This is a genomic window from Vibrio sp. 1CM24A (genome assembly GCF_023161725.1).
GTDB lineage: Bacteria > Pseudomonadota > Gammaproteobacteria > Enterobacterales > Vibrionaceae > Vibrio > Vibrio coralliirubri.
In genome coordinates this window covers 1-57,671 of sequence record NZ_JALNTS010000004.1, presented here as the reverse complement: position 1 = coordinate 57,671, position 57,671 = coordinate 1, and the positions used below count along the sequence as shown (strand labels likewise).

Here is a 57,671-nt window from a genome sequence, read left to right as displayed (position 1 = left end):
ATAAAATAGATAGAGATCATGCTGAAGATATATAACACGCTCACAAGACAGAAAGAGGAATTCAAACCAATTACAGCTGGCAAAGTCGGCATGTATGTCTGTGGGGTAACCATATACGATCTCTGTCACATTGGTCATGGTCGTACGTTCGTTTCTTTCGACGTAGTAACTCGCTACCTTCGTTACCTTGGTTACGATTTGAACTTCGTTCGTAACATCACAGATATCGATGACAAAATCATCAAACGCGCTAACGAAAACGGTGAGTCTTGTGACTCTCTGACTGAGCGTTTAATTGGTGAGATGCACGCAGACTTTGATGCATTGAACATGAAACGTCCAGATGTTGAGCCTCGTGCTACAGAATACATCACTGAAATCATCGAGCTTGTTGAAAAGCTGATTGAACGTGGTTTCGCATACGTTGCAAGCAACGGCGACGTGATGTTCGAAGTAAAGAAATTCGACGAATACGGCAAGCTTTCTAAGCAAGACCTTGATCAGCTTCAAGCGGGTGCTCGCGTTGATGTTGAATCTGCAAAACGTAGCCCATTAGACTTCGTTCTTTGGAAGATGTCTAAACCAGGTGAACCTACATGGGAATCGCCATGGGGCCCGGGGCGTCCAGGTTGGCACATCGAATGTTCAGCAATGAACTCGTCTATTCTTGGTAACCACTTCGATATCCACGGTGGTGGTTCAGATCTGCAGTTCCCTCACCACGAAAACGAAATCGCACAGTCTTGCTGCGCGCACGGCACTCAGTATGTAAATACTTGGATGCACAGTGGTATGGTGATGGTAGACAAAGAAAAGATGTCTAAGTCACTGGGTAACTTCTTCACTATTCGTGACGTGCTAGCACATTACGATGCTGAAACGGTACGTTACTTCCTAATGTCTGGTCACTACCGTAGCCAACTAAACTACAGCGAAGATAACCTAAACCAAGCTCGCGCATCACTAGAGCGTCTATACACATCACTTCGTGGCCTAGACCTTACAGCAGCTCCTGCTGGTGGCGAAGAGTACGTGACTCGATTCTCTACAGCGATGAACGATGATTTCAACACACCTGAAGCTTATTCAGTACTGTTTGAAATGGCTCGTGAAATCAACCGTATCAAGCCTGAAAGCATCGAAAAAGCAAGCGGACTTGGTGCACTGATGCGTGAACTAGCAGACATCATCGGTATTCTTCACCAAGAGCCAGAAGCCTTCCTACAAGGTGATGCGGCAGGTAACGACGACGAAGTGGCTGAAATCGAAGCGTTGATCAAACTGCGTAACGATTCTCGTGCTTCAAAGGATTGGGCAAACGCCGATCTTGCACGTGATAAGCTAAACGAGTTGGGTATTGTTCTGGAAGATGGCCCAGAAGGTACGACTTGGCGTCGTAAGTAAATCTTATAAAAAGGGCTGATTTTCAGCCCTTTTTTCTAGCACGAATTCTCTATTTTCACCTTTTCTATCTTCAACTTTTAATTAACAGGAATATTTCTGTGGCTCAGATGTATTTTTATTACTCGGCAATGAATGCGGGTAAATCAACAACGCTTCTTCAATCTTCATTCAACTACCAAGAGCGCGGCATGACGCCAGTGATCTTTACGGCAGCGTTGGACGATCGCTATGGTATCGGTAAAGTGAGCTCACGAATTGGTCTGCAATCTGAAGCTCAGCTGTTTAAAAATGACACCAACATGTTTGATGCGATCAAAAAGCTCAATGAGGAAGAAAAGCGTCATTGTGTTTTGATCGATGAATGTCAGTTCTTGTCGAAAGAGCAGGTGTACCAATTAACAGAAGTGGTTGATAAGCTGCACATCCCTGTACTTTGTTACGGCCTACGTACCGATTTCTTGGGTGAACTGTTTGAAGGCAGCCGTTACTTATTGTCTTGGGCAGATAAACTTGTTGAGCTTAAAACAATTTGTCACTGTGGCCGTAAAGCGAACATGGTCATTCGTACCGACGAGCACGGTGTTGCAATTGCTGAAGGCGACCAAGTGGCTATTGGCGGTAACGACAAATACGTTTCTGTTTGCCGTCTGCACTACAAAGAAGCGTTAGGCAAATAAGCTGATCTATTGGCTGACGCGAAAGAACGAAAAACGGTGACCAAGTGTCACCGTTTTTGTTTATTAGGCCTGTGTTTTGCTTTCTTCCAAGCCGAGCTTTTGTTTTATTCCCAATCGAGCTTTTGTTTTATTCGAAGTCGATCTTTTGATTTATTCGAAACCGAGCTTCTTCAATGCTTGATAGGCGTGGTCAACGTCGTCGGGGATCGACATCTCAATCTGAAAGCCTTTCTCTGGGTAGGATTTGATTCGCTCGTAATCAGCAATTAATGCGCCTAACACCATATCTAACGGTAGCTCTTCGTTAAAGTAATCATCCCAGTTTTGCCATCGCGACGTCACGGTAATCTCGGAAGTTTCGTCAGGCCACTGTTTACTGAAGGTGGCGTAGGTACGTTTCTCCATGAAGGGCTTCTGAACTAAGGTTAGCCTCTTCGGCGATAACCCTTTTTCTGTCAGCAACTCATGAGTGAATCGTACATTTTCCCCAGTATTTGTCGCGTGTTTCTCTATGATAATGTCAGAGTCAGGCACACCACAATCTCGCGCGATAGAAGCGAATGTTTCAGCTTCTGAGCGCTCAAAGCTCCCTTCGGTAAAGCGTCCCACACCGCCAGAAAAAACGATGTAAGGCGCGATCTGTTGGTGATAAAGCTCGGCTGCATATTCCGCGACGCGAGTATCGTTGCTACACAATACAAAGATACAGTCGGAAGGCGTAACCTTGTGACCCATCGACATAAAGTTCCAAAGGGTGTCGACTGAGCGATGCAGTTTTATGTTGGGATCTTTGTTAGCAATAGATTGTTCAGTCATGAAGTGCGTCCAGTGTGGATTCGAATTTAAATGAATAACCTAAGTCGAGAATCTTCTTCGAAGAGATTAACTTGTCTGGGGTATCAACAACAGCGGGCAGAGGCTCACTGCTGTTGGCGCTTTTCAATGCCGCGGCATAAAACTCCGCCTTACTAACCGTATTTGGCGTGGTCACGTTAACTACTTCGTTGTGCAGTTGACTGATAGCGAAATCGACAGCACCAATCGCGTCATCAAGGTGCAGCATGTTGGCTGGAGCTTGAGTGCTGACTTGTTTTAACTTGCTTGCGAAGCGTGATGGGTGACGGCTTGGGCCTATTAGGCCACTAAAGCGAAGAATGGTGTAGTCGATACCGGAATCAATCACTGACTGTTCAGCTTGCAGCATGATTCGTGCGTTATCGGAAAATGAAGAAGCGTGCTCGTTATCTGATGTCGAAAGAGGGAGTGATGCATCCAGCTCGTTCAGCACACCCGGCTTGGTTGGGTATACCGTAGTTGAACTAACCATAATGAGCTTTTTAATGTTGGCCTTTTGACATGCATTGGTGAGTTGCTGCCAGTAGTCGGCATACTCTTGTCCTGCTCCTTTTCTAAAGCCAGGAGGGAAGCTGCCAATCACAATTTCAGTGTTGTTTTCGAGTAACAATGAATAGAGTCGCCCGATAGTCTGTTGTGGATCGGATGAATCAAAGCTAAACACTTCACATGGAATTTGTTCGCTACTAATGGCATCTGCTCCCGCTTGGGTCGTTTTCGTGACCACCACTCGGTTACCATGTTTTTCTAAATGTTCAGATAAAGGTGCACCTACCCATCCTGCACCGACAATAAATATAGAAGCCATGTGTTCCTCACAACTGCAAATGACGAATTTACATTAAGCCTAACAAAGCTTTGCCCAAAAATGAAAAAACTCCACGGCCGAAGCAAGTGGAGTTTTTACTAGAACAATGGAGCTTTAGTTTAGTACGCGAAGAAGCTTGTCTGCGCGCTCTGCCATCTCGATACCTTCATCTGTTAGATAACCGCCGTCTGGCTGAGTACAAAGGTTTTTTTCGAATAGGCGCTTAACAGCGTCTTGAGTTTCTTGAGCAGCCTCTTGATGAACTTTAATTCCAGTAGCAGCACTACTTACATCAAATTGAAGAAGGAGGTTTAAATCAGCAATATGTTCAGCGTTGTACTTCATAATTAACCTATATATTCATAACGTTCTCTACCTTCACCTTAGTGCGCATTCTCGGCTCAGGCAATAGCAAATAAAGAGAATTGATAAGTGATACCAAATTGATTGATTAATCATCGAGTGATGAGTTTATTTTGGTTATATTGGGTGATTTGTACCCACTTAAATCATCAATGATGTTTATTGCTAAGTGGTTGTAATATATTGTGACTAGAAATAATTTGCATTGAGCGAATATTGTATAAAAAGGATATGCATAAGTGAGAGCGAACAAAGTAGCATTAACGATCAGTATGCTATTTGCTATCTCAGGTTGTCAAAGCACACCCTCAGAGCAGACAGACGCGAACCAAACCACAAACAACAATAATGAATCTACAATAGAGGTCCGTTCATTTCAGTCTGTCCAAAGCGTTTACTCCGAATGGGAAGTTAAGCTTGAAGACCATGCTCAATTGTCTCTCTATGCACCAGAGAATTACAATGAACTATTAGACGCATGGGATGATGCTGAAAGCATTTATGCGGACTTACTGAAAGACGAAACTCGAATAACCAAGAGTTACTCCATTTTTTCGAGCCTAACTTACGCAGAAGCGTTAGATGAAAAAATCGCTTTGATCAAATCAAACTATGACTCGATCTTAGTGTTAAAGAAGAAGGCTGACCGAGTACTCGCTGATTCGATTGTCCAAATGGATTACCTGAAGTTTCTTGGCGCAGATACCATGTTTACCTCGAGCTACAAACGCTTGTATTCAGAATACAGCGAGTTGTTCGAGTATGTGCTGGTCGATGAGCTTGAAGACGCTCAAGAAGCTCAGGTGGAATTTCTTAACAATGCTCGCTTACTAGAAGTTAAAGTGGCGCATAAGAAATACATCGAACCTTTGAAGAACGAATTAGAGTTCTTGGAAGATGAAGACTTTGATGACGTTGCTCCTCTAACCTTTGCTAAGGCGGCATCTCAAATTGCGTTGGCTGAAAGCCAAGTGAAAGCTAGCCCTCGTGAAAAGTCGATCATTGAAGATGCGGTTCACGCTGCAGAGTTTGAGTTGAACCACGTGCGCAGTGTCGCTCATGAAGTCAAAGTGCTGGCGAGCGTAAAAGGCGACCAGTTCGAACAGTCGGTTTTGAATGCAGAGAACCAGTTACTGAGCATTTCACAAATCGTTAATGATGAAGATTACCGTGATGTTGGCTTACGTCAGCAATCACAGAAGATTGTCGCGAGTGTTAAGGCGTTAAAAAGCTCTGATATGACAGGGCTTTTAAAGTCAGAGATTGAAACTTTGACTGAGCAATTGGCTAAGCTAGAGTCTGAAAACCAGAAGCAAGCGCAGCAACTGTCTGAAGCAACCAAGCACAGTGAGTTGCTCGGTGAGCAGATTACCAAGAGTGATGCTCACATAAAAAGCTTAGAAGAGTTAGTGGATAGTTTGAAAAGCTTAGGTGGCAAAGTGGCCAACGAAAGTGACTCTGATGTGATGTCCCCGGCTGTTGAATCTACTCTAGAGGATTCAACCCTAGAACAATCATCAGAAGAAGTGATTGAACCTTCGGTTTAGCATCACTAATTTCTTTATTTGTGATTGAGTTAAAAGCGCCTTAGGGCGCTTTTTTACGTTCTGTTGATCTATGTCAAAATCTAGAAATAAAAGCGCTCTGTGAGCCATTTTAGTGTACGTTATTCTTTGGGTTTTAACGTAACTTGTTGATATTTATAGGTGTGTTATTTTCTATTCTGATAACTAATCATTCAGCAGAGTTTTCTTTTTACTACTAAAGTCGTATGAATTTGGAATAACTCGGACTATTTGCTTTCAACAAGGCTGTGAGAGGCATTTTGAGCCTAAAATAGCTCTTGAATTCAGAAATGAAAGAGAGGATTATCGCGCTCCCGACGACATGTTTCAAAATGTAAATCATCATGAATCTAAACCAATTTGACTCATTATTACCGCCACAAATGGCTGAGCGCGCTGCAGATATTGGCGTAGGTAAAGCAACCAAAGATCCAATCAAATCTTTTCTCCTAGCGATTTCCGCTGGCATCCATATCGGTATTGCGTTTGTGTTCTACACCATCGTAACGACTGGAGCTGGTGATTTGCCTTGGGGAATTACTCGCCTATTAGGTGGCCTTGCATTTAGCTTGGGCTTAATTCTCGTTGTTGTTACCGGCGGTGAGCTATTTACCAGTTCGGTGCTGACTCTGGTTGCTCGTGCAAGTGGCAAGATTACTTGGCGCACGCTCGTTAAGAACTGGGCTACAGTTTATGTAGGTAACTTGATTGGCGCATTGCTGCTGGTGGCTTGTATGTTACTGACCAAACAGTACATGTTCGACCACGGTCAAGTGGGTTTGAATGCAATGGCGATCTCCCAACATAAGATGCACCACGATTTTATCCAAGCTATCGCGCTCGGCATCATGTGTAATGTATTGGTTTGTATCGCGGTATGGATGACGTTTAGTGGACGCACACTGACTGACAAAATTGCGGTAATGATTTTACCTGTAGCGATGTTCGTATCGGCTGGTTTTGAGCACTGTATTGCGAACATGTTCCAAGTGCCTTTAGCTATCGGCATCAAAACATTTGCTCCAGCTGAATTTTGGACAATGACAGGCGCTAACCCAGCGGACTACGTTGATCTGAACATGATGGACTTTTTAATGAACAACTTGCTGCCCGTTACCATCGGTAACATCATTGGCGGCGGTATCTTTGTTGGCATGTGGTACTGGTTGATCTACCTACGTGACTAATAAAGGTGGCGCTATCGACAAAGATGGCGTGACTAGCTCAGTTGACGAGATGAGTTAAAGCGCAGTGAAAACACTGAACTGACTTATGACATTTACAAGACGGTCTGCATTGCAGGCCGTTTTTTATTTGTGGAAAACCTACTTCTTCATCTCTCTAATGATCATCTGAGTACGCAACAGCGCTGATCACCATGTGTGTATATGTCTTTGAAATCACCCAAAGATCAAAGGCGATGATCTTTCCTTGGGTCGAAATGGACAAAAAAGGATCTATATTGATTTGGTTATCCACAGTTTCTGTGGATAACCTGTCTCAAATTCAGTGAGTAACCAGATCTAAGTGGAGCAGGGAGGCTATTTCGAAGGCTGTATTTGAGCGAGAACTCGCCCTTCTTTGGTCAGAGATGTCTTCAATGAGAGGTGAAGCGCAAGTGCTAAAGAACAGCTCATCATCACGAAAATCGCCAGCATGATCATCAGTTGATACTTAATCGCGATCATCGGTGAAGCACCACCTAAGATCTGCCCCGTCATCATTCCCGGCAGCGTTACTAGGCCTGTGGTTGCCATAGAGGCCATGATAGGGGACATCGCTTTCTGTATCGCATTACGTACAAAAGGCGCAGCAGCATAAGTAGGAGACGCGCCTAACGCGATTGCTGCTTCATATTCTGATTTCTGTGTTTCAAAGGCACTAAACAGGTTCTGCAATGCCACGATATTACTGCTTAAGCTATTACCCAATAACATCCCTGCGATTGGGATAAGGTACTGCGCGTTAAAAACCGGTGTCGGCTTAATGATGAAAAAGCAGATGAACAAGACAATAGGTACACAAGTTACCGCAAGGCTAACGGCGACAGGAGCCAAAAGTAGGTTTCTTGGCAGTCTAGATTTTTCAACAATCGAGCTTGCACCGACGATAATCATCGTAAATAACCACAGCAAATTGACCCACAAACTATTCAAAGTGAACAAGTATTCTAGGTAAAGTCCCACCAGAAATAGCTGAATAACCATACGAATGATGCTGATAGAAGCTTCTTTGCCAAGGCCGAGTTTTAACTTGTGGTTGATCGTGATGGGTAGCAAGAGAAGTGAGCTGAAGAACAATAACTGCCACCAAGATATATCAATAACGTCTTGCATAATGTTTCCTTTTAAGTAGGTCCCCATCATATCTGAAAGTGCCAAATGATGCATTTCAGCTTCTCAGCCGTTGCTTTAAAAAACACTCAATAATTTAACAATCAAACCACAAAATATTGGTTGTTTGAGGCATTTTTGGCTACTACTTAGTAGGTAAAACGTTAAAATTGGTTACAATACGGTTGCGCAAGTGTTGGAATTTAACATTTGTGAAATATACTTAATTCTTCACATTTGTTAATACTTTTTAATAACTTTGTTTAACTAAAAACAACTTTGGATGAGCTCAAAAAAGTATTGATTAGCAAGGGTTATAACGGGAGATTTGATTGAACCCTACTTTGAGTATGGTCTAAAATTTGTCGTTAGATACTTAAGAACTTTAGCCCCATAGAATGGGTTACTCGAAATTACTAAATACAAAATAGGCAAAATGTATGAGTGATGTTAATAAAATTGAAACTGGCGAAAAACGCTCGTTGGAGTGGAAGTCTTTCCTCTTCATCGCGGTGGTTCTCTTTCCAATATTAAGTGTGGCTTTTGTAGGTGGTTACGGCTTCCTAGTTTGGGCACTGCAAGTGTTTGTATTCGGACCTCCTGGTGCTCACGGCGGCATGTAATGCCCTCTAGTAACAACATTTTTTAAAATCAATATTTAAGAGAGCTAAACATGAAATCATTTTTAGTTAAATTATGGCGCACAATGACTCGCCCAGCGGTACACATCAGTCTTGGTGTACTAACTATGGGTGGCTTTATCGCCGGTGTTATTTTCTGGGGCGGTTTTAACACAGCTCTAGAGCACACAAATACAGAAGAATTCTGTGTAAGCTGTCACACCATGCGTGACAACGTATACGTAGAACTACAAGAAACGGTTCACTGGAAAAACACTTCTGGTGTACGTGCTACTTGTCCTGACTGTCACGTTCCACATGAATGGACAGCAAAAATTGCTCGTAAGATGCAAGCATCTAAAGAAGTATTCGCTCAAGTGTTTGGTGACTTAGATACACCTGAGAAATTCGAAGCTCGTCGTATCGAACTGGCTAAACACGAATGGGATCGTTTCTCTTCGAACAAATCTCTAGAGTGTAAAAACTGCCACAACTACGATTCAATGGATTTCGAAAACATGCGCCCAACAGCGCGTATCCAGATGAAGAACGCGGCAGAGCGTGATCAAAGCTGTGTTGACTGTCACAAAGGTATTGCTCACAACCTTCCATTAGATATGGCATCAGCGAGCGGTATTGTTGGCGAGCTAGAAAACGTAGCAAGCAGCACATCTTACGCAAATGGTTCAGACGTGATCTCTATTCGTCACCTACCAATGTACACAGATGAAACAGCTGAAGTTGAAGCGGGTCTATTAAGCCCTGCAAGTAAAGTTGCTGTGATCGACGAAAAAGGCGACATGATCAAGATTCAAATCGACGGTTGGCGTAAAGCGAAAGGCTTCGGACGTGTAATCCAAGAAGACTTCGGTATGAACATCTCGACTGCAATCTTGACGAAAGAAGTATCTCAAAGTGACGTAATCACTGTTGGTGAGAAGAAAGAAGATGAGCTAACTGGCCTTCCTTGGGAAGAAGTTAACCTAGCACTTTGGATGAAGAAAGAGTCTATGGTTGATAACTTCGATCCAATCTGGAACGCAGCTGGTCAAGCGTACCAATCTAACTGTTCAACGTGTCACTCACAGCCAGATGAAGCTCACTTCAGCGCTAACGGTTGGGTAGGCATGCTAGATGGTATGATTGCATTCGTTAACTTCGATACAGATACAGAAGCACTTGTTCTTAAGTATCTACAGAAGCACTCATCAGATTTTTCTGAAGGCCATCACTAATAAGACGTCAATTGGAGTAACACAATGGCAATTACAAGAAGAAGTTTTCTGAAAGGTGTCGCGACGACAAGTGCGGCATCGGTTATCGGCCCAAGCTTATTGGCGTCGGCTTCAGCATCTGCTGCAGAAACAGACGGCGCGTGGAAAGTCTCTGGTTCTCACTGGGGTGCATTCCGAGCTCGCGTTTACGCGGGTAAAGTACAAGAAATTAAACCTCTAGAAATCGATCAGCACCCAACAGAGATGCTGAAAGGTATTAAAGGTATTATCTACAGCCCATCACGTGTGCGTTACCCAATGGTTCGCCTAGATTGGTTGAAGAAGCATAAGTACAGCGCAGACACGCGTGGTAACAACCGCTTTATTCGTGTGACTTGGGATGAGGCACTAGACCTTGTTTACCGCGAGCTAGAGCGCGTACAGAAAGATTACGGTCCATGGGCGCTTCACACAGGTCAAACTGGTTGGAGACAAACAGGTCAGTTCCACAGCTGTACGAACCACATGCAACGTGCAATGGCACTTCACGGTTACTCTGTGAAGAAAATCGGTGACTACTCAACAGGTGCTGGTCAAACGATCATGCCTTACGTGCTAGGTTCTACTGAAGTTTACGCACAAGGTACATCTTGGGAACTTATCCTAGAAAACAGTGACAACATTGTTCTTTGGGGTAACGATCCAGTTAAAAACCTTCAAGTAGGTTGGACATGTGAGACTCACGAGTCGTTCGCATACCTAGAACAGCTGAAAGAAAAAGTTGCTAAGAAAGAGATCAACGTTGTTTCTGTTGACCCTGTTAAAAACAAAACAGGTCGTTACCTAGAAAACGAGCAAATGTACATCAACCCACAAACTGATGTGGCGTTCATGCTTGGTGTTGCTCACGTTCTTTACAACGAAGGCCTATACGACAAGAAGTTCATCGAAACTTACTGTCTAGGTTTTGAAGATTTCATCAAGTACGTTCAAGGTGAAACGAAAGATAAAGTTGAGAAGACTCCTGAGTGGGCTTCTGCTATCTGTGGCGCAAGCGCGGACTCTATCCGTGACTTCGCTAAGATGCTGGTTAACGGTCGAACACAGATTCTTGTTGGTTGGAGTATCCAACGTCAAGAGCACGGTGAACAGCCTTACTGGATGTGTGCAGTTATCGCAGCAATGGTTGGCCAAATCGGTCTTCCGGGCGGTGGTATCTCTTACGGTCACCACTACTCTGGTATCGGTGTATCTTCAACTGGCTTCGGTGCTCCGGGTTCTTTCCCGCTGAACATCGACCAAGGTCAAACGCCTAAGTACACCAACACAGATTACAACGGTTACAGCCGCGTAATCCCTGTTGCTCGTTGGGTAGATAGCTTGCTAGAGCCAGGTAAGAAGATCAAAGCAAACGGCGCGACAGTGACACTGCCTGACATCAAGATGATGGTCTTCAGTGGTAACAACCCGTGGCACCACCACCAAGATCGCAACAAGATGCGTAAAGCATTCAAGAGCCTACAAACTGTAGTGGCTGTTGATTTCGCTTGGACTGCAACTTGTCGTCACTCTGATATTGTTCTTCCAGCTTGTACTCAGTGGGAACGTAACGATATCGATGGTTACGGCGCGTACTCTGGCCGTGGTTTGATCGCAATGCACAAGCTAGTGGATCCTCTGTTCCAGTCTAAGACTGACTTCGAGATCATGTCTAGCCTAACTAAGCGTTGGGGTCGTTACGACGATTACACGCGTGGTATGGACGAAATGCAGTGGGTTAAATCTCTGTACGACGAATGTCGCGCTTCAAACGAAGGCAGCTTCGAAATGCCTGAGTTTGCTGAGTTCTGGGAGAAAGGTTTCCTAGACTTCGGTAAAGGTAAGCCATGGACTCGCCACGCTTCATTCCGTGAAGATCCAGAGATCAACGCACTAGGTACTCCTTCTGGTTTCATCGAAATCACAAGCCGTACTGTTGGCAACATGGGTTACGAGCACTGTCAAGAACACCCAATGTGGTTCGAGAAATCTGAACGTTCACACGGTGGTCCAGGCTCTGACAAACACCCATACTGGCTACAATCTTGTCACCCAGACAAGCGTCTTCACTCTCAGATGTGTGAATCTGAAGAGTGGCGTGCGACTTACGCGGTACAAGGCCGTGAGCCAATCTACATCAACCCAGTAGATGCTAAGAAGAAAGGCATCAAAGATGGCGATGTAGTACGTGTGTTTAACGACCGTGGTCAACTACTAGCAGGTGCTGTTCTAATGGATAGCTACGCTCCTGGTGTTGTTCGTATCGAAGAAGGTGCTTGGTACGGTCCGATCAACGAGAAAGTGGGCGCGCTAGATACATACGGCGATCCAAACACACTGACTCAAGATATCGGTACGTCTGAACTTGCTCAAGCAACGTCAGCAAACACATGTTTGGTTGATTTCGAGAAGTTCCAAGGCAAACTGCCTCCAGTAACTTCATTCGGTGGTCCAATCGAAGTTTCTTAAGTCTTGTCTTAAGAACCAAGATTAAAGCTTGAATTAAAGCCCCTGTAAGCACTCTTACAGGGGCTTTTTGTATTTTTGATATCAGTGTTGGTGTTTCTAAATAAGCATTGTACAGGGCTAATAGAGGGCGTTTTTGAGACAGGCTGTAACGTGCTGTTTGAGAGCAGTAGTAGAAACAGTGGATCAGGAAGGGAAGGTCAAAAAAAACTGTGGAAAGACTAGGCTGACGGAAACAAAAAGGCCGATACAAAGTACTGACCTTACAGAAGCCTATGGAGTTAACTCTGATCAAGTTAGATTTCAAACATAAACCAATAGCCATAAGCACAGATTAGTGCGGGCACACTAGAGTATAAGGTCGCGACCAGTGCCGCTTTGGGAGCCATCGCAATCGCAGGGAATAGCGCGTCACCATCATTTGAGATTGCGTTACCTACCTGAGCCGAAAGTGGTAGTGCGCCTGAAAGGTACAGGCTAGTGACCAATAATTGTGGTCCACAGCCTGGTAGCAAACCCATCAACACGCCAGCCAGGGGGAGCATGATGCCCCAGCTTGAGAATAGCGTCGCAAAATCGACATTTGCTACCACAGAACCAAATTCAAAGAAAAGAAAGGCAACCACCACCCAAGCGGTAACAAAGTTTGTATCTTGAGCGGTCTTTTGCAGTGGATGAGAGCCTACACACTTCTCATCTTCACTAACGGCTGATTTGTAATCTTCAATTTCACGAGTCAGTCCCCATAGAAACATCGAGCTAATCAGCAAAATAGTGCCTGCCCATTCCATCGACATTTCGGGCAAAGCGAGCAACTCATTCACATCCACTTGAAAAGAGCCAAGTAGGGCAACTGCAGCACCTGGAATAATGAGTACAGACCATAGATAGCCTTGTAGGTTGATCGCTTTTTTCGATACTGCTTCTTTGTCTTGAGATTGAGAAGCACAGCTGCTCACCACTTCATTTTTCTCTGCTTTTTTTGGGCGTAAGAAGTCGTCTGCGTGAAACAAGTTAATGATTCGACCTGACGCAGTACCCACAATGACGCCCATCGCCATCATGGCTAAACCTGTCTTAGGCTCGCTCGCTATGAGTAGGAACGCCGCGTCACCCATGGTTGAGACGAGCACCGCAACTACGGCACCAAATCCGAGTTTTCCCGAGATAAATTGTGTGGTTACCACTATCGCTCCGCCACAGCCGGGCAACGCGCCCATGAGAGCCGCGAATACCACTTGGTTTGAACGAGATTGATGGACGAGCTTATTGAAGACGTTATCTTTGTTTATGTACAGACTTAACCAGTGATAAATAGCCAAGGTTAAAGCAACATAACAAGACACTGCCCAAAAGGCGTCTGACAAGGTCGTGACCGTCAATTCTCGCGTGGCAGGCGCCATAACTAAAGCTGCAAGTGAGATAGGTAAAAGCAGGCGCTTAAATGACAGTGAAAATTGAGTTGTTTTCGCAGCGCTACTGCTTGGCAAAAAAGAGATTAGTCGATCCATAGGTGTTACTCAAAATTAGTGGCTTAAGATAAATATATACGAATGATAATAATTATCAATTGCATTTGTTGTTTTTTTATCTATTGTTACTATTGGCTAAACCCACGAAACATGACCAATCTAAAAAAATGAGGTAAAGTATGGCTAATAAAGAGAGGCTCTAAAGGTAGAGTCATAATTGTTAGTGTAATAGGAAGAAACATGATTTTAGTTGTTGGTCACAAAAACCCTGATAGTGACAGTATTTGTAGTGCGTTAGTTGCAACAGAGCTTCTTAAAGCTCGTGGCGAGGAAGCGACACCAATTCGCCAAGGCGAGATCAACCGCGAAACTCAACACATTCTAGAAGTCGCTGGTGCTGAAAAGCCAGAGCTTCGTACTTCTGTTGCTGGTGAGAAAATCTGGCTAGTAGACTACTCAGATCTAGCACAAGCACCAGATGATGTTGCTGATGCAGAGATCGTAGGTATTGTCGATCACCACCGTCTAGGTGACGTGATGACAGTAAACCCAATGGAAGCTTGGATCTGGCCTGTTGGTTGTACAAACACTGTACTTTTCAACATGTTCAAGATTGAAGGTCACGCAATCTCTCAACAAATCGCTAAACTAATGATGTCTGCAATTCTTTCAGACACAGTTGGTTTCGCTTCTCCAACATGTACTCAAAAAGACAAAGACGCCGTTGCTGAGCTTGCTGAAATCGCTGGCGTAACTGACGTTGATGCATTCATCAAAGCGCTTCTAATCGCTAAGACAAACATCGAAGGCCTATCTGCTGCACAGCTAGTAGAAAAAGACCTTAAAGGCTACCCATTCAACGGTCGCGATGTTGTTGTTGGTCAAGTTGAACTTGCGACTCTTGAGCAAGTAGACGGCATGATCGAAGCGCTAGAAGCTGATCTTGAAGAGCGTTGTGAGAAAGACGGTCTAGCGTTCGCTGCAGTAATGCTAACAGATATCACTACTGCTCAAACTCGTCTTCTTTACAAAGGTGAGTGGGCTGAGAAACTGGTTAAGCACGAGAAAGACGGCGTATTGATGATGGAAAATACACTAAGCCGTAAGAAGCAAGGCTGGCCTTGGCTACAAGGTGAGCTTGTTTAATCAAGTCGCTTAATATTAAACGCCTGCTTATTTAGCAGGCGTTTTTCTTTGAAGTAGACTTTCTTCTTCATCGATAATGTTTGAAGTTAAAAACACTCGGCATAAAATAGCTTTAAGAGCAAAGTTACTGACTAAAGTAGGAAATTAAGATGACTACACAGCTAGACGATAAAAAAATCGCTGAAATCAACAAGTATACGGGCGAGCAACGCCTGAAATACTGTGTGAAAGAAATCGTAGCAAACCGTGAAGTATGGATCTTAACCGATGAACACGGTTGTGTAATGCTGAACACAGAAGATGAAGATTGTGTTCCAGTATGGCCAAACCAAGAGTTCGCAGAATCATGGGCAACGGGTGATTGGTCTGAGTGTAAAGCTGAGTCTATTTCGTTGAATAAATGGCACAGTCGCTGGACGAACGGTCTAGAAGACGACGAACTTGCTGTTGTAGTATTCCCGAACGAGCAAGAAGAAGGCGTTATCTTGTTCCCTGATGAGTTCGATTTCGAATTGAAAAAGCAGGCAGCTAAGCGCTAATTCTTTCGTAATACAGTAACATCGTAAGTCAGCGCTGCCTTTCTTAGGCAGCGCTATTATTCAATTATCCCATCTAAGCTGCTTCCAACGTATATTCGTCAATACCCAATCAACTGATACAAAGGCGCTTGCTGTGCGGCTTTAGAAGCTTGCTGAAGCACACCTGTTTTGCTGTATCTCTTGAGTATCTTTCGAACGATAGGTTTTACTTCAGATTTTGTCATTCCAGCTTTCAATTCTGGTTCATAGAGCAATTGCAGTAGCACTACGTCTAACGGCGATAATAAGTCTTCTGGCGTGTGGTCGTTGAAAATAGAAGGGTAGGCTTTATCTGAATCATTCGGCAGGCCTAGAACTTGTGTGATCTCTTCCACGATACAGGCGACCAGCTTACCTCGCGATCTTGCCTGATCAACCGGGATTACAATCCCAGCGTATACAATCTCGCCTTTAGAATTGGTTCTATAGCCCGCCGTGCAGATGGCGCTATTTAAATGCTGAGTTGATTTGAGCTTGAGCACCGATTTCGCCTCAGATACCCACTGGCTCTGCCTTGTGTATATCCATTTAACGTTCGCTTCGGACTCTTTACTGACGATTGTTATTGGGTGTTGGGTGACTTCAGATAAGTGTTTGATATGAAGCTCTGTGAGCTCTTGATGCAGTTCCTCATCGCCCACTCGATGATCGATCCAAATCTTGATCGGTTGTTTCCACTTGGCGAGCGGTTTGTTGCCTTGGGAGTATTCGTGTTGAAGCGCGACGTTATAAAAGGCTGTTTCGACAAAGCTTCTATCTAGCCATGTGAGCGGTGTGCTTGTCGCGTTAAAGGACAACAGCACCAACAAGAGGGGAAGCATTGAAGCTGTTCGTAACATACTTTTCCCCTCTGCTGGATGCAGCGTGATTACAGATTAGTGGTTGGGTGCTTTGGAGAAATGGCTCTCAACCAATCTTTGGGTGATTTGGTGAGTTGGATTGGTCAACACTTGATCCGTTTCCCCACTCTCAACCACATTGCCTTCGTGCATTACAATAATCTTGTCGGTAATGTGCTTCACAATACCGAGGTGTTGAGATACATAAACGAACGATACGCCCATCTCTTCTTGAAGTTCTAAGAACAGATTGATGATTTGCGAGCGCATTGCCATGTCCAAACCATTTAACGCTTCATCAGCGACAATGATGGATGGCTGAAGTATCAAGGCTCGAGCCAAACAAACCCTCTGTTTCTGGCCCGCAGCAAGCATCTGAGGGTAGAAGTAAGCATGTTCCGGTAGAAGGCCCACGCGCAGTAGTGTGTCTTTCACACGACGCATACGGGCTTCTGGTGGCATGTTAGTGTTTCGCTTTAATGGGCCTTCAAGAATTCGACCAATCTGAATACGTGGGTTAAGCGACGTGTTCGGATCTTGGAAGATCATTCGAATCAGCTTACAACGAGTCGAGTAATCTTTGTGCTCTAGTTTTTCGCCATTCACGCGGATCTCGCCAGCGGTTGGTTCTACCATGCCTGCGAGCATTCTTGCTAATGTTGATTTACCAGAACCATTCTGACCAATAAAACCAATCGTTTGGCCTGCTTCAAGGGAAAAGCTGACCGGCTTCACCGCCTGATGAATCTTTTTACGGAAAAGACCAGAGCGAGTCGTAAAGTCTTTTGACAAATCACTGACTTCTAATAATGCACTCATGATTTCTTTTTCTTCTCCATATTCAGAGGGAAGTGACAGTTAAATTTATGGTTCTTGATACGTTTAGTATGTGGGATCTCGACACACTGCCTTTGCGCGTATGGGCAACGTGGGCCTAACCGACAACCAATAGGAAGATGTTGCAGCGGTGGAATTGACCCCGGCAAAGACTGTAGCTTCTCCTTGTGGGGGATCCAGTCGTTAAAGTCTGGCATCGCTTTTAACAGAGCAACAGTATATGGGTGCTTGGGTGCATCCAACAGCTTCGGCGTATCAGCGGATTCTACAGATTGACCACAGTACATCACGGTAATGCGAGTTGCCCATTGGGTAATGGTGGTTAAGTCATGACCGATCAACACGATGGTGGTGTTATTGATCTGGTTCATACGGCTCAACAGACGCAATATTTGAGACTGTGTTATTGGGTCCAAATCGTTGGTCGGCTCATCAGCAATCAAGACTTTTGGCTTGGCAGCGATCGCCATTGCGATCATCACCTTTTGACACTCACCATCGGTCAGCTCGTAAGAGTAACTGTCCATTAGGCGAGAGTGGTCTTTGATGCCGACTTTGTGTAGTAATGCGATCGCTTGCTTCTTACGCCACTTAAATCGTTGCCACCAACGACCTTCAAACGAATGGGAAGGGATCGCTTCAACGAGCTGGTTACCTACTTTTTCAGAAGGGTCAAGACACGTTGATGGCTCTTGGAAGATCATTGCGATATCGCGGGCGATCACTCGGCGTCTTTCTTTCGGCGTCAGTTGCAGTAGGTCGATATTGCCTAAGCGCATTCGGTCTGCAGAAACTTTCCAATTTTCTTTACAAACCCCGACGATCGCTTTTGCAACCAAGCTCTTACCTGAGCCTGATTCACCTACTAAGCCACGAATTTCCCCTTCATTGAGGGTAATACTCATTCGATCTACCGCTTTAACCATCCCTTGAGGGGTCTCAATCTCGATGGTTAGATGTCGAATATCAAGTAACGGCATTATTCGATTCCTGCATTTAGCGCTTGGCGAACACCTTCACCGACGAGGTTAATCACGATCACTGTAAACATAATAGCTAAGCCGGGTAGGGTTACTGTCCATGGCGCAAGGTAAATCAACTCGACTGAATCACCCAAGATTGAACCCCACTCGGTACTCGGTGCTTGAGCGCCAAGCCCTAGGAAACCTAAAGCCGTGATATCAAGAATTGCGACTGACAGTGCCAGCGTAACTTCAAGTGCGATTACGGTAAGAATGTTCGGAAGGATTGAATTCCATAGCAGGTAAAAATCGTTCGCACCATCAAGGCGAGAAGCCAGAATATAGTCTTTTTCTACTTCAGCATGCACGGCAATGTACACCGAGCGTATAAAGCGCGGGATCAGTGCCAAGCACAAGGCGAGCAAGATATTAAACTCGCCAAAGCCAAGGAATGCCACGAAGATAATCGCCAGTAGAAGAGATGGAATCGACATAACAGTATCAAGCAGGTGGTTTAGCGTGCTTGATAGTAAACCGCGCGTCATACCAGCAAGTACGCCAATCAGACAACCAATGACGGCTGCGATAAAGGTAATCACCACCGCGGCGCCGAACGTTAACTGAGAGCCAATTATTAGGCGAGAGAGAATATCTCTGCCTAAGTCATCCGTACCTAGAAAGTATTCTACCGTTCCCGCAGGATCCCAAGAGGGCGGCGTTAATAGGTGACCGGTTTGTTCTTGTGCATCATGCGGGGCTAACCAAGGTGAAGTGACGGTGACCAGAATGATAAGCACCAAACACCACAAGCCAAACATAGCTAGATTATTGCTGCGGAAGCTGCGCCAGAAACGTTCGAACTGGGTTGGAATCTGTTCTTCTTGGTAGACGTTATTTGTTAGCATACCATTCCTTCCTTACCAGTGGATTGATCATCGCGCCCAGTAGATCGGACAGAATGTTGGCGGTCAAAACCAAGGTTGCTACCACAATTACGCCTGCTTGAATTGAAACGTAATCTTGATTCGATAAGGCATCCAACAACCAACGACCAATGCCCGGCCAGTTAAAGATAGACTCGGTAACAATAGCAAGCGTTAACATACTCGATAGCTGAACACCGACCTTAGGAATAATCGGAGGTATCGCGTTTCTTAGCACGTGCTGCGTGATGATCTCTCTGGTGGAAAGACCTTTAATTCGCGCAGCGCGGATGTAGTTTTGTGTCATTACTTCAGCCACTGACGCTCTCATCAATCGGATGACCTGAGTCGTTGGCGCCAGTGCTAAAACAAGACAAGGCAACGCCATATGCTCGATAACACTTTGTAGTGCGTGCGCGCGGTAGCGACCTTCGGCAAAAAAGGCGTCAATCATCGCGAATCCAGTCACGTGTTCAATCTCGTAAAGTAGGTCGTATCGGCCACCAACTGGGAACATTTCAAAGTGCAGTGAAAACACCATGATCATCAGCAATGCGACCCAAAAGATAGGTGCAGAGTAACCAGCCATAGAGGTAAACGATATGGTGGTATCAACAAACTTACCCTGTCTCATACCAGCAATGGTGCCGAAAGGGATACCGATGATGAGTGCCAACACAAAGGCAAAGAAGCACAGTTCTAGCGTTGCAGGGAACACCAGGACCAACTCATCGATGATAGGCACACCGTGTTTGCTTAGGCCAAAGTTTAGCGTCGATAATTCAGTGATATAGCTAATCCATCCAGGCCAGAAATCTTGAATTGCCCATGGGGAGGTTTGGTCTAATCGAAGCAGAGAAAAACCCACTAAGGTTAGAATCCCTAGCGTAATAACGAATAAGTTTACACGTCTTAATGTATACCAAAACATTACTGCACCTCTCTTCTGACTTGATCAAAAGGTTGGGCATTGAAAGGACTTGCTTTAAAGCCTGTTAGCGAACGATCGTGCACGCGAAATTGCACGCCATGAGCCAGAGGAATCACAGGAACTTCTTCATTAAGAATATTTTGGGCTTGTCGGTACAAGTTCACACGGTGCCTTTGTTGATTTATCTCTAATGCTAAGTCGAGAAGGAAATCAAAGTCTGAATTACACCACATCGAGACGTTTAACCCTGCACGCTCGGAGCTGCATGAGAGCAGCGGGCGCAAGAAGTTGTCTGGATCACCTGTATTGCCTATCCAGCCTGTAAGCAACAAGTCTGTCGAGGAAATAGAGGACAACTGGGTGCGGTCAAATCGGTCGTCGGTATAGAGTTTCAATTCAATACCAATATCAGCCAAGTTTGCTTGGATCAGTTCTGCCGTTTTTCTTGGACTTGGATTGTATGCGCGTGGCTCTAGTGGTACCCACATTGAAAGCTCTAACCCAGGTTCAACGCCAGCTTCTTTGAGAAGCGCAACCGCATAGTTTCGGTCGTAGCGAACTTGAACGCTGTCTTTTTGGTGAGCCCAAGAAGTAGGAGGAAGCAAGGTGTAGGCTTTGGTTCCTGTACCGTAATACACAGAATCGAGAATGTTCTGACGATTGATGGCTAAGTTGAGCGCTTTACGAACTCGAGAGTCACGCAGTGCAGGGTGCTCAGTATTCAGCGCGATGAAAGAGACATTAACCGCCGGTGTGGCAGAAATCTTCAACTCTTCATGAGCCTGAATAATAGGGATCTGGCTAGAGATCGGAGAGTTGAGCACGTCACACTCACTGCGAAGAAGCTTGGCAAGTGTGCCCGTTCCACGTTGTGAAGTATCGAACACAACTTGGTCCATTTGTACTTCACCTTTCCAGTAGTGCTTGTTCTTTTTCAAGCGCACTAGGTCGTTGATTTGGTATTCATCTAAGTAGAAAGGGCCAGTGCCGACTGGATTGGAATCGATTCGATTTTTCTCATCCGCTGCAATGAGCTGATTGGCATACTCCTTAGAGTGAATGACTGCATAGCTGGTGGCGATATTGTTGAGAAACGAATTGTCTGGGCGACTTAATTGGAATTTCACCGTTAGGTCATCAACTGCGGTGATATCGACAATCAGGTTTTTGAAGTCGATTCCGGCAAACCATGGGTATAGGCCGCCACCCACATAATGAAATGGGTTTGAACTATCAATGACACGTTCAAAGCTAAACACCACATCTTGTGCATTCATGCTACGAGTTGGGGTGAACCAGTCTGTCGTTTGGAACGCAACATTTGGGCGCAGTTTGAACGTGTACTCTGTACCTGATTTATCAACAGACCAACTTGTCGCCAAGTTCTGTTTTGGTCGGTACGTCATCGGATCAAGAGTGAGCAGTGTATCGAAGATTTGAGGGCTCAGCGATTCTGCGGTAATGCCACTATCAACCAGCTGTGGGTTGAAGGTACTAGGATTACCTTGGCCGCAATAAATGAAGCCTTTTTCACGGATTTGCTCGTGATTCACACTCTCACCACATCCAGCGAGAAAGCTCAGCGTGCAGATGCTCAGTGATAGTCTTATTAGTGCTTTCATAAAAAGAAATACTTTTCGAAACGAGGCGTTAGAGGAGCCTCAAGATCCGGACAATTTAACATTTTATTTATTCGGCTCCAAATAATAATCAAGTGTGGACAGCTATTTATCGTTAGCTTGTCCGACAATCGCGTACTTCCTCACCATTCCACGTAATTGGTTGTAGGTTAACCCAAGTAATTCTGCGGCTTGTTTCTGGTTATATTTGCTCTGTTTTAGGGCTTGATTGAGTAGCTTGATGTCTTGTTGTTCTTGCCATGCTTTGTAATCAAGCGGCAAAGAAAACAAGCTCTCTGATGAAGTATGGCTGTTAGACGGCTCATTGCCAGTTTCCGGAGAAGAATCTTGCTCTGTTTTCCATGCGGGCTTAAATGGGTTAAACACCAAATATTCAATAGGATATGGGTCTTTTCCGTGCTGATAGATCGCTCGCTCAATGACGTTTTTGAGCTCTCGTACATTCCCTGGCCAAGAATAATCTAAAAGCGATTCAACGGCAGAAGGGGCAAAGCCAACAAACAACTCCAATTCCAATTCACGACACATCTTAATGGCGTAGTATTCTGCGAGTAGCATGATGTCTTCTTTTCGCTCACGCAAAGGAGGGATAGTAATGACGTCAAACGCCAGTCTATCTAATAGGTCAGCCCTGAATTCGCCCTTTAATGCCATGTCTGGTAAGTCGGCATTGGTTGCACACACCAGTCTTACATTGGCACTTAGCGCCTTTTGCCCACCGACACGTTCATATTGCCCGTATTCAATAACCCGCAATAGCTTCTCTTGAACCGCAAGGGGAGTGGTCGCCAGCTCATCCAGAAACAGTGTACCGCCTTCTGCTCTTTCAAAACGGCCATGATGACGACCTTTCGAACCCGTAAACGACCCTGACTCGTGGCCAAACAGTTCAGAATCAATCAAACCTTCACTGAGGGTTGAGCAGTTCAATGAGATCAAAGGTTGATCCCAACGTCTTGAAAGGTAATGCAGTCTTTGTGCGATCAGCTCTTTACCCGTACCACGCTCACCAATGATCAGAATGGGTCTTTCTATTGGTGCGAGCTGAGATACTTTATCTAACACAGAGAGAAAGCTAGGTGATTCACCAATGAGGTTCTGCTGCATAGCGCGTCCTTGTATGAATTAATCGTTGGAGATAGTCATGTAAGAGTCGTAGTGGTGAAAAATACCAATACTTGGCTAAATTCATCATAGCATGGTTCGGGTTAATCACCATTTTATTGTAAGTAACTGATAATAAATGGCTTAAAAGTTGGCACGCTACTTGGATTACTTATGGTAGGTTTAACAACAAACGTAAATTTTTGAGCAAGTGGATTGATAAAGTCGCACAACGATTTGAAACGCATTTGCCATCATTGTAATTAAGGAGTTCCTCATGGGTATTTTTTCTCGCTTTGCAGACATTGTAAATTCAAACATCAGTGCACTATTAGATAAGGCCGAAGATCCTGAAAAGATGATTCGCCTGATTATCCAAGAAATGGAAGATACGCTGGTTGAGGTTCGCACTAACTCAGCAAAAGCAATCGCAGACAAGAAAGAGCTAGCACGTAAAGTTGAAGCTATCGAAACTCAGATTCTAGATTGGCAAAACAAAGCAACACTCGCACTGACTAAGCAACGTGAAGATCTGGCAAGAGCGGCGCTAATCGAAAAGCAAAAACTGGAAGACATCATCAAGAGCCTTCACACCGAGCAAACTTTGGTTCATGAAACCATCGAAAAGCTAACCAGTGAGATCGGCAAGCTTGAAACCAAAATTGCAGAAACTCGCGCAAAGCAACAAGCATTAATGATTCGTAATAATGCGGCGAGCAATCGTCGTGATGTTCAAAAACACCTGCATTCAAGCAAAACCAACGAAGCAATGGCGAAGTTTGAGCAATTCTCGCGTAAAGTGGATGAATTAGAAGCTGAAGCGGACGTTTACGCTAAGACGGGTAATGCAAAATCTTTAGACCAAGAGTTTGCCGAACTACAAGCTCAAGATGAAATCGAAAAAGAGCTAGCGAAACTGAAGCAACAAGTTGAAAACCGCGATAAATAATCTAGGAGTTGTCTATGTCAACATTTCTAATTGCAGGTCCACTGATTGTCTTTTTAATCTTCGTGGCACCGCTATGGTTATTCTTACATTACCGCAGCAAGAAGAAATCCAGCAATGGTCTTTCTGAAACGGATCTTCAACGTCTGCATAAGCTTTCTGCGCAAGCCGAATCCATGCAAGACCGAGTGAAAACGCTAGAAAAAATACTGGATGCGGAGTCGCCTAACTGGAGACGAAACTATGAGTAGAGAACTGTATCGCGACACGATTAACGGCAAATTGTCTGGTGTGTGTGCAGGGTTAGCGAACTATTTTGGCCTTGAAGTGTGGTTGGTTCGCATCTTAGTTATCTCAGCAGCACTGCTTGGTGGTAGCTTTCTGGTGTTATTAGCGTATTTAGCTTTGACATTTATGCTTGAAAAACAACCACCTCACTATGTTGATGAGATGAAAGCCAAGCAAGAGCACACACTCAAGCAAAAGCCTTGGGAAAAAGGGCAAACGGCAGAGTCGTTACTGGGCACTTTAGAGGGTGATTTCCAGAAGTTAGAGACCAGTGTCCGCAACATGGAAGCTTATGTGACCTCCGACACTTTTAAAGTCGACCGCGCATTTAAGAACATGTAACGATAAGTCTAAAAAAGATTCGATAACGGTTTAGGAAAATTTATTCCAAGCCGTTATTTTTTTTAATAATTTTGTCTAAATAAATCTTACGATAACTGGTAAGTTACATGTGATTAATCTATGTTATAAAAATATTTATAGATATGGATGATCACCAATGTATAGAGCCTCCGTTGTCCTATTGACAGCCTTAGCTGGGTTGTCTGGGTGTGGTAAGGAGCTTCCTCCCGTACCTGAACCTGATTCTAGACCCGCCAAACTCTTCACTGTTTCCGTCGGTAGTAATGCCTTTGAACGTAGCTTTCCAGCCACCACTGAAGCGGGTGACAAAGCCGTACTGGCATTTCGTGTTCCAGGGCTACTTCAGACTATCGATGTCACGTCTGGTCAACAGGTGAGTAAAGGTGAAGGGCTTGCAACGCTCAATCCTGACGAATATCAGCTGTTAGAGAAGCAAGCAAGAGCCAACTTTAAGCTTGCTGACGTTCAATACCAGCGTTCGATTAAACTACGCAAAGACCGAGTCGTATCAGAGCAAGATTTCGACCAAGCGAAAGCCAATCACAACTCTGCTAAAGCGATGCTTAATCAAGCCAAAGCAAACCTTCGCTATACCACTCTTGTTGCGCCTTACGATGGAACGATTTCCATTATTCCGGCTGAAAACCATGAATACATTGCGGCTAAACAAGGCGTGATGAATATTCAAACCAATCAAATTCTTAAAGTCGTCTTCTTATTACCCGACCAACTTATTACGCGCTTTTCATCAGGGTTCGAGACGGATGCAACCATGGTTTTTGATGCGTTTCCTGAAAACTCTTACGTTTTAACCTTCCAAGAAGTGGATACCGAAGCTGACCCGAAAACAGGTTCGTACAAAGTCACCATGGTAATGGAAAGACCAACCGATGTGGGTATTTTGCCCGGTATGTCTGGCTCGGTAAATCTCGTTTCATCGTTAGCGGCGGCCACCAAAATTCCAACGTCAGCAATGATGACCGATGGGGATGATGTCTCTGTATGGCGTGTGAATAGCGACGGCATTGTTGAAAATGTTGCCATTGTCATCGATGAAAAACGCCATATCGTCTCTGGATTGAACGATGGCGATCGCATTGTGACTTCTGGCGTCAATGGTCTTGAGTCGGGCATTAAAGTTCGAGAGTGGATCAAGGAAAGGGGGCTATAACATGAAAACACTTAAAGTGGCCGCTGGCCTGTCGTGTTTAGCCTTACTGACGGCTTGTGAAGATAAGCAAGCTGTAGAAGTGAATAACACGCCCTTGGTTAAAGCTATCGAGATTTCAGTCATCGATTTTAGCGACAAACTCTATTTCCCTGCGGTAGCAAACGCTGCTGAGAAGGCTCACCTCAGTTTCCGAGTTGCGGGTGAAATCTTCAAGCTAGATGTGAAGGAAGGTGAACGAGTTGCCAAAGGGGATATCATTGCCGAGCTTGACCCAACCGATTATCAATTGGATGTGGACAATGCTCAAGCTCGTTACACGGTAATCAATAGTCAATACCGACGTTCGAGCCCGCTAGTGAAGAAAGGCTTATTGGCTAAGTCGCAATTCGACGAAATTGCCGCTCAACGCCAGATTGCTTATGCCGAGTTGGAACTTGCAAAACTGCGCTTATCGTTCACCATGCTTCGTGCTCCTGTTGATGGGATTATTTCTCGTGTCAGTGTCGACCAATATGAAAATATTCAGGTAGGCCAACAAGTAGTGAACATCCACAGTGTCGAAGATGTTGAAGTCGTTATTCAGTTGCCTGACCAAATCTACGTAAACCAACCGAGTGAACAACTGTTATCGAACGTTGAGGCAGTGGTTAGAGTGCCAAGTGGCAATGAATACTCGGCAGGTATTAAGGAGTTCACCACTGAACCGGATCCAAGTACGGGCACATTTACGGTGACGCTTGCTTTGCCTATGCCTGAAGATGACTTGATTCTGGATGGTATGGCGGTTGAGGTGACGTCAAATGGGCGAGAAATCGGCTTAGAGCTAAAAGCCGGTGTGTTGATTCCAATTGAAGCGGTATTTAATGCTGATGGCGATGATTTAACGCGTCAGAACTCTTATGTGTGGGTGCTCAATGACGACAATACTGTCTCGAAACAGCAAGTCGTATTAGGAAAAGCAAATCAGAAAACATTACAGATCATGAAAGGATTGGAAATGGGGCAGCATGTCGTTGTTGCAGGCGTATCGCGATTGCGAGATGGGATGACAGTGGAAGTATTGTCTCAGGAGACGAACAATGAGTGAAGTAAATAACAAGCCCCAAAATGACGATCAACAGGGTGATGATCAGATCACAGGTGTTGCTTCTTACTTTATACGTAACAAAGTTATTAGCTGGATGCTATCTCTGATCTTTCTTATTGGTGGTGTTTCTGCATTCTTCGGTTTGGGGCGTTTAGAAGATCCTGCCTTTACCATCAAAGATGCAATGGTCGTGACTTCATACCCGGGGGCAACGCCTCAACAGGTGGAAGAAGAAGTTACTTACCCTTTAGAGAAAGCGATTCAACAACTTACCTATGTCGACGAAGTGAACTCTATCTCTAGCCGTGGCCTGTCTCAGGTAACGGTAACGATGAAGAATAACTATGGTCCGGACGATCTTCCGCAAATCTGGGATGAACTTCGTCGAAAAGTGAATGATCTTAAGGTTGAACTGCCACCTGGGGTCAATGATCCACAAGTCATCGATGACTTCGGTGACGTTTATGGGATTTTGCTTGCGGTGACAGGTGATGGTTATAGCTATAAAGAGCTGCTGGATTACATTGATTACCTAAGGCGAGAGCTGGAGCTGGTTGATGGGGTTAGTAAAGTCTCCGTTTCCGGCCAACAACAAGAGCAAGTGTTCATTGAGATATCGATGAAACGGATAAGCTCTCTAGGTTTGTCTCCAAGCACGGTATTTAACCTTTTGTCGACTCAAAACATTGTATCAAGTGCTGGCGCGGTCAGAATTGGCGATGAATACATTCGAATCCATCCAACGGGTGAGTTCCAGAATGTTGAACAGCTTGGTGATTTGATTCTGACAGAAGGCGGCGCTCAAGGGCTTATCTATCTAAAAGATGTCGCTGATGTAACTCGTGGTTATGTTGAAGTTCCAAGTAATATCATTGGATATAACGGCAAGCTCGCACTCAACCTTGGTGTCTCTTTTGCGCAAGGCGTAAATGTGGTTGCCGTGGGTGAAGCGTTTGACCGACGACTTGCTGAACTTAAATACCAACAACCCGTCGGTATCGACATTTCAGAGGTTTATAACCAACCTAAAGAGGTGAACAAGTCGGTAAGCGGATTTGTGGTGAGTTTAGGGCAGGCGGTTGCGATCGTAATCGTGGTGTTACTGTTCTTCATGGGACTACGGTCGGGACTGTTGATTGGCTTGATATTGTTGTTGACCGTTTTTGGTACCTTCATTTTCATGCAGTACTTCAAAATCGATCTTCAACGTATTTCACTGGGCGCGTTGGTTATTGCCTTGGGGATGCTGGTGGATAATGCCATTGTGGTGGTGGAGGGGATATTGATCGGTACGCAGAAGGGACGAACCCGGATGCAGGCCGCCACTGATATCGTGACCCAAACCAAATGGCCACTGCTTGGAGCAACGGTGATTGCGGTCACCGCGTTTGCTCCAATTGGTTTGTCTGAAGATTCAACGGGCGAATACTGTGGCACCTTGTTTACGGTGCTATTGATTTCATTGATGCTGAGTTGGTTTACTGCTATCTCGATCACGCCGTTTTTTGCAGATATCTTCTTCAGAGGACAGAAGGTTGATCCCAATAATGAAGGCAAAGACCCATACAACGGGATGGTTTTTGTTATCTATAAAAACTTCCTTGAGTTCTGTATGAAACGCGCGTGGCTAACCATGATCGTTCTGGTGATTGGTTTAGGTGCGAGTGTGTACGGTTTTGGTTTCGTTAAGCAAGCCTTCTTCCCGTCTTCAACCACACCTATGTTCCAAGTGGATGTGTGGATGCCGGAAGGTACCGATATTCGAGCGACCAATACCAAGCTTAAAGTGCTTGAAAGTTGGCTAGCAGAGCAGGACGAAGTTGAACATATCACGACAACGGCGGGTAAAGGCCTGCAACGTTTCATGCTGACTTATGCGCCAGAGAAAAGTTATAGTGCTTACGGCGAGATAACGGTTCGTGTGAAGAGCTACGAAGTACTTGAAGGGCTAATGAAACGCTTCCGTGATCATGTAAATGGTCAGTTCCCAGAGATCGACTACAAGCTTAAACAGATCGAATTAGGTCCTGGTGGCGGTGCGAAAATTGAAGCGCGAATTGTGGGTTCTGATCCAACGGTTTTACGTTCAATCGCTGCTCAAGTGATGGACATTATGCGAGCTGATGAAGGCGCGTTTAACGTTCGTCACGATTGGCGTGAAAGAACTAAGGTATTAGAGCCTCAGTTCAATGAAAGCCAAGCGCGTCGTTATGGTATTACCAAATCTGACGTTGATGACTTCCTTGCAATGTCTTTCTCTGGTAAGTCGATTGGTGTGTATCGTGATGGTACTACGCTGATGCCTATTGTGGCTCGTTTACCTGAAGATGAGCGAATTGATATTCGCAACATCGAAGGTATGAAGATTTGGAGTCCGGCATTAAGCGAATACATTCCGTTGCAGCAAGTGACGCTTGGCTACGAATTAGAATGGGAAGATCCACTTATCATCCGTAAGAACCGTAAGCGCATGCTGACGGTAATGGCCGACAACGACCTATTGGGTGAAGAAACGGCTTCGACGTTACAGAAACGCTTACAGCCACAAATCGAAGCGATTGAGATGCCACCAGGTTATTCGTTGGAGTGGGGTGGTGAATATGAGTCATCTGCTGATGCACAAGCGTCACTGTTTACCACTATGCCGATGGGTTACCTGTTCATGTTCTTGATTACCGTGTTCTTGTTCAACTCGGTCAAAGAGCCGCTGATTGTTTGGCTAACGGTTCCATTAGCGCTAATCGGGGTAACGACAGGCTTATTAGCCTTGAATACACCATTTGGGTTTATGGCATTGCTAGGCTTCTTGAGTTTATCCGGGATGCTACTTAAAAACGGTATCGTATTGCTTGATCAAATTGAGATTGAAATGAAATCAGGTAAAGACCCTTATGTTGCGGTAGTTGATGCAGCATTGAGTCGTGTTCGCCCAGTATGTATGGCAGCGATTACAACGATTCTAGGTATGATCCCGTTACTGCCTGATATCTTCTTCAAGCCGATGGCGGTAACCATTATGTTTGGTTTAGGCTTTGCTACTGTACTCACGCTAATCGTAGTACCTGTGCTGTACCGTTTATTCCATAAAATTGAAGTGGCTTAACGTCAACTGACCTTTGAAATAATGCCCCTAATTGGGGCATTATTTTTATATACCGATTGATAAAAAGAGAATACAAAAATGGACGTAAATACATCAGATAGAACGTGTGCATGGGCGCTTAAACATGAGCTTGAAAGGGAGTACCACGACGCAGAGTGGGGCGTGCCTGTTTATGATGACCAAGTTCTGTTTGAGTTCATTACTTTAGAAGGCGCTCAGGCGGGCCTGAGTTGGATTACGATCCTGAAAAAGCGTGAAGGGTATCGTGCCGCGTTCGATAATTACGATCTGAACAAGCTAGCTGAGTTGAATGAAGACAATGTGCCGCACATCATTGAAAACTTCGATGTGGTTAAACACAAGGGCAAGATTGCTTCGGTATACAACAATGCACGAGCAACGCTTGAATTACAGAAAGAGTTCGGCTCTCTTTCTAATGCCTTATGGCAATTTGTCGATAACGAGGTGATCGTGAATCAATGGATTGAGATGTCTCAAGTTCCCGCTTCTACCGAGCAATCTAAAGCGATGAGTAAGTTTTTGAAGAAGAGAGGTTTTAAGTTTGTAGGGGAAACAATCTGTTACGCGTTCATGCAAGCGACAGGCATGGTTAATGACCATACCGTAGGTTGTCCGCACAAATAAAAGTGTTATTTATCGTCGAAAAATAATTGCGTTAATATAGGAAAATTTACTGGTCATTTATAAACTATTCAATATCATATGCGACCAAATTCAAACCTAGAAGACGATAGTGAAACAACAAAGCTACCAAATCTGTGATGCTCTTTATGATCCCTTGCTTAGGCAGTTTGTGCGTGAAGATGGCCACGTAGAAACTATCGCGCCGATAGAAGGTAAGGTGTTTCTGTTCTTACTTGAAAATGCTGGTGAGTGTGTTGAACGAGGCCTGATATTTGATAGGTGCTGGGGTAATGTGATTGTCTCAGAGCAAGCGCTCACTAACGTGATATCTAAGATTAGAAAAACGCTATCACGAGTGACTTGTGGCTGTGCGACGATTCGCACGGTCAGTAAAACGGGCTATTCACTTGAAATCGATGAGTCGATAAAGCCTAGCAAAACTAAAACTGTGCCTTCTCAAGTGACTGCAAAGGCATCTAAATCAAACTCTTCGCCTGTCGAGCCAGAAGTGTTGGCTGCGACTGAAATCTCTACAGACGTTAATACTGCAACGGTCACTGATTCCGATCTTAAGACGTCTTCCAACCAAGAACTGAACTCAGCTGAATTAGAACCTTCAAATTCAAAAAGTAATACGCACCTCGTTAAAGCGGGCTATTTAGTCGCATTGATTTGTGTCGTCGTAACGGCGTTCAACCTTTTCCAAACCTATTATACGCCACTGCCTTATTTTATTGATAAAGCCGAATATCGCGACAGCTACACAGATAATACCAATCACTACTTTTTCCATATTGCGCATAATGAATCCTATTCGTTGCCTGCGATCACTCAAAAGCTAACAGATGCGATACCTAGCCACTGCAACGTTGATGTTTTTGTCCGTATCTATCCGTCTGTAGACCAACCTGAAAATGATACGTTATACATGTTGGTTCAAAAGAAGGATGGCGAAGCGTTGAATTACAGCGCTTCTATTTTCAATGTCGCGTCGTCTTTTGATTCGTTTGCTCAGTACATAGAAAAGAGGAGTTACTTTTGCGACTAATTGGCTTACTCATTCTTTGTGCAATCGCCGCTTCGAGCTTCTTGTTAGAGCAAAATGAATTAGCAGGCACTCGATGGCACTGTAAAACGATCAAAACGGATTTCTTATCTCAGGCATTCCAACCATACCAAGCACTGTACGAGCGCATAAGCCTTACTTTTCAGTCTGACCATACTTTTAGCATTAGAGAGTTTGTGACGATTACTGAACAAGACGGTAACGAGAGTACGATGGAAAACCTTTATTCCGGCTACTACGGGCTGGATGGAAACAATCTGTCGATGAGCATTCTAGATGTGAGAACGGCAACGCCTTTTCATGATCCTGTTATTAATCAGGATTACAGTGAGTATAAAGGGGTGACGATTGACTACGCTATTGCAGTGAAGGATCAGTCTTTGTATATGTTCAATGAACATCGAACGGAAATATTCAATTGGGCCTGTTTTAACGTTCAGTAGCTTTTTAAAGCTATGTGTCTAATACGCTAATCTGAAAAAGGCAGGAATATCCTGCCTTTTTGGTCTGAGTCTGTTAACGCTTTAATCAAACGAGGGCGTTATAACGCTCTAATCCCGCTTCTAGGTCTGCAATCAGATCATCAACGTCTTCTAAGCCGATATGAACGCGAATCAAGGTACCTTCGAAGTTCGGATTCGCTACTGTTCTTAGGCTATCAAAGCTGTTCGGTTCGTTTGCTAGAATCAAGCTCTCAAAGCCGCCCCATGAGTAACCCATACTAAAGTGCGTCATACCATCAAGCAGCGCTGTGGTCGCTTTTGTATTTGAGTTTTTCAGCACGAAAGAGAACAAGCCATTACCGCCGGTGAAATCTCGCTTAAAGAACTCATGGCCTGGGCAAGTCTCAAGTGCAGGGTGACGAACATGGTCAACCTCAGGGCGAGTCTCTAACCATTTTGCGACTTTCAAGCTGCTCTCTGCGTGTTGGCGTAGGCGAACATCAAGAGTACGAATACCACGTAGGCCGAGGTAAGCGTCATCTGGCGAAACACATTGTCCCATCAGGTAGCTCTGTTCTCTTAACTGGTCCCAACATTTTTCATTGGCTACCGCTGTCCCTAACATTACATCAGAGTGACCAACGATGTACTTAGTTGCTGCTTGGATAGAGATATCAACACCGAATTCAAACGGTGAGAAGTTAACACCGGCTGCCCATGTGTTGTCTAACATAACGATGATGTCATGTTCATGAGCAATACGCGCAAGCGTTGGAATGTCTTGAACTTCCATGGTGACTGAACCCGGAGATTCGGTAAACAGAACCTTAGTGTTTGGCTTAATAAGGTCTTGGATGCCTTCACCAATCGTTGGTTCGTAGTAAGTCGTCTCGACTCCCATCTTCTTCATGATGGTGTCACAGAAATCACGAGTCGGTTCGTAACAGGTGTCGACCATCAGAATATGGTCGCCTGTTTCTACGAAAGAGAGGATGGCATTAGAAATCGCTGCCGTACCACAAGGGTAGAGTGCACAGCCAGCGCCGCCTTCCACTTCGACCATAGCATCTTGGAAGGCAAAATGAGTGTTGGTTCCACGACGTCCGTAAAAAAGCGTTTTGTTAGCGCGATTAATCGTAGCCTTGCGCTTTTCTTCTACTGAGTTGAACACGACAGTTGAAGCGCGCTGTACTGGTGGGTTAACGACACCATTGGTCCACTTCTTATCACGACCTGCAGTGATCAGCTTAGTGGTTTTGTTCTCGGACATGCTGTGAATTCCTTATCAATCGGTTATGTCCTATTTAAAACATGCCAATAGCCTTCAAAGCAAGAGTGAAGCGGGAGTTTTTATGCTTTTCTTTCTCTTTTTAACCTTTCACGTCGCTTATCGTGAAAGGTTAAAAAATCAGATAGGCAGTGAGAGATGAGTCGGCATGGATCCATTGATTGGATTACAGCAGTGGATTGAACAGATAGAACAACCTTTCGAAGAAGCGGTTACGCAGATTTCTCTGCTCCCACTGTTCGAGTTCTACTGGGTGTGATGACTCGATGTAAGATTGCTGAAGTTCAGATAGCTGCTGAGTGAAGTGCACATCGTCAACGGCTAGCGTCACTTCGAAATTAAGCCATAAGCTGCGCATGTCGATATTGACCGTTCCGATCAAACAGAATTCTTCATCAATCACTACTGATTTGGTGTGAAGAAGCCCACCGTAAAACTCGTAAATCTTCACGCCAGCTTCAAGTAACTCCGTATAGAAAGCGCGCGAAGCCCACTTAACCATCAATGAATCGTTGTTGTGTGGGATGATCAGTTCTACGTTTACACCACGTTGCGCTGTCATTTTGAGTGTTTCTAATAAATCGGCACTCGGTACAAAGTAGGGTGTTGTGATACGAACTGAATGGTTTGCCTGATTAATCGCAATGGTCAGAACTTGTAGGATCAAATATTCCGGCATGCCCGGGCCTGATGGTACTACCTGAACAGGGTGATGCGTCATTACCTCTTCAACCGGACACTCTGGTAAATCAGGAAGGATGCGTTCACCTGTTTCCACTTCCCAATCCCAACCATGAATGGCCGACAGCACATTAACGGTCGGGCCAGTTACTCGAACCATTACGTCAATCCACTGACCCACACCTGAACTCTGTTTGAAGTGAGCAGGATCAACCATGTTCATTGAACCGGTATAAGCAATGGTTTCATCAATCACGATGATCTTACGGTGCTGCCGTAGATCTAATCGGCGTAAGAAAATACGCCAAGGGCTAACCTCTAGTGCTTGTATAACTTGCACACCGGCATCTTTCATCATTGAACGCCAGTGGCTTTTAAAAAAGCGAGGGCTACCTGCAGAATCCAGCAAGACTTTAACATCTACACCACGTTTCGCCGCTCGAATAAGTGCGGAAGCCACCGAATCGGTTAAGCCTCCAGGGTGCCAAATATAGAAAACCATCTTGATACTGGTTTGGGCGTTTTCTATATCTTCAATAATTGCGTGTAAGATCTCATTGGGAGACGCTTGCAGTGAAAGTGTGTTTCCGCTGAGTGCAGGAATGCCCATTCGATTATTACAAAGTTCATCGATCTTGTGGATAGGGGAGCCAACCTTTCCTGGCAGGTGGAGCTGGCAATCATCGAGTTTTCGGAACCAATCACCAAATGGAGTAAACATGCGGTGAGCCCGCTCAGCCCTCTTTCTACCTAGGTTTAGCTCTCCAAAAAGGAAGTAACAAGCGACACCTACAATTGGGATAATGTAGATAACCATCAACCACGCGAGAGAAACGCTGACAGAGCGTCGTTTTAGTACGACACGGAAAGTCACACCGGCTACAAGCACCCAGTACAAAGCGACAGAGGCTAAAGTTAAAAAATGGTAGAGCTTTTCCACATTGAATACTCGAAAAAAGAGACACTTAGATAATAATGCTATTTTGCGGATATGGGAATTTAAGGAATCAACTATTTACAAATTAGAGCTAAAGCTGTAAACAGGTTATAGTTGTTAAGTTTTGGTTAACTTAAGACGAAAACGATTGTTTTGTATGAAAAGGCGGCATTTAACCATAAAAATTTACATTGGTAACGAAATATGTACGGTTCGGGCTTCCAATTTTATTCTTAAACTGGTTTACTTGCCAGATAACGAGCGTCAATCAAATCTTTTAGGTGTGTAAATTTTTTTATACGCCTTATCTTTTAAAGACGCCACCCAAAGCAAAACACAACATCACATAACACAAAAGTTTGGAGTACACGTGGCTACTAGTAATACAACCACAACACCCCGCGATACCTGGGGTTCGAAGTTAGGATTCGTAATGGCTGCAGCAGGTTCTGCTGTTGGTCTAGGTAACATTTGGAAATTCCCTTACACAGCAGGCGAAAGTGGCGGCGGTGCATTCGTTGCAATTTACCTGTTTTTTGTAATCTTCATCGGTTTCAGTGTAATGCTGACTGAATTTGCGATTGGCCGTCATACGCAAAAATCAGCAGTAGGTGCATTCAAAACAACTGACCGTCGTTGGACGTTCGCTGGTGTTATCGGCGTAGTCAGTGGTCTACTTATCATGGGTTTCTACCCTGTAGTAGGTGGCTGGTCTATCGCATACATCGGTAAGATTGCTGGTGGTCTGCTAGACGCACCTGAAGCAATCGGTGACAGCTTCGGTGGCTTTATCTCAAACCCAGTTCAACCACTTATGTGGATGGGCCTATACCTACTACTTAACATTGTTATTGTTATGAAGGGTATCTCTGGTGGTATTGAGAAAGCGGGTAAGATCCTGATGCCACTTCTTTTCATTATCCTTATCGTGGTATCAATCAAAGGCATCATGCTTCCGGGCGCGATGGCTGGTCTTGAATTCCTATTCAGCCCTGATTTCTCTAAAGTAGACAGCGGTGTAATCCTAGCTGCACTAGGTCAAGCATTCTTCTCACTATCTCTTGGTATGGGTTGTATGTTGACTTACGGTTCTTACCTTAAGAAGAAAGAGAACCTAGTTCAAACTACGGCTATGGTTACGGCTATGGATACAGGTGTTGCTATCCTAGCTGGTGTTGCAATGTTCCCTGCAATGTTCGCATTCGGTATGGAACCTGCGGCTGGTCCTGGTCTAGTATTCGTTGTTGTTCCTCAGCTATTTGCTGAAATGGGCGGCGTAGTTGGTCTTCTATTCGCTCTAATGTTCTTCGTTGGTCTAAGTGTTGCGGCACTGACTTCTTCAGTATCTCTACTAGAAGTTGTGGTTTCTTACCTAATCGATGAGAAAGGCATGAAGCGTGTGACTGCAGTACTGTCTGCAAGTGTAGTAATGGCGATTCTATGTATCTTCGCTTCTCTATCACTTGGTGGCTTCGGTCCTACACTGTTCGGTACTGGCGCATTCGATATCTTCGACCTACTAACTGATAAGATCTTCCTAGCCGTTGGCGGTATGTTGGTATGTATCTTCGCTGGTTGGAGACTAAACCGTGCTGACCTTGAGAAAGAAATCACTAACGACGGTGAAGTATCTTTCCCTCTATTCGGTCTATGGTACACACTAGTTAAGTACATCATCCCAGTAGCTATCGCTATCGTAGCGTTCATGGGTATCTCTTCTGGCTTCGACAGCGGTAAAGGTGCAATCATGCTACTAGGTATTGGTATCATTGCTGGCTCTGCGGTCATCTCTAAGAAGCTATAGTTCTAAGAAACTAAAGCTCTTAGACGATACAATCGCGAGTTAAAGTAAGTTAAGAAACGGGAGCCATTGGCTCCCGTTTTTTTGTTTTAAATACTTAATTTTTATCGAAAAATAAAAGTTATGCATTCACTAAAGTTATCCGTTTGCTAGCCGATATATTTATTGGTTAGGGCTGTTCAGTCCGTATTTAATTTAGGTAGGTGTTGTGTGAAATTGTCAGTGAGAAAGAAACTGTATGCCGGTTTTGGCTCTATATTGGCGGTGCTTGTCACGTTAGTCAGTATTGTATGGATAGAGGTTATTGGCGCTCATAAAAGTGCTGATGAGATCAGAATGGACGATGTACCGGGCACTGTTACCTATCTTGTTCTGATAGATGAAGCTGGAGATGTCTACCGAGATGCGTTGGGTGCGATCATTCAGGTTGATAACGCGCTGAACGATTATCGAACCAATAAGAACGAATTTGCTCAAGCTATCGAGCAGGCTAAGCGTTTGGAGAGTAGAGGTTCGGAAGACCACCGCCGTATTCAGCGAATTGAAGACTTGATGGGGCGTTTCACTCAAGAGTTTGAATCAAAGCTTGTACCGAATATCAATGATGAAGCTGCGCTACTAGCCAATATTCAACAGCTACGATCTTTGTATGAGAGCAATCTTATCCCTATTGAGAACTTGCTGGATCAAGCATCAGCAAGTGAGCGTGCAGATACAGAACAGTCACTACTGACACTAACCGATACGTTTACCACCATCGAACGTACCATCATGGTGTTGTCTGCTATTGCGATTGTCTTTGGTTGTGTGATTGCGTATCTATTGTCTAGCTCTATTACCAATCGCCTGACTCGTGTTGAACAAGTAGCACGACGTGTAGCGAATGGTGACCTAACGGCAGGCGACATTATTGATGATTCTGGTGATGAACTGGCTGAACTGGCTAAGTCGATTAACCAGATGCAGAAATCGCTAGTAGACCTACTAGGTTCTATCTCGTCTGTGACTCACCAAGTCCAATCTGTGACAGGAGAGCTCTCTTCTATCAGCCAAGACATCGTAACAGGCGCATCAGCTCAAGCAGACAAAGCAAACTTGATTGCAACGGCTGCTGAAGAGCTAAGCTTGACCATTTCTGAAGTGGCGCAGCAAGGTACTTCGACTTATGAAGAAGCACGTCGCTCTGAAACTTCTGCAGAAGATGGCCGCAACGTGATTGTTGAGATGGTGGCAAGTATTCAACAAGTGTCGACTCAAATGAGTGACATGTCGCTACAAATGAACACGCTGGGTTCGCATGGTGAACAGATAGGTAGCGTTATTAAAGTCATCGAAGACATTGCTGAGCAAACCAACCTGTTAGCTTTGAATGCTGCAATTGAAGCGGCACGTGCGGGCGAATTTGGCCGTGGTTTTGCTGTGGTAGCCGATGAAGTGCGAGCGTTAGCAGAAAGAACAACCAAAGCGACACAAGAAGTCTCGGGCATCATTCAATCGATTCAATCGGGCACTCAAGAAGCGGTGACTTACACTCAAGACAACTGTCGTTTAGTTGAGATTGGTGTCGAGCAAAGTTCAGGCGCTGTTTCGGCTCTAGAGGCGATTGTAAGCGGTGCGGGCAATGTACAAAGCATGGTTAACTCTATCGCGACTGCGGCAGAAGAACAGACAGCGGTGACCAAAGAAATTGCAGCGGATATTACCGCGATTAGCGATATCTCTGAGCAATCTCTGCAGCTAGCAACTCGCAGCTCTGAAAATACATCAGGCTTGAACGCTAAAGTTGCCGAGCTAGAAGCATTAGTGGGTAAGTTTAAACTGGCGTAAAGCGGTGGTTTGGTTCTATTTGCCTATTGGTAATCGAGTAAAGACCAAGCACTGATTGCTACTTGCTGAAAAGAAGCCCAACGATTCAATGTTTATTGAGTGAGTTGGGCTTTTTCGTAGCTGGAATCTGGGTTCAGACGCGGTATACTCCACGTTCTACAATGGAGCTAGCCTTTAATGTTCGATATTCTTCTGAACCACTCTGATTTTTTACTTATCAATAAGCACCCTGGAGTCAGCGTCCATAAAGACGATGGCGATACCATGTTGCTTCAAGAAGTTGCTAAGGCAATTAATGAGCCTAAGCTGTATCTCGTTCATCGACTAGATAAAATGACCTCGGGCATTCTGCTGCTGGCAAAAAATGCGTCGGCGGCGAGCGAGCTTTCACAGCTATTTGCAAAGCGTGAAGTAGAGAAATACTACCTTGCGATCGGTTCTAAGAAGCCAAAGAAAAAGCAAGGTTTGATCACAGGAGACATGGAGCGCTCACGACGCTCAAGTTGGAAACTTCTGACATCCAAAGAGAATCCTGCGATTACTCAGTTTTTATCAGCAACGGCTGAACCCGGTGAGCGTCTGCTGTTATGCAAACCCTATACGGGGCGAACTCACCAGATCCGTGTCGCGATGAAATCGATCGGCTCAGCCATTGTTGGTGACCCTATTTATAATCCATCGAGTGAGGCTGACAGAGGTTACCTGCATGCCTTCGCGATTCGATTTACCTATCAATCACAAGCCTACGAATATGTCTGCGATCCAAGAAGCCTAAACTCCTTGGGAGAGAAGTGGCATCAGGAAACCGTGTCGAACGGTTTGGACAGTTGGCTTGAACCTTGGTCATTAACTTGGCCAAAGCTAAACACTAAGTGAGTGAAATAATGGAAGCATCAGCTTTACCTCTGTTTTTTAGTCATATTGAACAGCAACTTAATGAAGTACCAAACGAACTACGCCGTATTTTCCACGGCCGCGGTAAGTTTTGGCCTGGTCTAGAGCAACTGACATGTGACTGGGTTGATGGACAGCTATTGGTTAACGTGTTTAAAGAAGTAGACGACGAATTCTTGTCATCTCTAAAAGCTGGATTGGTTGAACTCACCAACAAAGATATCTGGCAATCAAAGCAGGGCACAAGCATTGTTCTGCAACACCGTTATGCCGATGGCGCGCCTTCAGAGGTTCTATGGGGTGAGTTGAATGACTCACCGGTTGTGGTTGAGCACAGTCTTAAGTACCAATTAGACATTGGCCGTAATCAGAACTTTGGTCTGTTCCTAGACATGCGCAATGGTCGTCAGTGGGTACAAGATAATGCCAAGGATAAGAACGTTCTTAACCTGTTCGCATACACTTGTGGTTTCTCTGTCGCGGCTATCGCTGGTGGCGCTCGTCAATGCATGAACGTGGACATGTCACGTGGCTCGCTAAACAAAGGCCGCGATAACCACCGTCTGAATGATCACGATATGCGCTCGGTTAACTTCCTTGGCTACGATATCTTTAAGTCGTGGGGAAAAATCAAGAAGGGCGGCCCTTACGAGCTCGTTATCATCGATCCGCCTTCGTTCCAAAAAGGCAGCTTTGCTTTAACTAAAGATTACAAAAAGATCTTACGTCGTTTGCCTGAGCTTCTAACAGAAGGCGGTGAGGTGATTGCGTGTGTGAACTCACCAGCAGTCTCACCAAACTTCCTGATTGAGACGATGGCAGAAGAAGCACCAAGCGTTGAGTTCATTGAGCGTCTAGACAACCCGCCTGAGTTTGTCGATGTCGACCTTGATTCAAGCTTGAAGGTTCTGAGATTTAAAATTAACGCTTCTGCAGATGCCTAATTAGGTTTAAGTATTAGCTAGAATATAACAACGCCGCTCATCTGAGCGGCGTTTTTGTTTATGAGGAATACGGAACTAATACTAGGTGGTTTGATTCTTGAGCGTCTGGAACCCAAAATAAATACGCATGAACGTGGTTAGCCAACAAGCTGCACCAAAGGTGTAAGCGATAACCGCAAAGTGTTGAGGCCAAATACAGAACGCGATGAAACAAGCGATGGTTTCAGTGCCTTCGGTTAGCCCTGACATGTAGTACAGAGACTTATGCTTGTAGACTGGGTTTTCGATGCCTCGCTTGCCTGCCATAACCGCAAACGCTAAAAAGCTGCTGCCTGTGCCGATAAAAGAGAAGATCAAAAATGCACCGGCAATGGCGTTGTGTTCTGGGTTGGCAATAACAAACCCAAAAGGGATCAACGAGTAGAATAGGAAATCTAGGCTGATGTCGAGGAACCCACCCGCATCACTAATGCCTTGGATTCGAGCCAAGGCCCCATCAAGCCCATCACACACTCTATTAAACACAATGAAGCCTAACGCCCACTCGTATTGCTGAAATGCTAACGCTGGAAATGCTAAACACCCAACCAGAAATCCGAATAACGTGGTTTGATTGGCCGTGATACCCAATTGGTTCAGTAACTTAGCCGATTGATTTAATGGCCACTTAATGACCTTAATGGAGTACTTATCCAGCATGGTTACTTCTCCATGGCCAAGACAGTACTTCTGCCCCTTGAGGTACATCGGCTTCGTCGTGCGTGACCATTAATGTTGGGATATTCGCTTTGGTCAGCTGTTCGAAGACCCAATCGCGAAATTGTGCTCTTAACTCTTGGTCCAGTTTGCTGAACGGTTCGTCGAGCAGGGCGAGTTTCGGCTTCGCCAATAACATACGAGTTAAGCTTATTCTTGCGCGTTGACCGCCAGATATTTGATCCGGGAAAGATTCAGCTAAGTGAGTTAGCTCTATGTCTTTCAGTGCAGCCATTGCTTGTTTTTGGCGAGCGGAACCTTTAACAGAGTTCGGTAACGAAAAGGCCAAGTTTTCCCATACTTTGAGGTGCGGAAACAACAAGTCATCTTGAAACAAAATACCGACTTCACGCTGATGTGATGGAAGCTCGTCGAGCTGAATATCGTTCAACACAACAGTGCCAGAATACGAAAACTCTTCACTTAAGTGACCAGCAATCGCATCCAGTAAGGTCGACTTTCCGCAGCCACTCGGCCCCATCAAAGCCAGTATTTGGCCAGATTCTAATGTTACGTTTAGCGCTGAGAACAGCGAATCCCCATCGGTTTTACGGATGGCGAGGTCGTTGAGGTACAGACTCATTACTTAGGAAACCTTTAAAAGTAAGACGGCGATATCTAAGTTGAAGTCGGCTGACTAATATCGCTAAAGAGAAAAAGAACAGAGGCAATAGGGCCTGCCAAATGGCATAGATTGCTGTCACCCTGCGGTCGAAACCACTAGTAAGGGCAACGGCTTCTGTGGTGATCGTGCTAATACGGCCTGCGCCGAGCATCAAGGTGGGTAAGTACTGAGCCAAACTCACGCTGATCCCGACCGCCCAAGCAAAGGCAATAGCAGGAAGCAAAACAGGCAGTTTGATAGAATACCAACTCTGAAATGGCGATTTACCTAGGCTCAGCGAGGCTTTAATCAACCCATCATTGAAGCTTTTCCACGGGCCGTCCAAAGACAGATACACAAACGGGAAAGCAAAGAAAACATGCGCCCAAATCACCCAGAACTCATAGGCACTACTGCCGATGTAGAGGGTCGTGACCTGCATACCAAACAATACCGAGAGTTGAGGTATTAGCATTGGAATAGCGATAATGAAGCCCGGAACTTGCCACTTGTATTTGATTCTGTATTCGTGAGCCACCAGCGCAAGCAACAAAGCGACTGAAGCGGCAATAAGACCAATCCATAAGCTTTGACCAACTGTGCTCATGATTGCACCCCACTCGAACTCCCAGAAGCGCATGCTGTAGCGGCTCGGCAGTAAATCAGGGAAACGCCAACGCTGAGCAACACTCCAAATTACCATTAAAGGAATGATCAGCAATGAAAGGCTAGCAAGCACTGTGAATACTGTTTTCCCCGGCAAGTTAGCCCCTGTTCGTCCTGAATACTGCCAAGTTCGAAAGTACTTAAGAACCGCCCATTCAACTAAACGCGCCAAGGCGATGATCAACGAAGCTAAACCAAATAAAACGATCGCTCCAGCAGCAGCTCGCGGAAGCAGGTTTAGGTCAGGATCGTTGAACCATTGCCATACCAAAACGGCAAAGGTCGGCGGGTTGGTTGGGCCTATGATCAAAGCAATATCGACAACCGAGACACTGTAAGCGAGTACCGCCAGCATTGGGAAACGAAGTTTAGTAAACCATTGTGGGAAAATACATTTCCACCAGATCTGAGCGCGGCTGTAACCGAGTGATGCACTGACCTTGGTGATACGCTCTACATCAATTTGCTGAAGTATCGAAATGCTCATCAGCAATAAGAAAGGTACTTCTTTGAGTGCGAGCATAATGATTAAGCCGAACGCGTATGGGTCTTTCACCAATAACGCCAATTCAGAACTGGTAGCCGATTCGCCGAGCAAGTGATGTACTGCTCTTGCGCCAAGCCCGGTTGGGCTAAACAGAAATGCAAAGCCGATAGCGAAAGCCACATGTGGAATGGCAAGCATTGGCGATAGCGTTAACTCAATTTTTCTCCAAAACTTGTTTCCCCAAGAAGCTTGAAGAATACAAAAGGTCAGGAAGCAGGCGATATAGCTGCTTGCAATTGCTGAACCTAGGCTTAAGCCAATAGAGTGCCAAGCCCCTTCCCATTGAAAGACTTGGCTAAAGCCGTTGAGTGTTGGCTCCTCTAAACCAAGGGGCGGGATGAAACTCAGTGACGAAGCCACGACTCCCGCTACCCCAGGAATGGTTGGGATAATGCATACAGCTATAACAACAAAATATAGAGCGCGTAGCATGAAGACTAGTTACCGTATCGCTTAAGCCACTCTTTCTCGAGCGCGTTTTGCCAGCTAGGGTGTGGTTCATCAACCGATTTAAATTGCTGAGTGTTTTTAGCGCTGCCAGTGAGGTACTTGCTGCTCAGAACCGAAGGATCGCCCCAAACATTGAGGTCACCTTTGCGAGACTGTGCTTCTGGGCTCAGTAAGAAGTTAATGGTCACTTGAGCACCTGCGGTTGCATTGGCATTCCAAGGAATCGCAAGGAAGTGAATGTTAGATAGAGCGCCGCTTTCTAGAGCATAAGCCTTAGTGGTTTCGGCTAGGCGACCACTGGCTTGTGCTGAATAAACAGAGTTTGGATTGAACGTAATCGCGAGATCGATCTGTCCGTCATCCAGAAGTTGGATGCTTTCCGATGTGCCTGCTGGGAACTGTTTGCCACCGCGCCACGCCACTTTATGGAATTTATCTAAGTAAGCCCAAAGTGGTGCCGTCACTTCTTGGAAGTTGTCTTCTGAAACCGGCTGAGCCAGCGCAGGGTTATTGTTTGTGAGTTCAATCAATAGAGACTTAATGAAGCTCGTGCCATGAAATTCTGGTGGGCGAGGGTAGCTTAAGCGGTTCGGGAAAGCTTGAGCGTAGCTCAACATCTCTGAGAATGATTGTGGTGGATTGTGCAGCGTCTCTTGATCGTGAATGAACACCAGTTGTCCCACGCCCCACGGTGCTTCTAAGCCTTCTGTCGGCTCTGAGAAATCGACATCAATTGGCAGAGACTTATCGACATACTGCCAATTTGGAAGTGATTCTGTAAATGGCCCAAATAACAGCGCGTTGTCTTTCATCGAACGGAAGTTCTCGCCATTAATCCAGACGATATCGACGCTGCCTTCACTGTTCTTGCCTGCCGCTTTTTCAGCGAGCAGTCGAGTGGTGGTTTCCGCAATATCGGTTACTTTCACATGCTTCAACGTGACACCGTAGTCACTTTGTAATTTCTTGCCTGCCCACTGTAGGTAACGATTGATCTCTTGGCTTCCGCCCCAAGCGTGAAAGTAGACAGTTTCTCCCTCTGCCTGCTGTTCTATTTGGTTCCAGCTGTCGGTTGATGTTGCTTCATCAGCATAAATGGTTGCGCTGTATGCAACGGTTGCCATGATTCCTAACGTACTTACTATCTTGTTCATAAACTTTTCCATTTGGTAGTGAACGGGCAAGAGCATTGTATTTTCAAACTCCCTAGGGCGTGTTGACCCTTCGTGGTTAACGAAAGATCAACATGCCCTAATAGTTATTCTATCTGTTTCTGAAATAAATTCTAATTCAACAGTAAATTCAATCAATTACTTGAGAACAAGCAGGGAGTTCGTGGTTGAGTTTTGTTCGATATGTAATCATCTCGAAAACTCGACAGACTCTAGGCTTTTGCCATCCTAGCAACAGACCGCTGAACCGTTGAATTTATTGCATCTAAATGAGAGATTTTTGAGGTTTATTGGAGATTAGTACGAGAAGTCGGCGATGAGCGTCAATTTTGAAGAAGTAGTGAGGGCTGCTGACAATAAAAAAGGAGCCATCAGGCTCCTTTAATCAATATTTGGTTTCGATGACGGATTAGTTTACCCAGTCACGAATTGTGTATGTTAGCGTGTGTACATCGTTTTTCAGTACTAGCGTATCGTTTGTTAGCGTTACGTCGCTCCACTCGCTTAGAGTAGCAGAAACCGATTGTTCGATTTCCATCGCAGAGCCGTGACACATTTTCATTGTCATGCCCATTTGCTTGATACGGAATTGACCGTCTTTCAGCTCGCCTTGACCGAAGAAGTTGTTACAACCAGCCATACCGTTTGCAGTCATCTTTTCGCCGATCTCTAGACGAGGAGCTGCTTGGTCTTCGCTTTTCACAATGTCCTTGCCATCAATTTGCGCAAGTTCCCAATTATGGTGCTGTAGATCGGTTGGTGTTACTTGCATCGCGTTGTCACCTGTTGTTGTGCATGCTGCTAGCATCATAGGTAAAGCGGCTACTGCTAGTAATTTTTTTGAACTAAACTTCATATTATAAGGCTCCAAAGGAAAGAACGAAGTTACCGAATAAGTGTAACTTGATGGGTTCAAAGTATAGTTTACAAAACACTATATGTGTCAGTATAAGGTCATAGTTTAGTATGGATTCCATGAGCTAGGCGACAAATTAATCGCTTATTTTTGAGTTAGTAAGCGTAATTTTGAATGTGTAAGGAGGCATGGTGGAGCAGTTAGAGTTTTTCCAAGTTCCAAGCCCTTGCGTTGGGGTTTGTTCAAGCGATGACAAAGGCTATTGCAATGGTTGTATGCGCAAAAGAGAAGAGCGCTTTAATTGGATGTCGATGACAGCGTCAGAACAATTGCACGTGATAAAGCTGTGTCGTCAGCGCTATAGAAGAAAAATAATGAATCAAAAAAACTTGGTTGGTAAGCAGGTCGATGAAGAGGGAAATACAAGTCCCCAAAGAGATCTTTTTGGCTAAAGAGGAAGTATTAAGATTTTATTTAACTCCGAGGTAACTATTACTTTACATAATGGTTGGGGTGTAATATTAAGGTAGGTACCTTTGTACCTGAAAGAGTGGTGTCGGTATGAATAAAAAGAACGTAAAACTCAAAAAAGAGCCAGTCAAAGCACTGGACCGAAAACCGATCGGGGCGAAAGATGACCCTGAAGAGACTCCGCGTGATTGGCATTCGATGTCAGAAGAAGAACGAATGGAAATCCTTTCTCACCTCTCAGACATGCCTTTCCAATAACACCACTGGTTTTCTTCAGAGTCTTTCTTAAAGCTCAGTTTTCAGAAACAAAAATGTGATTAAACAAACATGTGATTCGCTTTCGTTACACCACGATGGTACGTGCAAAATGTATCATCGGCCTCGGTGGTTTTACTGTGAATCTTAATGTTTGTGATCACTTCTACAGCCCCTGCATCGTAGCAAGCTTGTTCTGCTTTTTTAACGATATCGAGTAATTGGTTGAGTTCACCTTTCATCGTGGTTTCCATCGCACCGACTTGGAAAGGTACATCGGCAGCTTTCACAACTTCAATGGCTTTATCAACCACTTCGAAGTTGTTGCCTTCTTTAACGCGAGGTATCACTTGGAAGGCAACCATCACTTCTTTTTCTCTTTTTAACTCAGACACTTTCTGCTTACTCTAGGATAGGGAATTGTTGCAGATGATAGGTTAATGCGGAGACGAATTCTACAGCGGTTATGCTGGTTGGATTACTCTCGTTGTCCTACTTGTTACCCCAGTGGTCACTTACCCAACCACCTATGTGCTCATCAAAATGACTGCCACTGAACCTCTGGTTGCGTTCAACCGAAGTATCACAATCATCTTTATTATCTATTAGGGTTTGTATGTAGTTTGCCATCGGGTCATTGGAACGTTGACGATCTCGGCGGGTTGCCACTTCCTTAATCAGTTGTAATCGATATGTAGAGCTAGCACGTTTCATTTCAATGACCTCCTGTTGTAGACACTAATAGAAAAATCTAGTTGCCAGATATAGGGGCGTCAACGTGATTTAAGAGTATTTTTTTTGAGCAACCAAGAATCAATACGTTGGCATCATAATTCACAAAAGTGTCATTTAAGTTGGCAACTTTAGGGAAGTTTTTGGGTGTGAATTTGTATTTTGTTGCATATAAAAAAGCCCAGTACAAACTGAGCTAGTTATTCAATTTCTGGTTGCTTAGCGCTATTTCTGGTTACTTTGAGCTATTTGGTTTGCTTTTAAATTGCTTAATGCTCTTCTTTTTGGCTGTTCTTCGATTCGCCATTTTATCTTTAGGTGGACGCTTGCGAGCGGTCGCTTCAGATGCAGGTTTGTCGGTAACCGGGAAACCTTCTAATGGTTGCAGCACTAATGGCTTATTGGTCAGGGTGCGAATTGCATTGAGGTAGTCAGTTTCGCTGTGGCTAACCAGAGAGATCGCGCAGCCAGTACTTCCTGCTCTTGCTGTGCGACCAACGCGGTGTACGTAAGTTGCTGCGTGTGACGGCAATTCGAAGTTAATCACGACGGGTAACTGATCAATATGAATGCCTCGAGCCATCACGTCTGTCGCGATAAGCACACGAGTCTCGCCATTTTTGAAACTTTCTAATGTTTGCTCTCGTTCTTCTTGGCTCTTATTTCCATGTAACGCACTCACACTGATTTTGGCTTTATTCAATCGTTTGGTTAATGCCTCGGCATTGTCTTTTGCGCCAATAAATACCAATACTTGCGGCCATGTGTGTTGATTGAGTAGGGCGATGAGCGCTTGAGCTTTACTGCCTTTGTTCACTAAGTACAGGGTTTCTTCAATAGCCGCGACCACGCTGTTTTCTTGATGTGTCGTGACTTTAACTGGATTTGAAAGAAGCTCTTCAGCTTGGCCTACTAATTCGGGCGGAAGTGTCGCAGAGAACAACAGTGACTGACGTTTGCTCGGTAGTGCTGCAGTGATCGCTTGAATATCTGGCCAAAAGCCCATGTCGATCAGGCGATCGGCTTCATCAAGAATCAATGATGAACACTGAGTTACATCCAGTTCACCACTCTTGATTAAAGCAAGTAGGCGGCCTGGTGTGGCGATGGCTAATTGTGGTTTAGTCGATAATTGTTGCTGTTGATCATCACTATTCACGCCGCCCGTTAGCGTTACCAATTTGATATTGAGCGTTGTCGCGATCGGCTCTAAAGATTTGGTCACTTGAGATGCAAGTTCACGGGTTGGAACAATGATCAGAGCTTGAAGTTCATTTACATCTTGGTTGATGTTATTCAGTAAAGGTAAGCCGAACGCCAATGTTTTACCGCTGCCCGTTTGAGCCAATGCAAGTACGTCTTTCCCCGCAATAATGGTAGGAATTACCGCTTGCTGTATCTCTGTCGGCTTATTGAATTGAGATGGGAGCGCGGAGACGGTTTTTGCGTTAAGGGTTAGGCTAGCAAATGACATAAATGAACCAAGTATCAAAAGGGAGGTGGAGTCTAACAGGGCTACAAATGTTAGAGAATCAGTTTTGTATGTTAGACGATAAACACATTCATTATACGCGCGAATTATGTCTGTTAGCCATACGCGATAATTAAGCGTTTATCATATTGTAATGGCACTGAATGGACGTACAATGTCCGCCCTAAAAATGTTCATGAAATGAGATCGAAATGAGTTGGGACAGTATCTGGCTGTTTATTGTTATCGTGTTTTTTATTGCCATTATCCCGGGCCCAAATGCGCTGTTGGTATTAAGCACAGCCTTAACTCAAAGGAAGCTGTTCGCATTTGTGAACGTGTTGGGCGTGTCATGTGGTTTCTTTTTTCATGCCTTTATCTCGGCCAACGGCATAAGCCTATTACTGTCGAACACTCCCATGGCCTTTGAAGGGCTAAAGTGGGCTGGGGTTTTGTATCTTGTCTGGCTTGGATATAACCATTTTCGTGCGGCGCTGCGCGCTCAAGAGGGCGTGCTCTCTGTGGTCAGTGCATCGGGAAGTAAGCTTTATAACCAATTTTTCAAAGGGCTTCTCACTAATCTACTGAATCCTAAAATTGTCCTGTTTTATCTTTCTATATTCCCTCAATTTGTTTCAACAGATGCGATTGTGACAGACAGTTTGATACTCGGTGCAATTCAAGCGTCAGTGGTGTCGATGTGGTTCTTGGTTGTGATCTTAATGGCGGATACCTTTAAGCGCTTGTTAGTTCAAAAGCGCACCTCGCAAATGATGAACATTGTGTGTGGGGTTCTATTTGTGGGCTTCAGCATTCAGTTGGCATTGTTTCAGCTTTAGGGTGTGACGCGAAGAATTGGGTTTTTAGCTATTGGCTCAGTTCATTTCCGGCTTAGTTCTCGTTTCCATCTTGGTTTTCATTTCCGATTCAGTTCTCATTTTTTACTGAATGTTAAGCAATCCTTGTTTCTCTGTATAAATCTCTAAAGCATTAGCTCGGAAAGTCGATATAATAATTAGCCATCAATTTGGTGAATGTGTTTATTTGAGACCAATTGAAGCTACAGTCTATTGCTTGACCGAAATAACAGAGACAGGGAGTCACTAATGCGTGAAGATTCATTCACCCAGAAACGCAAATATTACCGCTTAAAGTACCCTCAAAAGGCACGTCCGGTGATGCGAATTAAGGATGAGCTTTTTCATGTCAGTGAAGTGTCTGAAAAGGGTGTACGCCTGATGATGCGTAACATCATTCCTGTTTATCGTGGCTTTTCAATGGCCGGCACCTTGAGGTTGCATGACAACAACAGTATCGATATTAGTGGTGCTGTGTTGAGACAAGAGGGCGATGAAGTGATCGTTCAGCTATCACAAGGCCCAAGCTTCAAAGATATGGTGTCTGAACAAAGGCATATTAGGCAAAGATACCCGGTATTTTTTGCAAGTCTAAGAGTGGCTTAAAAGCGACTGACGTTAGATTCCTTAAGGCGCAAATCGCTCATTCTAAGCAGAGATTAAAAAGCCCAGCACTTTCACAAGTGCTGGGCTTTGTTCTATCTATAACCCAGATTCTTATAAACCAAAGGCGATCAAGTAAAGCTAATGAGCTTAGTTCGCCTTATAGTTCGTCTACTGTTGCCCAAACCGCGGCTAGCATGTCGTGACCAAACGCGACACTTCGCTCTGGAGACCAGCCGTAAAGTTCGTCAGCGTGGCTGATGTGATCTTTAAATGGCATCTCGACGGTGTAAGCTAAACACTTGAATTGCTCACCAATCCAGTTTGTGCCAACAGTCATGTTTGCTTTGCCTGGTTCGTCTTTATCGTAACCAAATTCATCTTGGAACTCAGGTGTGATAGTGAGCAGTGCTTGCTTGAAGTGGTTCTCTAGCTTCGCGATGCGCTCGTTGTAAGAAGGTGTGCCTTCGCTACCGGCTACAAAGTTATATGGAATCGCTTCGTCGCCGTGAATGTCTAGGCACAGATCAACGCCCGTTTCTAGCATGCGCTCACGAACAAGGAATACTTCTGGGCTACGTTTCATAGAAGGCGATTGCCATTCACGGTTCAGGTTAACGCCAATCGCATTAGTGCGAAGGTGACCTCGGATGCTGCCATCTGGGTTCATGTTAGGAACAACGCGGAAAACAACACTGTCTAGCAGTGAACGACCAACTGTATCTGTTTCATCAAGCAGGCGTTGTAGCAGGCCTTCGATTAGCCATTCAGCCATCGTCTCACCTGGATGTTGGCGACCAATAACCCAGATATTTTTCTTCTCTTCACTTGGCTCGCCGATAGTTAGCAAAGTGATGTCGTTGTTGTCTAGTGTATGACCTAGAGTTTCAAGCTTACAAGCTGGGTGCGTTTGAGCACTGTGCAGAAGATCTTGGTGACGATCGTATGAGTACGGTGCGAAATACGCGAAGTACATTGAATCGTGTTCAGGGATGATATCAAAGCTCAATGTATCGCCATCGAACTGAGATGGGATACGGAACCACTCTTCACGGTCATACGATGCAACTACATCGTAATCTTTCCAGCCTTCAGGGTAGGCAGATGTTGCCAATTGACCGATTTCAAAGTGGTGAGCTTGTTGAGCTTCACTTTCTAAGCGGAAGTGAAACCACTGAGAGATTTCAGTTTGGTAGTCTGCTGGGATAGTCAGTTGAATGTTTTGTGGTGAATCTGCTGAAACGACGTGAATGTTGCCGCTTTCGAAATTGCTGAAAATTTTCATTGTAGTTTTTATCTCGTAGTTGAGTTGCCGTAAGACTAGCACACTTTTTTTCGAGCAAACCACTAACTAAATCGTAATGAGATATTATTTCAACTATCTATTTTTTGTTCTCTATTTTGAACAGTACTTCCAATCTATCGACGCTGGCAAGTTGTACAGCCACGGCAGGCAGAACGCGTGTGGCGATCTAACTTGCTGCGTTGAACCTTACAATAAGCGTTTTTCAGCGCTCTTCTTCCTGAGAACCAATCATCGGGTTTTGACAGGATCAGGTAACCATTAAAGCGTTTCACAAGCTCGACTCTATTTTGGTCGATGAACTTGCTATCAAACCCAATTTCGAAGTAATCAAGCGCTTGTTCAATCGAGGTGAAACTCGCTATTTTTTGTTGGAATTCTGTTTGGTTCATTGAGTGAGGAGTTTATGAAAAAGAGATAGCCAACATTGTAATGCAGTTACAATTTACTTCTTTGACTTAGAAAACCGTTTTGTCTCGTTGATGCACGCGGATATTGTTCTGCCAATTACTACATCGTTTGAACGTAATGATATGACGATGACAGGTGATTACAGTAACCAACACTTAGTGCCGATGAAGAAAGCGGTTGAGCCTCAAGGTGAAGCTCGTAACGATTTCGATGTATTTGCAGACATGGCAGAACTGTTAGCGCCTGGTGGCCATGAGGTGTACACCGAAGGCAAAACAGAAATGGAATGGCTGTACCAATTCTATAAAGCTGCTCAACAAGGTGGCCGCGCTGCACGTGTTGCAATGCCAACCTTCAGTAAGTTCTGGGAAGATAACCAACTGATTGAGATGAAGTGGAACGACAAGAATGCGAAGTTTGTTCGCTACGCTGACTTCCGTGAAAATCCAATTATGAACCCACTAGGAACACCAAGTGGCAAGATTGAAATCTTTTCTAGAACCATTGAAGGTTACCAACTAGATGATTGCCCAGCACACCCAACTTGGTTAGAACCAACAGAGTACACAGGCAACGCTAAAGATGGCGAACTGCAACTAATGACAGCGCACGCCGCGCACCGTTTGCATAGCCAGTTTAACTACGCGAAGATCCGTGAAGAGTATGCTATCGGTAACCGTGAGCCGATTTCAATTCACCCTGAAGATGCGAAAGCTCGAGGCATTAAAACGGGTGACTTGGTTCGTGCACATAATGGTCGTGGACAAGTATTGGTAGGTGCATTAGTGACGGATGGCATCAAACAAGGCTCTGTATGTATCCATGAAGGCGGTTGGCCAGATTTAGATAAAGACACAGGTCTATGTAAAAACGGTGGCTGTAACGTGCTTACGTTGGATATCCCGACTTCTCGTTTGGCGAATGGCTGTGCTGCAAACTCTGCGCTTGTGAAGATTGAAAAATACACAGGTCCAGTATTAGAACTCACGGCATTTGATCCACCTAAAAACGGCTAATCTCTAACGAGAAATAGCTCACTGAACGAAGCCAGCCTAATCGCTGGCTTTTTTTGATCCTTTTCTTGCGATGAAGACTATTACTCAATGTCGGCTAGACAACCCATAATAATCAATGACATCTAAGCGAGAAATAAGCTCATGAATCGAATCAATCCAAAGAAACTACTTCGCAGTAAATGGACGGCCGTTAGCCCAATAAAGAAAGAAAAACACTTTATGGTCACAGAGGTCGAGTTTGAAGAAGGGGAGGTCATTCGTTGTTTGATAGAGGCGGTGATGACCAAACGAGAGGAAAACATCAACTGGCGGGATCTCACCGACAAGGATCATTGGCTTCCCGGTTGGAAATAAGGATAGGAAGTAGGGAGCAGTCGGTCACCTCTACTTATTTCTAATTACCCGCAGCTGCACGCCTTTGCCAGTATTTAAGTCCTTCTAAAACACCCTCAGCATGTGTTGCTCTGCTGGTGTACACGTTGTCTCTATCAGATAGGTGAGCAACCTCTGGGTAATGGTTAGCGACCAGTATCGAGTTTACGCCCTCAATGGTGAGCATTGAGGTGTCGTTAGCTGAATCACCGGCGACACACACTTCTGCAACGCTCAAATCGTGTTGTTCGAGTAGGTGGTGAATCGCAGTCGCCTTGTTGACTCCTTTTGGTGTGATATCTAAGTACCAATCATGAGAGTAAGTAAGGTGAACATCTATACCGTGCATTTCCAAGCTAGATTCAATCAGTTCATGTTGAGGTTCTGAAAGCTTCCCTTCAAAGGTGATCTTGTAATCGCCTTGATGGTTCTCTATGCGCTCACCCATAAAATCAAGGGGTGCGAGAGCCGTCTCTACCTTTGATTTGTTCCAAGAAGCTTCCAGTTGGTTATGCCAAACATGGTCTGGTTTTTTGGAATGAACATGATGAATTTTCGTGCCCACATCGCTAATAATACTGTGTGGTTTCGGGTAGTTATCCGATTCTAAACCCACTCGAATCGAAGGTAATGTCCTTCCCGTCGCGATGATAAAGCGAATATCAGGTTGCTCTGTGAGGTAATCAAATAGCTGGTTAACACCGTGAGATGAGCCTCCATCAAGCGTACCGTCAAAATCACACACCAACATTTTTATCATTCGAATTCCTTGTCTTTTTCTCTATTTCGTTACGGGAAAATGTTTATTTCTTTTATAAAGAATGGCTCAGCAATGAGCACTCTACAAGTTGAAGTCCAGCTTAGATAATCACCAATTGACAGTTTGCAGCAAGTATCACAGTTGGTGTGATGTATTAAAATTCTTGGTTGAAAAAGTTGATTTCGACTCGCTGACTTTAGCTGGTTGACCTTTGGTTTTTAGCTAGAGATTGATAGTTGACCCTATCTTTTTTACCGAGCGAACTTTCGCCTCTGAAACATCATGAAAGCTTAATAAAAAGTTCGTACTCGAATTATTTGTGCACAAACTAATTGTGGCTTTTGTTGGTTCATTTAGCCTATTAATTACTCTAATGTAAAATTAATATTCAATAATCTACAAGTAAGTAATACATAATATTGGTCGTGTATTTGCCTTGTTTATCTCTTTGTTTATCAGTGTCTTGAGGTTTTTGTGCTTGTTTTTTGAACTTGATGTCGCTGGTCAGATTTTGGGTTGTTGCCTTGTTTTACCGAACGAAGCTCCTTGATTTACATGTGCTAATTACTTAGAGTGCTAATTGTTTTTTGGGTTTAAATAACCATTTTTAAGTTTAAATAACTGAGAAAGGATTAGATTACATGGATCCCATACTGGAAGTTAAGGGACTGTACAAGGTGTTTGGTGAAGACACCGACCGTGCTTTTACAATGATTAATGAAGGCGCAAATAAAGATAAAGTATTCGAAGAAACAGGGCTAACGATCGGCGTTAACGATGTTTCTCTTAGTATTCAAGAAGGCGAGATTTTCGTCATAATGGGACTGTCAGGATCTGGCAAATCAACCCTAGTACGCCTTCTTAACCGCTTGATCGAACCTACCAAAGGCAATGTGCTTCTTCGAGGCAAAGACATTGCCCACATCTCAGAAGATGAACTCCGCGAAGTTCGCCGCAACAACATCTCGATGGTTTTCCAAAATTTCGCTTTGATGCCGCATATGACGGTTATCGAAAATGCCGCGTTTGGTCTAGAGCTTGCGGGCGTTGAAGTTGAACAACGAAAGCAGTCAGCACTTGAAGCGCTAGAGCGTGTTGGCCTTGGCGCATATTCAGAATCTTACCCAGATGAACTATCTGGTGGTATGAAGCAGCGTGTTGGTTTGGCTCGTGCACTAGCATGTGACCCAGATATCTTGTTGATGGATGAAGCGTTCTCGGCGCTCGATCCTTTGATTCGTACAGAAATGCAAGATGAGCTTATTCGCCTTCAAAATGACGATAAACGAACCATTGTTTTTATCTCGCATGATTTGGATGAAGCGATGCGTATCGGTGACCGAATTGCGATTATGCAAAATGGCGAAGTGGTTCAAGTAGGTACTCCAGACGATATTCTTAATAACCCAGCCAACGATTATGTCGAAGCTTTCTTCCGCGGTGTGAACGTAGCAAGCGTACTTACTGTGAAAGACATTGCGCGTAAGAAGCCAGCTGCGGTATTTAAAAAATCAGAACACGATGGCCCAGCGTCCGCTCTACAAATTTTGATGGATAACGACCGCGAGTACGGCATCGTAGTTGAGAAGAGCAGCCGTTACTCCGGCATTGTCTCTATCGACTCGCTTCGTAAAGCTCACAAAGAGAATAAATCACTCGTCAGCGCGCAGCTCGATGATGGATTAACGCTGAACCCTGATTTACCAATCAATGATGTGCTTGGCCTAGTTGGTGGTGTGCCTTACTCAGTCCCTGTTGTGGATGAGCAAGGTAATTACTTTGGCGTGGTGACTAAGTCACGACTGTTACAAACATTGGATAAGGGGTAGATCATGTCGTCTGAACAAACAAATAATGATCCTTGGGGTCAAACCACTGATACCTCACCATCAGCGGATTGGTTAAGTAGCGAAACCGTTGAAACGACACCTTTTGATCCACTGAACCCTTTTGCAGAGGCTGTGTTGCCTGTGGACACTTGGGTTGAGTCTGGACTGAATTGGTTAGTTGAGCACGGACGCCCATTATTCCAAGCGATCCGTGTGCCTATCGATTTTATTCTAAGTTCATTTGAAACGGCGTTGGTGTCTACACCAGCCCCCTTCATGTTGATCATCTTGTTTCTTGTGGCGTGGCAGTTTTCAAACTTGAAGCTTGGCGTTGCAACGGCCGTGTCTTTGACTTTCATCGGCTTGATTGGCGCTTGGTCTGAAGCAATGACCACATTGTCACTGGTCATGACATCCGTATTCTTCTGTCTGTTGATTGGCTTACCCATGGGGATATGGCTCGCCCGAAGTAACACGGCGGCTAAATTCGTGCGCCCGATTTTGGATGCTATGCAAACCACACCAGCCTTTGTTTACTTAGTACCGATCGTAATGTTGTTTGGTATCGGTAACGTTCCGGGTGTAGTAGTGACCATCATATTCGCACTTCCTCCTGTTGTACGTTTGACCATCTTAGGTATTCAGCAAGTGCCGGAAGAATTGATCGAAGCGGGTCACTCATTCGGTGCAAGCAAAAAACAGATGCTTTACCGAATTCAACTGCCACTTGCATTGCCAACCATCATGGCCGGCGTGAACCAAACACTGATGTTGTCGTTGTCGATGGTGGTTATCGCATCAATGATTGCGGTAGGCGGTTTAGGTCAAATGGTACTGAGAGGTATTGGCCGTTTAGATATGGGACTGGCCGCTGTTGGTGGTTTAGGCATCGTTATCTTAGCCATCTTATTAGACCGCATCACCCAAGTACTGGGTGTCAACGCTGGTAATACAAAATTACGCTGGTATCGCATGGGACCTGTTTCCCTTGTACTGAATGTACTTAATCGCGGTAACAAATCAGAACTTCAATTAAGGAAAAACACCAATGAATAATTCATGGAAGAGTAAACTCGCAGTAAGCATTGTTTCTACATTAGCGGTATCGACTAACGTGTGGGCAGCAAGCCTACCGGGTGAGGGCGTATCAGTTCAGCCGGTTCAATCGTCTGTAGCGGAAGAGACGTTCCAAACATTGATCGTTAACCGTGCTCTAGAAGAACTGGGTTATGACGTGAAATCAACTCAAGAAGTGGATTACAACGTAGGTTACACTTCAATTGCAAAGGGTGATGCAACGTTCTTAACAGTAGGTTGGTTCCCGCTTCATGCTGACAAATACACAATGGCTGGTGGTGATGAGAAATTCTACCGTGAAGGCCAATATGTAAGCGGCGCTGCTCAGGGTTACCTAATTGATAAGAAAACGGCTGAAAAGTACAACATCACTAACATTGGTCAATTAACGGATCCAAAAATCGCGAAGTTGTTTGATGCGGACGGTGATGGCAAAGCAGACCTAACAGGCTGTAACCCAGGTTGGGGTTGTGAGATGGTGATTGAACATCAACTTTCAGCGTTCAAACTCGACGATACGGTGACTCACAACCAAGGTAACTACGCTGCAATCATTGCAGATACAATTTCTCGTTACCAAAAAGGTGAATCAATCCTTTACTACACGTGGACACCTTACTGGGTAAGTGGCGTATTGGTGCCTAACGAAGATGTAGTTTGGTTAGAGGTTCCTTTCTCAGCACTTCCTGGCGAGCGTTCGAACGTGGATACGACGTTATCTAACGGTAAAAACTACGGCTTCGAAATGAACTCAATGCGCATTATTGCGAATAAAGAGTTTGCTAAGAACAACCCATCAGCAGCGAAGCTTTTCGAAATCATCAAACTTAACATCAATGATGTAAGTGCTCAGAACATGATGATGAGTAAAGGTAAGAACAGCTCTGCGGATATCGAAGCGCACGTAAACGGTTGGATTAAAGCGAACCAAAGCACGTTCGATGGTTGGATTACAGAAGCGAAGAAAGCAGCACTGTAACGTTGACTTGTATTTGCTCTGTCTTACCAGACATTTTGATTTGAAATGATGAGCGTGTTGAGTGATTGTGTAGAGTCACTCAATCATTTTCAAATCAAGTGAAATGGCGACAATAGTGAACATTAAAAAGCCAGCAGTCCATTTGGATTTGAAGTGACCCCATAAAGTTGGACATTTCTGTTAAGCGGCTTTCAAGGCCTGAGTTCGATATTCTATCGGAGTCA

The 57,671-nt window shown here is 44.7% G+C and carries 55 protein-coding genes and 1 pseudogene; 31 read left to right on the top strand and 25 right to left on the bottom strand.

Features of this window, described 5'->3' with window-relative positions; genetic code table 11:
* Window positions 1-18 precede the first annotated feature (18 nt).
* Together cysS and MSG38_RS10130 are read left to right on the top strand one after the other, a co-directional pair.
* Complete coding sequence (gene cysS, locus MSG38_RS10135) at window positions 19-1,404, top strand: cysteine--tRNA ligase (protein WP_017060276.1); 1,386 nt, start codon at window positions 19-21, stop codon at window positions 1,402-1,404.
* Window positions 1,405-1,502: 98 nt separating this feature from the next.
* The gene (locus MSG38_RS10130; RefSeq protein ID WP_017060277.1) at window positions 1,503-2,081 is read left to right on the top strand and encodes a thymidine kinase; all 579 of its coding nucleotides are present in this window, start codon (window positions 1,503-1,505) and stop codon (window positions 2,079-2,081) included.
* Between the two features lie 150 nt (window positions 2,082-2,231).
* Here the strand turns inward: MSG38_RS10130 and MSG38_RS10125 are convergent, their stop codons facing one another.
* From MSG38_RS10125 to MSG38_RS10115, 3 genes are all read right to left on the bottom strand, one after another.
* Window positions 2,232-2,897, bottom strand: coding sequence for a YdcF family protein (locus MSG38_RS10125; RefSeq protein WP_248401752.1), 666 nt, complete (start codon window positions 2,895-2,897; stop codon window positions 2,232-2,234).
* Window positions 2,890-3,744, bottom strand: coding sequence for an NAD(P)H-binding protein (locus tag MSG38_RS10120; RefSeq protein ID WP_248401751.1), 855 nt, complete (start codon window positions 3,742-3,744; stop codon window positions 2,890-2,892). Before MSG38_RS10120 ends, MSG38_RS10125 begins: the two co-directional genes overlap by 8 nt.
* Window positions 3,745-3,858: 114 nt before the next feature.
* On the bottom strand, window positions 3,859-4,089 hold the full coding sequence (locus tag MSG38_RS10115) for a TIGR02647 family protein (RefSeq protein WP_017060280.1): 231 nt from the start codon (window positions 4,087-4,089) through the stop codon (window positions 3,859-3,861).
* A 257-nt stretch (window positions 4,090-4,346) separates the two neighbouring features.
* Here MSG38_RS10115 and MSG38_RS10110 point away from each other — a divergent pair, with 257 nt between their 5' ends.
* Window positions 4,347-5,654, top strand: coding sequence for an ATPase (locus tag MSG38_RS10110; protein WP_248401750.1), 1,308 nt, complete (start codon window positions 4,347-4,349; stop codon window positions 5,652-5,654).
* Window positions 5,655-6,016: 362 nt separating this feature from the next.
* Window positions 6,017-6,859 carry a formate transporter FocA gene (gene focA / locus MSG38_RS10105; protein WP_048614492.1) on the top strand — a complete coding sequence of 281 codons (843 nt, stop codon included), beginning with the start codon at window positions 6,017-6,019 and terminating at the stop codon, window positions 6,857-6,859.
* A 354-nt stretch (window positions 6,860-7,213) separates the two neighbouring features.
* Here the strand turns inward: focA and MSG38_RS10100 are convergent, their stop codons facing one another.
* A complete protein-coding gene (locus MSG38_RS10100; RefSeq protein WP_050621868.1) occupies window positions 7,214-8,008 on the bottom strand; it encodes an ABC transporter permease in 795 nt (264 codons plus the stop codon).
* 437 nt (window positions 8,009-8,445) lie between these two features.
* Between MSG38_RS10100 and torE the strand changes: the two genes are divergently transcribed.
* The 3 genes from torE to torA are packed head-to-tail and all read left to right on the top strand — an operon-like array spanning window position 8,446 to window position 12,347.
* Window positions 8,446-8,628, top strand: coding sequence for a trimethylamine N-oxide reductase system protein TorE (gene torE, locus MSG38_RS10095; RefSeq protein WP_008222628.1), 183 nt, complete (start codon window positions 8,446-8,448; stop codon window positions 8,626-8,628).
* A gap of 50 nt (window positions 8,629-8,678) precedes the next feature.
* Entirely contained in the window at window positions 8,679-9,860 is a 1,182-nt protein-coding gene (torC, locus tag MSG38_RS10090; protein WP_017060299.1) for a pentaheme c-type cytochrome TorC, read from the top strand.
* A 24-nt stretch (window positions 9,861-9,884) separates the two neighbouring features.
* Entirely contained in the window at window positions 9,885-12,347 is a 2,463-nt protein-coding gene (gene torA, locus MSG38_RS10085) for a trimethylamine-N-oxide reductase TorA (protein ID WP_248401749.1), read from the top strand.
* 293 nt (window positions 12,348-12,640) lie between these two features.
* Here the strand turns inward: torA and MSG38_RS10080 are convergent, their stop codons facing one another.
* The gene (locus MSG38_RS10080; protein ID WP_248401748.1) at window positions 12,641-13,855 is read right to left on the bottom strand and encodes a putative manganese transporter; all 1,215 of its coding nucleotides are present in this window, start codon (window positions 13,853-13,855) and stop codon (window positions 12,641-12,643) included.
* Window positions 13,856-14,056: 201 nt separating this feature from the next.
* Here MSG38_RS10080 and MSG38_RS10075 point away from each other — a divergent pair, with 201 nt between their 5' ends.
* On the top strand, window positions 14,057-14,962 hold the full coding sequence (locus tag MSG38_RS10075) for a manganese-dependent inorganic pyrophosphatase (RefSeq protein ID WP_017060302.1): 906 nt from the start codon (window positions 14,057-14,059) through the stop codon (window positions 14,960-14,962).
* A gap of 149 nt (window positions 14,963-15,111) precedes the next feature.
* Window positions 15,112-15,501, top strand: coding sequence for a DUF2750 domain-containing protein (locus MSG38_RS10070; RefSeq protein ID WP_004734596.1), 390 nt, complete (start codon window positions 15,112-15,114; stop codon window positions 15,499-15,501).
* Between the two features lie 98 nt (window positions 15,502-15,599).
* Here MSG38_RS10070 and MSG38_RS10065 read toward each other — a convergent pair whose 3' ends face one another.
* From MSG38_RS10065 to pspF, 7 genes are all read right to left on the bottom strand, one after another.
* Window positions 15,600-16,379, bottom strand: coding sequence for a DUF2927 domain-containing protein (locus MSG38_RS10065; protein WP_048609407.1), 780 nt, complete (start codon window positions 16,377-16,379; stop codon window positions 15,600-15,602).
* Window positions 16,380-16,415: 36 nt separating this feature from the next.
* On the bottom strand, window positions 16,416-17,198 hold the full coding sequence (locus MSG38_RS10060; protein ID WP_017060304.1) for an ATP-binding cassette domain-containing protein: 783 nt from the start codon (window positions 17,196-17,198) through the stop codon (window positions 16,416-16,418).
* Complete coding sequence (locus MSG38_RS10055; protein ID WP_017060305.1) at window positions 17,195-18,196, bottom strand: oligopeptide/dipeptide ABC transporter ATP-binding protein; 1,002 nt, start codon at window positions 18,194-18,196, stop codon at window positions 17,195-17,197. Before MSG38_RS10055 ends, MSG38_RS10060 begins: the two co-directional genes overlap by 4 nt.
* Window positions 18,196-19,083: a putrescine export ABC transporter permease SapC gene (sapC, locus tag MSG38_RS10050; RefSeq protein WP_017065331.1), complete on the bottom strand. Its 888-nt coding sequence runs from the start codon at window positions 19,081-19,083 to the stop codon at window positions 18,196-18,198. Before sapC ends, MSG38_RS10055 begins: the two co-directional genes overlap by 1 nt.
* Window positions 19,070-20,032, bottom strand: coding sequence for an ABC transporter permease subunit (locus MSG38_RS10045; RefSeq protein ID WP_017060307.1), 963 nt, complete (start codon window positions 20,030-20,032; stop codon window positions 19,070-19,072). Before MSG38_RS10045 ends, sapC begins: the two co-directional genes overlap by 14 nt.
* Window positions 20,032-21,654, bottom strand: coding sequence for an ABC transporter substrate-binding protein SapA (gene sapA, locus MSG38_RS10040; protein ID WP_017065332.1), 1,623 nt, complete (start codon window positions 21,652-21,654; stop codon window positions 20,032-20,034). Before sapA ends, MSG38_RS10045 begins: the two co-directional genes overlap by 1 nt.
* Window positions 21,655-21,756: 102 nt before the next feature.
* The gene (pspF, locus tag MSG38_RS10035; protein ID WP_248337551.1) at window positions 21,757-22,779 is read right to left on the bottom strand and encodes a phage shock protein operon transcriptional activator; all 1,023 of its coding nucleotides are present in this window, start codon (window positions 22,777-22,779) and stop codon (window positions 21,757-21,759) included.
* A 274-nt stretch (window positions 22,780-23,053) separates the two neighbouring features.
* On the opposite strand from pspF, the gene pspA reads away from it, so the two are divergent.
* The 9 genes from pspA to MSG38_RS09990 all read left to right on the top strand — a co-directional run bounded on the left by pspA (window position 23,054) and on the right by MSG38_RS09990 (window position 31,888).
* Window positions 23,054-23,725: a phage shock protein PspA gene (gene pspA / locus MSG38_RS10030; RefSeq protein ID WP_010440091.1), complete on the top strand. Its 672-nt coding sequence runs from the start codon at window positions 23,054-23,056 to the stop codon at window positions 23,723-23,725.
* A gap of 14 nt (window positions 23,726-23,739) precedes the next feature.
* Window positions 23,740-23,973 (top strand): envelope stress response membrane protein PspB, encoded by a 234-nt coding sequence (gene pspB / locus MSG38_RS10025; RefSeq protein ID WP_004734605.1) that lies wholly within the window; start codon window positions 23,740-23,742, stop codon window positions 23,971-23,973.
* Window positions 23,966-24,352, top strand: a complete 387-nt coding sequence (gene pspC, locus MSG38_RS10020) for an envelope stress response membrane protein PspC (RefSeq protein WP_029405576.1) — start codon at window positions 23,966-23,968, stop codon at window positions 24,350-24,352. Before pspB ends, pspC begins: the two co-directional genes overlap by 8 nt.
* 157 nt (window positions 24,353-24,509) lie before the next feature.
* A complete protein-coding gene (locus MSG38_RS10015; RefSeq protein ID WP_081228758.1) occupies window positions 24,510-25,544 on the top strand; it encodes an efflux RND transporter periplasmic adaptor subunit in 1,035 nt (344 codons plus the stop codon).
* A gap of 1 nt (window position 25,545) precedes the next feature.
* Entirely contained in the window at window positions 25,546-26,631 is a 1,086-nt protein-coding gene (locus tag MSG38_RS10010) for an efflux RND transporter periplasmic adaptor subunit (RefSeq protein WP_248401747.1), read from the top strand.
* Window positions 26,624-29,734, top strand: a complete 3,111-nt coding sequence (locus MSG38_RS10005) for an efflux RND transporter permease subunit (RefSeq protein WP_052879886.1) — start codon at window positions 26,624-26,626, stop codon at window positions 29,732-29,734. The genes MSG38_RS10010 and MSG38_RS10005 overlap by 8 nt, the downstream gene beginning before the upstream one ends.
* Window positions 29,735-29,812: 78 nt before the next feature.
* Window positions 29,813-30,379, top strand: a complete 567-nt coding sequence (locus MSG38_RS10000) for a DNA-3-methyladenine glycosylase I (protein ID WP_052879887.1) — start codon at window positions 29,813-29,815, stop codon at window positions 30,377-30,379.
* Window positions 30,380-30,488: 109 nt separating this feature from the next.
* A complete protein-coding gene (locus MSG38_RS09995; RefSeq protein WP_248401746.1) occupies window positions 30,489-31,427 on the top strand; it encodes a winged helix-turn-helix domain-containing protein in 939 nt (312 codons plus the stop codon).
* Complete coding sequence (locus MSG38_RS09990) at window positions 31,418-31,888, top strand: hypothetical protein (RefSeq protein WP_048614470.1); 471 nt, start codon at window positions 31,418-31,420, stop codon at window positions 31,886-31,888. Before MSG38_RS09995 ends, MSG38_RS09990 begins: the two co-directional genes overlap by 10 nt.
* 85 nt (window positions 31,889-31,973) lie before the next feature.
* On the opposite strand, the gene MSG38_RS09985 is transcribed toward MSG38_RS09990, so the two are convergent.
* Both MSG38_RS09985 and cls read right to left on the bottom strand, forming a co-directional pair.
* Window positions 31,974-33,158 (bottom strand): cystathionine beta-lyase, encoded by a 1,185-nt coding sequence (locus MSG38_RS09985; RefSeq protein ID WP_050645733.1) that lies wholly within the window; start codon window positions 33,156-33,158, stop codon window positions 31,974-31,976.
* Window positions 33,159-33,342: 184 nt separating this feature from the next.
* Window positions 33,343-34,797 carry a cardiolipin synthase gene (gene cls, locus MSG38_RS09980; RefSeq protein WP_052879890.1) on the bottom strand — a complete coding sequence of 485 codons (1,455 nt, stop codon included), beginning with the start codon at window positions 34,795-34,797 and terminating at the stop codon, window positions 33,343-33,345.
* Between the two features lie 367 nt (window positions 34,798-35,164).
* Here cls and MSG38_RS09975 point away from each other — a divergent pair, with 367 nt between their 5' ends.
* From MSG38_RS09975 to MSG38_RS09960, 4 genes are all read left to right on the top strand, one after another.
* Complete coding sequence (locus tag MSG38_RS09975) at window positions 35,165-36,598, top strand: sodium-dependent transporter (RefSeq protein ID WP_019824266.1); 1,434 nt, start codon at window positions 35,165-35,167, stop codon at window positions 36,596-36,598.
* A gap of 207 nt (window positions 36,599-36,805) precedes the next feature.
* Entirely contained in the window at window positions 36,806-38,422 is a 1,617-nt protein-coding gene (locus tag MSG38_RS09970) for a methyl-accepting chemotaxis protein (RefSeq protein WP_050650216.1), read from the top strand.
* A gap of 177 nt (window positions 38,423-38,599) precedes the next feature.
* On the top strand, window positions 38,600-39,298 hold the full coding sequence (locus tag MSG38_RS09965; protein ID WP_137025443.1) for a TIGR01621 family pseudouridine synthase: 699 nt from the start codon (window positions 38,600-38,602) through the stop codon (window positions 39,296-39,298).
* A gap of 8 nt (window positions 39,299-39,306) precedes the next feature.
* Window positions 39,307-40,260: a class I SAM-dependent methyltransferase gene (locus tag MSG38_RS09960; RefSeq protein WP_248401745.1), complete on the top strand. Its 954-nt coding sequence runs from the start codon at window positions 39,307-39,309 to the stop codon at window positions 40,258-40,260.
* 81 nt (window positions 40,261-40,341) lie between these two features.
* On the opposite strand, the gene MSG38_RS09955 is transcribed toward MSG38_RS09960, so the two are convergent.
* From MSG38_RS09955 to MSG38_RS09935, 5 genes are all read right to left on the bottom strand, one after another.
* On the bottom strand, window positions 40,342-40,959 hold the full coding sequence (locus MSG38_RS09955; RefSeq protein ID WP_048617663.1) for a CDP-alcohol phosphatidyltransferase family protein: 618 nt from the start codon (window positions 40,957-40,959) through the stop codon (window positions 40,342-40,344).
* Entirely contained in the window at window positions 40,949-41,599 is a 651-nt protein-coding gene (locus MSG38_RS09950; RefSeq protein ID WP_052879894.1) for an ATP-binding cassette domain-containing protein, read from the bottom strand. The genes MSG38_RS09955 and MSG38_RS09950 overlap by 11 nt, the downstream gene beginning before the upstream one ends.
* The gene (locus tag MSG38_RS09945; RefSeq protein ID WP_248401744.1) at window positions 41,565-43,265 is read right to left on the bottom strand and encodes a thiamine ABC transporter permease; all 1,701 of its coding nucleotides are present in this window, start codon (window positions 43,263-43,265) and stop codon (window positions 41,565-41,567) included. Before MSG38_RS09945 ends, MSG38_RS09950 begins: the two co-directional genes overlap by 35 nt.
* A gap of 5 nt (window positions 43,266-43,270) precedes the next feature.
* Window positions 43,271-44,437, bottom strand: a complete 1,167-nt coding sequence (locus MSG38_RS09940; RefSeq protein WP_017060323.1) for an ABC transporter substrate-binding protein — start codon at window positions 44,435-44,437, stop codon at window positions 43,271-43,273.
* Window positions 44,438-44,864: 427 nt separating this feature from the next.
* A complete protein-coding gene (locus MSG38_RS09935) occupies window positions 44,865-45,311 on the bottom strand; it encodes an META domain-containing protein (RefSeq protein ID WP_004734625.1) in 447 nt (148 codons plus the stop codon).
* A gap of 188 nt (window positions 45,312-45,499) precedes the next feature.
* Here MSG38_RS09935 and MSG38_RS09930 point away from each other — a divergent pair, with 188 nt between their 5' ends.
* Both MSG38_RS09930 and MSG38_RS09925 read left to right on the top strand, forming a co-directional pair.
* A complete protein-coding gene (locus MSG38_RS09930) occupies window positions 45,500-45,763 on the top strand; it encodes a DUF1289 domain-containing protein (RefSeq protein WP_082151312.1) in 264 nt (87 codons plus the stop codon).
* A gap of 109 nt (window positions 45,764-45,872) precedes the next feature.
* Window positions 45,873-46,040: a hypothetical protein gene (locus MSG38_RS09925; protein ID WP_009846446.1), complete on the top strand. Its 168-nt coding sequence runs from the start codon at window positions 45,873-45,875 to the stop codon at window positions 46,038-46,040.
* Between the two features lie 59 nt (window positions 46,041-46,099).
* Here MSG38_RS09925 and MSG38_RS09920 read toward each other — a convergent pair whose 3' ends face one another.
* The 3 genes from MSG38_RS09920 to MSG38_RS09910 all read right to left on the bottom strand — a co-directional run bounded on the left by MSG38_RS09920 (window position 46,100) and on the right by MSG38_RS09910 (window position 48,243).
* Window positions 46,100-46,402: a thiamine-binding protein gene (locus MSG38_RS09920; RefSeq protein WP_017065764.1), complete on the bottom strand. Its 303-nt coding sequence runs from the start codon at window positions 46,400-46,402 to the stop codon at window positions 46,100-46,102.
* A 127-nt stretch (window positions 46,403-46,529) separates the two neighbouring features.
* Window positions 46,530-46,751 (bottom strand): hypothetical protein, encoded by a 222-nt coding sequence (locus MSG38_RS09915; RefSeq protein WP_017057116.1) that lies wholly within the window; start codon window positions 46,749-46,751, stop codon window positions 46,530-46,532.
* Window positions 46,752-47,004: 253 nt separating this feature from the next.
* Complete coding sequence (locus tag MSG38_RS09910; RefSeq protein ID WP_248401743.1) at window positions 47,005-48,243, bottom strand: DEAD/DEAH box helicase; 1,239 nt, start codon at window positions 48,241-48,243, stop codon at window positions 47,005-47,007.
* A gap of 209 nt (window positions 48,244-48,452) precedes the next feature.
* Between MSG38_RS09910 and MSG38_RS09905 the strand changes: the two genes are divergently transcribed.
* Window positions 48,453-49,079: a LysE family translocator gene (locus MSG38_RS09905; protein ID WP_248401741.1), complete on the top strand. Its 627-nt coding sequence runs from the start codon at window positions 48,453-48,455 to the stop codon at window positions 49,077-49,079.
* A gap of 267 nt (window positions 49,080-49,346) precedes the next feature.
* Window positions 49,347-49,703 carry a hypothetical protein gene (locus tag MSG38_RS09900; RefSeq protein ID WP_017060329.1) on the top strand — a complete coding sequence of 119 codons (357 nt, stop codon included), beginning with the start codon at window positions 49,347-49,349 and terminating at the stop codon, window positions 49,701-49,703.
* Between the two features lie 157 nt (window positions 49,704-49,860).
* Here MSG38_RS09900 and MSG38_RS09895 read toward each other — a convergent pair whose 3' ends face one another.
* Both MSG38_RS09895 and MSG38_RS09890 read right to left on the bottom strand, forming a co-directional pair.
* Window positions 49,861-50,985 carry a M14-type cytosolic carboxypeptidase gene (locus tag MSG38_RS09895; protein ID WP_248401739.1) on the bottom strand — a complete coding sequence of 375 codons (1,125 nt, stop codon included), beginning with the start codon at window positions 50,983-50,985 and terminating at the stop codon, window positions 49,861-49,863.
* 134 nt (window positions 50,986-51,119) lie between these two features.
* Window positions 51,120-51,395 (bottom strand): nitrogenase-stabilizing/protective protein NifW, encoded by a 276-nt coding sequence (locus MSG38_RS09890; protein ID WP_048614798.1) that lies wholly within the window; start codon window positions 51,393-51,395, stop codon window positions 51,120-51,122.
* Window positions 51,396-51,440: 45 nt separating this feature from the next.
* On the opposite strand from MSG38_RS09890, the pseudogene MSG38_RS09885 reads away from it, so the two are divergent.
* Together MSG38_RS09885 and MSG38_RS09880 are read left to right on the top strand one after the other, a co-directional pair.
* Window positions 51,441-52,430 (top strand): annotated as a pseudogene (locus MSG38_RS09885) (molybdopterin dinucleotide binding domain-containing protein); the annotation flags it as partial.
* Window positions 52,431-52,571: 141 nt separating this feature from the next.
* Window positions 52,572-52,784, top strand: a complete 213-nt coding sequence (locus MSG38_RS09880) for a TIGR02450 family Trp-rich protein (RefSeq protein WP_048609433.1) — start codon at window positions 52,572-52,574, stop codon at window positions 52,782-52,784.
* Between the two features lie 40 nt (window positions 52,785-52,824).
* Here MSG38_RS09880 and MSG38_RS09875 read toward each other — a convergent pair whose 3' ends face one another.
* Window positions 52,825-53,562, bottom strand: a complete 738-nt coding sequence (locus MSG38_RS09875) for an HAD-IIB family hydrolase (RefSeq protein ID WP_248401738.1) — start codon at window positions 53,560-53,562, stop codon at window positions 52,825-52,827.
* 641 nt (window positions 53,563-54,203) lie between these two features.
* On the opposite strand from MSG38_RS09875, the gene proV reads away from it, so the two are divergent.
* From proV to proX, 3 genes are read left to right on the top strand one after another with little or no spacing between them, the layout of a single operon-like run.
* On the top strand, window positions 54,204-55,391 hold the full coding sequence (gene proV / locus MSG38_RS09870; RefSeq protein ID WP_048614446.1) for a glycine betaine/L-proline ABC transporter ATP-binding protein ProV: 1,188 nt from the start codon (window positions 54,204-54,206) through the stop codon (window positions 55,389-55,391).
* Between the two features lie 3 nt (window positions 55,392-55,394).
* On the top strand, window positions 55,395-56,447 hold the full coding sequence (gene proW, locus MSG38_RS09865) for a glycine betaine/L-proline ABC transporter permease ProW (protein ID WP_248401737.1): 1,053 nt from the start codon (window positions 55,395-55,397) through the stop codon (window positions 56,445-56,447).
* Window positions 56,440-57,447: a glycine betaine/L-proline ABC transporter substrate-binding protein ProX gene (gene proX, locus MSG38_RS09860; protein WP_017065372.1), complete on the top strand. Its 1,008-nt coding sequence runs from the start codon at window positions 56,440-56,442 to the stop codon at window positions 57,445-57,447. Before proW ends, proX begins: the two co-directional genes overlap by 8 nt.
* Window positions 57,448-57,671: the final 224 nt, after the last annotated feature.

Coding starts and splice junctions, on each gene's coding strand:
- sapC (WP_017065331.1), bottom strand. CDS start 19,083: ATGCTAACAAATAACGTCTACCAAGAAGAACAGATTCCAACCCAGTTC.
- MSG38_RS10100 (WP_050621868.1), bottom strand. CDS start 8,008: ATGCAAGACGTTATTGATATATCTTGGTGGCAGTTATTGTTCTTCAGC.
- MSG38_RS10070 (WP_004734596.1), top strand. CDS start 15,112: ATGACTACACAGCTAGACGATAAAAAAATCGCTGAAATCAACAAGTAT.
- MSG38_RS09875 (WP_248401738.1), bottom strand. CDS start 53,562: ATGATAAAAATGTTGGTGTGTGATTTTGACGGTACGCTTGATGGAGGC.
- MSG38_RS09925 (WP_009846446.1), top strand. CDS start 45,873: ATGAATAAAAAGAACGTAAAACTCAAAAAAGAGCCAGTCAAAGCACTG.
- cysS (WP_017060276.1), top strand. CDS start 19: ATGCTGAAGATATATAACACGCTCACAAGACAGAAAGAGGAATTCAAA.
- MSG38_RS09985 (WP_050645733.1), bottom strand. CDS start 33,158: ATGTCCGAGAACAAAACCACTAAGCTGATCACTGCAGGTCGTGATAAG.
- MSG38_RS10060 (WP_017060304.1), bottom strand. CDS start 17,198: ATGAGTGCATTATTAGAAGTCAGTGATTTGTCAAAAGACTTTACGACT.
- MSG38_RS09905 (WP_248401741.1), top strand. CDS start 48,453: ATGAGTTGGGACAGTATCTGGCTGTTTATTGTTATCGTGTTTTTTATT.
- pspF (WP_248337551.1), bottom strand. CDS start 22,779: ATGCAGCAGAACCTCATTGGTGAATCACCTAGCTTTCTCTCTGTGTTA.
- proX (WP_017065372.1), top strand. CDS start 56,440: ATGAATAATTCATGGAAGAGTAAACTCGCAGTAAGCATTGTTTCTACA.
- MSG38_RS09890 (WP_048614798.1), bottom strand. CDS start 51,395: ATGAACCAAACAGAATTCCAACAAAAAATAGCGAGTTTCACCTCGATT.
- proW (WP_248401737.1), top strand. CDS start 55,395: ATGTCGTCTGAACAAACAAATAATGATCCTTGGGGTCAAACCACTGAT.
- torA (WP_248401749.1), top strand. CDS start 9,885: ATGGCAATTACAAGAAGAAGTTTTCTGAAAGGTGTCGCGACGACAAGT.
- torC (WP_017060299.1), top strand. CDS start 8,679: ATGAAATCATTTTTAGTTAAATTATGGCGCACAATGACTCGCCCAGCG.
- pspC (WP_029405576.1), top strand. CDS start 23,966: ATGAGTAGAGAACTGTATCGCGACACGATTAACGGCAAATTGTCTGGT.
- MSG38_RS09955 (WP_048617663.1), bottom strand. CDS start 40,959: ATGCTGGATAAGTACTCCATTAAGGTCATTAAGTGGCCATTAAATCAA.
- MSG38_RS09950 (WP_052879894.1), bottom strand. CDS start 41,599: ATGAGTCTGTACCTCAACGACCTCGCCATCCGTAAAACCGATGGGGAT.
- MSG38_RS09900 (WP_017060329.1), top strand. CDS start 49,347: ATGCGTGAAGATTCATTCACCCAGAAACGCAAATATTACCGCTTAAAG.
- MSG38_RS09935 (WP_004734625.1), bottom strand. CDS start 45,311: ATGAAGTTTAGTTCAAAAAAATTACTAGCAGTAGCCGCTTTACCTATG.
- pspA (WP_010440091.1), top strand. CDS start 23,054: ATGGGTATTTTTTCTCGCTTTGCAGACATTGTAAATTCAAACATCAGT.
- MSG38_RS09945 (WP_248401744.1), bottom strand. CDS start 43,265: ATGCTACGCGCTCTATATTTTGTTGTTATAGCTGTATGCATTATCCCA.
- MSG38_RS10125 (WP_248401752.1), bottom strand. CDS start 2,897: ATGACTGAACAATCTATTGCTAACAAAGATCCCAACATAAAACTGCAT.
- MSG38_RS09965 (WP_137025443.1), top strand. CDS start 38,600: ATGTTCGATATTCTTCTGAACCACTCTGATTTTTTACTTATCAATAAG.
- sapA (WP_017065332.1), bottom strand. CDS start 21,654: ATGAAAGCACTAATAAGACTATCACTGAGCATCTGCACGCTGAGCTTT.
- MSG38_RS09960 (WP_248401745.1), top strand. CDS start 39,307: ATGGAAGCATCAGCTTTACCTCTGTTTTTTAGTCATATTGAACAGCAA.
- proV (WP_048614446.1), top strand. CDS start 54,204: ATGGATCCCATACTGGAAGTTAAGGGACTGTACAAGGTGTTTGGTGAA.
- MSG38_RS10010 (WP_248401747.1), top strand. CDS start 25,546: ATGAAAACACTTAAAGTGGCCGCTGGCCTGTCGTGTTTAGCCTTACTG.
- MSG38_RS10075 (WP_017060302.1), top strand. CDS start 14,057: ATGATTTTAGTTGTTGGTCACAAAAACCCTGATAGTGACAGTATTTGT.
- MSG38_RS10015 (WP_081228758.1), top strand. CDS start 24,510: ATGTATAGAGCCTCCGTTGTCCTATTGACAGCCTTAGCTGGGTTGTCT.
- MSG38_RS09895 (WP_248401739.1), bottom strand. CDS start 50,985: ATGAAAATTTTCAGCAATTTCGAAAGCGGCAACATTCACGTCGTTTCA.
- MSG38_RS10120 (WP_248401751.1), bottom strand. CDS start 3,744: ATGGCTTCTATATTTATTGTCGGTGCAGGATGGGTAGGTGCACCTTTA.
- MSG38_RS09910 (WP_248401743.1), bottom strand. CDS start 48,243: ATGTCATTTGCTAGCCTAACCCTTAACGCAAAAACCGTCTCCGCGCTC.
- MSG38_RS10065 (WP_048609407.1), bottom strand. CDS start 16,379: ATGTTACGAACAGCTTCAATGCTTCCCCTCTTGTTGGTGCTGTTGTCC.
- MSG38_RS09940 (WP_017060323.1), bottom strand. CDS start 44,437: ATGAACAAGATAGTAAGTACGTTAGGAATCATGGCAACCGTTGCATAC.
- pspB (WP_004734605.1), top strand. CDS start 23,740: ATGTCAACATTTCTAATTGCAGGTCCACTGATTGTCTTTTTAATCTTC.
- MSG38_RS10005 (WP_052879886.1), top strand. CDS start 26,624: ATGAGTGAAGTAAATAACAAGCCCCAAAATGACGATCAACAGGGTGAT.
- MSG38_RS10115 (WP_017060280.1), bottom strand. CDS start 4,089: ATGAAGTACAACGCTGAACATATTGCTGATTTAAACCTCCTTCTTCAA.
- torE (WP_008222628.1), top strand. CDS start 8,446: ATGAGTGATGTTAATAAAATTGAAACTGGCGAAAAACGCTCGTTGGAG.
- MSG38_RS10080 (WP_248401748.1), bottom strand. CDS start 13,855: ATGGATCGACTAATCTCTTTTTTGCCAAGCAGTAGCGCTGCGAAAACA.
- MSG38_RS09915 (WP_017057116.1), bottom strand. CDS start 46,751: ATGAAACGTGCTAGCTCTACATATCGATTACAACTGATTAAGGAAGTG.
- MSG38_RS10055 (WP_017060305.1), bottom strand. CDS start 18,196: ATGCCGTTACTTGATATTCGACATCTAACCATCGAGATTGAGACCCCT.
- MSG38_RS10045 (WP_017060307.1), bottom strand. CDS start 20,032: ATGTTTTGGTATACATTAAGACGTGTAAACTTATTCGTTATTACGCTA.
- MSG38_RS09920 (WP_017065764.1), bottom strand. CDS start 46,402: ATGGTTGCCTTCCAAGTGATACCTCGCGTTAAAGAAGGCAACAACTTC.
- MSG38_RS09880 (WP_048609433.1), top strand. CDS start 52,572: ATGAATCGAATCAATCCAAAGAAACTACTTCGCAGTAAATGGACGGCC.
- focA (WP_048614492.1), top strand. CDS start 6,017: ATGAATCTAAACCAATTTGACTCATTATTACCGCCACAAATGGCTGAG.
- MSG38_RS09930 (WP_082151312.1), top strand. CDS start 45,500: ATGGTGGAGCAGTTAGAGTTTTTCCAAGTTCCAAGCCCTTGCGTTGGG.
- MSG38_RS10000 (WP_052879887.1), top strand. CDS start 29,813: ATGGACGTAAATACATCAGATAGAACGTGTGCATGGGCGCTTAAACAT.